Source organism: Arthrobacter sp. 2762, assembly GCF_040548745.1.
Classification (GTDB): Bacteria; Actinomycetota; Actinomycetes; order Actinomycetales; family Micrococcaceae; genus Arthrobacter.
On sequence record NZ_JBEPSI010000003.1, the window covers coordinates 112,774 to 170,444 of the forward strand.

The following is a 57,671-nucleotide window of genomic DNA, read 5'->3' on the forward strand; positions in this document are numbered from 1 at the left end:
ACCTCATTTTTGAACGGTTCCTCTCGGGTCGCCGATCCACCCTTCCCGATATTGACATCGACGTCGAAAGCGCCGAACGGCACAACGTCTACCGGAAGATCTTCGAGCGCTTCGGAGCCGAACGGGTGACCCTGATGAGCATGCAGAACGGGTACCGGGCCCGCGGTGCTGTCCGCGATGCCGGCATGGCTCTTGGTATGGACGATGGTGAAATCGGCGAAATTGCCAAGCAGTTGTGGCGCTTCTCCGCACGTAAATTCAGGGAGGCCTTGGTTGAAAAGCCTGAACTTCGTGAATTTGCCGGGCGGGTGGAGGCTGGCCGTGAAGGGCCTGGGGGCATGGAGGAAAACCAGCAGTTGGACCTGCTGGTGGATCTCACTGAAAGGTTGGACCGCCTTCCCCGGCACATTTCCATGCATCCATGCGGGGTGATCCTGGGCGATGCCACGCTCCTGGACAGAACACCGGTACAGCCCAGCGGTTTGGGCCTGCCCATGAGCCAGTTCGACAAACACGACATGGATCCCATGGGCATGCTCAAACTGGATGTCCTGGGTGTGCGGATGCAAAGTGCCATGGCGTTTGCGGTGCGGGAGGTTATCCGCCTTCATCCGTCCAAAGCGGAGGTAGTGGCTGCTGGCCACCATCCGGTGGAGGCGGGAGGCGCTGGTCCGGACTATATTGCCGAGGACGGCAGGATTGATCTCAATGCGGTGCCTTTCGACGACGAGCCCACCTATGAGTTGATCCGCAGTACCCACACCTTGGGCTGCTTCCAGATTGAATCCCCTGGCCAGCGTGAGCTTATTGGGAAGATGGCGCCGCGCGAATTCAATGACCTCATTATCGATATTTCCTTGTTCCGGCCTGGACCCATGAAGTCGGACATGGTCCGCCCGTTCCTTGAACACCGGCATGGTTTCGCACCCGAGGTCTACCCGCACCCGGACCTGAAGCCCGTTTTGCAGGAAACCCATGGCGTCACGGTTTTCCATGAGCAGATCCTGAAGACCTTCCATGTCATGACAGGGTGCGGTTTGGATCGGGCAGACGAGTTTCGTCGGGCCTTGGGTGACGAGCTCCACGAACCTGAAGTCGAGAAGTATTTCCGTCGGGAAGCGATCAAGGGATACTCCCCGGACGTCGTGGACAAAGTGTGGGGAACGCTGAAGGCCTTCGGCAGCTTTGGTTTCTGCAAAGCCCATGGAGCTGCCTTTGCAGTGCCCACCTATCAATCGGCGTGGCTGAAGGCACACCACCCTGAAGCGTTTCTTGCAGGGCTGTGGGAACACGATCCAGGGATGTACCCCAAACGGTTGCTGGTTGCTGAGGCCCGCCGCTTGGGTATTCCCATCCTGCCCTTGGATATTAATCGCAGCCAGGCTGAATACAGGGTGGAACGAATCCAGGAAGGCCAGGATTCCGGCAAGCTCGGCATTCGCTTGAGCCTGAACGGGATATATGGACTGTCGGGAGCGGAACTGAAGCGGATCGTGGCTGGTCAACCCTATGATTCCCTCGCGGACCTCCGGGCAAGGGCCAGGGTGAGCAAACCGAATATCAAGAGGCTTGCCCAACTCGGAGCCTTCGATGCCCTGCACCGGGATGCCGGCGGAACTGCAAACCGTGCCGATCTGGTGCAGCACTTGCAGGCCCTCCAGGGCAGTCCCTCCAAGAAGACCAAGGACGTCATTGAAGGGCAATTATCCCTACCCCTTGGTGATGTGGAGCTGCGGAACCTTGCTGCTGGATTACCTGAGCCCAGCATGGTGGAGAACGTGCGGGCAGAGCTTGATCTCATGGCAGTGGATGTGAGCGAGCATCTTATGGAAAGCCATAGGCCATTGCTGGACAAGCTTGGCGTCACTACGGCGGATAAGCTCCTGGGTCTTCGCAACGGCACCGAGGTACTGGTTGCCGGTGTCCGGATCGCAACGCAGACACCTCCCATGCGTGGTGGGCGCCGGGTAGTGTTCATCAGCATCGACGACGGTACAGGCTGCGTGGACACTGTCTTCTTCCATGAAGCGCAGGAAGAATCGGGTCCGCTCCTGTTCGGTACCCGGCTTCTGTTGATCCGCGGAACTACGCGAAGAACAGGTCCCAAGGGAATCAGCCTCAGTGCCAGCAAAGCCTGGGACCTTAGCCGCCCCGAAACTTTGCCGTTCGCCGAAGTCCTGCCACCCGGCGTCGGGCTTCCGCCTGAATTCACTCATTCAGGGCCACTTGAGGGTATCTCCAGGAACCTGGCCATCACGGGCCTCGGGAGCTGAATCGCGGCGTCGGCGCGCTGCTTTGGCCGCCTTCGTCGAAACAGATACGATTGACGATGGCTGGCTGTGGTCCCCGTACGCCACAAGCTATGAAGCCTTCACTATGAATAGGAGACACCCGTGTCAGATGCCCAACAGATCACCCTCATCGTCGATGGCGAAGAGACCAAGGTGGCGGAAGGGACTACCGGCGCGGAACTCTTCTTCGAGCGCCGCGACGTCGTAGTTGCCCGTGTCAATGGTGTGCTGAAAGACCTTGACCAGGTTCTCACCGAGGGTGCAGACGTCGAAGGTGTCACCATTGAATCTCCTGACGGACTCAACGTTCTCCGTCACTCCACCGCGCACGTTATGGCCCAGGCCGTCCAGCAACTGCGGCCTGAGGCCAAGCTTGGCATCGGTCCTTACATTACTGACGGCTTCTACTTCGACTTCGACGTCGCCGAGCCGTTCACCCCGGAAGACCTGCGCCAGCTGGAAAAGATGATGCAGAAGATCATCAACCAGAACCAGAAGTTCGTTCGCCGCGTTGTCACTGAAGAAGAAGCCCGCGAAGCCATGGCTGGCGAACCCTACAAGCTGGAGCTGTTGGGCAAGAAGAACGACGCCGCCGACGCCGGAGAAGGCGTGAACGTTGAAGTCGGTGCGGGCGACATCACTATTTACGACAATGTGGACCGCAAGAGCGGCGAAAGCGTCTGGTGCGACCTCTGCCGCGGACCGCACCTGCCCAACACCAAGATCATCTCCAACGCGTTCGCGCTGACGCGCTCATCCTCCGCATATTGGCTGGGCAACCAGAACAACCAGCAGCTTCAGCGAATCTACGGCACCGCATGGCCCACCAAGGAAGCCCTCAAGGCTTACCAGGAACGCATCGCTGAGGCAGAACGCCGCGACCACCGGAAGCTGGGTGTGGAGCTGGACCTGTTCTCGTTCCCGGACGAACTCGGATCGGGCCTTCCTGTGTTCCACCCCAAGGGCGGCATCATCCGCAAGGCCATGGAGGACTACTCCCGTCAGCGCCACGTGGACGCCGGCTATGAGTTTGTTTACACCCCGCACATCACCAAGGGACACCTTTACGAGGTCTCCGGCCACCTTGACTGGTACAAGGACGGCATGTTCCCCGCGATGCAGGTGGATGCCGAGCTCAACGAAGACGGCACTGTGCGCAAGCCCGCGCAGGATTATTACCTGAAGCCGATGAACTGCCCCATGCACAACCTGATCTTCCGCTCACGTGGCCGGTCCTACCGCGAACTGCCCTTGCGCCTGTTCGAATTTGGCTCGGTGTACCGGTACGAGAAATCCGGTGTTGTGCACGGACTGACCCGTGTTCGTGGCATGACACAGGACGACGCCCACATCTACTGCACCCGCGAGCAGATGAAGGACGAACTCACCACAACACTGAACTTCGTTCTTGGCCTTCTCAAGGACTACGGCCTGGATGATTTCTACCTCGAGCTCTCCACCAAGAACGAGGAAAAGTTCGTAGGTGACGACGCCGCCTGGGAGGAAGCCACCCGCACACTCGCCGAGGTTGCGGAGGCCTCCGGGCTGGACCTGGTACCGGACCCGGGTGGAGCAGCATTCTATGGGCCGAAGATCTCCGTTCAGGCAAAGGACGCCCTGGGCAGGACCTGGCAGATGTCCACGATTCAGTTGGACTTCAACCTGCCTGAACGCTTCGAGCTGGAGTACCAGGCAGCCGATGGAACACGCCAACGTCCCGTCATGATTCACCGCGCACTCTTCGGTTCGGTGGAACGGTTCATGGGCGTTCTCACCGAGCACTACGCCGGCGCCTTCCCCGCATGGCTGTCTCCCGTCCAAGTGGTGGGCATCCCTGTTGCCGAGGCATTCAACGACTACATGTTCGACGTCGTCGGCCAGTTGAAAGCCGCGGGAATCCGTGCCGAGGTGGACATTTCTTCAGACCGTTTCCCGAAGAAGATCCGCACGGCCAGCAAGGACAAGGTCCCGTTCGTCCTGATCGCGGGCGGTGAGGACGCCGAGGCAGGTGCTGTCTCGTTCCGCTTCCGTGATGGCAGCCAGGATAACGGCGTGCCCGTGGCAGAGGCGGTCCGCAGAATCGTGGACGCCGTCAAGAACCGCGAAAGCTGACGGAACGGACGATAGACGGTGCAGGAGAACACAGGCGCGGCAGCTGACCTTCCGGGCGACGCCGAAGTAACCGATGACTTCGGCTTGGCAGGTGTTCCGGACGCTTTTCAGCGCCTGTGGACTCCCCACCGCATGGCCTACATCAAAGGCGGACAGGACCAGTTCAAGAACAAGGACGACTGCCCGTTCTGTGTGGGACCCACCCGTAGCGATGAGGAGTCCCTCATCGTCTATCGTGGCAGGACCTGCTATGTGGTGCTCAACCTTTTCCCTTACAACCCGGGCCACTTGCTGATCTGCCCCTACCGTCATGTTCCGGACTACACGGACATCACGGTGGAAGAAACGGCGGAATTCTCCGAGCTCACCCAGACAGCCATGCGAGTGCTGCGGAAGGTTTCCAACCCCAGCGGCTTCAACCTGGGCATGAACCAGGGTGTCACCGGTGGAGCAGGAATCGCAGCGCACCTGCACCAGCACGTTGTGCCGCGCTGGGGTGGGGACGGAAACTTCTTCCCCATCATCGCCCAGACCAAGGCCATTACGCAGACACTCGACGAGGTCCGCAAACTGGTGGCCGAAGCCTGGCCGGGGGAGTCGAATGCTCAATAGGCATGCGCGTGGTTTCTTTACTTCCCTTTTCACACCCTTGGCGCGTTGGCTCCTCAAGATTGGCGTGTCTCCTGACGCAGTGACCGTGGCTGGTACAGCAGGAGTCATTCTCGGCGGACTGGTTCTGTATCCGCTGGGATATCTGTGGTGGGGTTCAGTGGTGGTGGCATTCTTCGCGTTCTCGGACGTCGTGGATGGCATTATGGCGCGCTTGCAAGGCCGAAGCGGCGGCTGGGGAAACTTCCTCGATTCCACCTTGGACCGTTTGGCGGACGGCGCCATCTTTGCAGGGCTGACCATCTGGTTCTTCACCAAAGGTGAGGACCCGGCTATTGGGACTGCCGCCGTCGTTTGCCTGGTACTGGGCATGGTGGTTTCCTATGCGCGGGCAAAGGCTGAATCACTGGGCTATCAAGCCAGCGTTGGCATTGCCGAGCGTGCAGAGCGTTTAGCTTCGGTGCTTCTCATCACTGGGCTCACAGGGCTGGGACTTCCGGCAGTGGTGCTCTTCGCCACCCTGATCCTCCTCGCCCTCGCCAGTGTGGTCACGATCGTGCAAAGAATGGCGACTGTCCGCAAGCAAGCGATGGCCGAAGCCTAGGAAACTGGCATGTGACCAGAGCCCGGCAGCGGCAGTTGTGCAGGTGTCCTATGGTCGCCCTCTTCTTGGCCCCCGAATGCGGTAATGAATGTACAGCCACCGGGCAACGTGCGACTAGTATTACTAGTACTTGGTCACCTTGACCTGAAAATCCGGTGTGCGCTGATTGCGGTCGTGTGGCTGCGCGAGCCACCGGCGAAAAGGTCGTTTATCTACCCATAGGGGTTTTTGTGTCTACACCAGATGTAAGCAACGAAGCCGGTTCGTCCGCGAACAGCGTCACGGGCAGCAGCCGCGTTAAGCGGGGCATGGCGGAGATGCTCAAGGGCGGCGTCATCATGGACGTCGTCAACGTCGAGCAGGCCCGCATCGCCGAAGACGCCGGTGCCGTCGCCGTCATGGCACTCGAGCGCGTACCCGCCGACATCCGCGCCCAGGGCGGCGTGTCCCGCATGTCCGATCCCGACATGATCGATCAGATCATCGCCGCCGTGTCCATCCCGGTCATGGCCAAGGCCCGCATCGGCCACTTCGTCGAAGCCCAGGTCCTGCAGTCCCTCGGCGTGGACTACATCGACGAGTCCGAGGTCCTGACCCCGGCCGACTACGTCAACCACATCGACAAGTGGAACTTCACCGTTCCCTTCGTCTGTGGCGCCACCAACCTCGGTGAGGCCCTGCGTCGCATCAACGAGGGCGCGGCGATGATCCGTTCCAAGGGCGAAGCCGGCACCGGTGATGTTTCCAACGCCACCGGCCACATGCGCAAGATCCGTTCCGAGATCGCCAAGCTCGCCGCACTTCCCGAAGACGAGCTGTATGTTGCGGCCAAGGAACTGCAGGCCCCGTACGAGCTGGTCAAGGAAGTAGCCGCCACGGGCAAGCTCCCGGTGGTGCTGTTCACTGCCGGTGGCATTGCTACCCCTGCTGACGCTGCTATGATGATGCAGCTCGGCGCCGATGGTGTGTTCGTTGGCTCGGGCATCTTCAAGTCCGGCAACCCCGCAGAGCGCGCTGCCGCCGTCGTGAAGGCAACCACGTTCTATGACGACCCCGACGTCATCGCCAAGGTCTCCCGCGGCCTGGGCGAAGCCATGGTCGGCATCAACGTCGACGAAATCCCGCAGCCCCACCGCCTCGCAGAGCGCGGCTGGTAGGCCGCACTTAAGTCTCGGACAGCGGCAATCCTCTGCGTGCTATTCCCCGCGCCCCGTTGGCAGCTAAGTAGCTGCTCAGGGCGCGGGGCCCCTTTTACGCACACTGCCGGATCGTCACTGCCCTCGGCTTGAGGTGCTTGAGGTTATGAACGACGCCGGACGGTCGCCTTTTGAGGTGAGCGTCCGGCGTCGTTGTGTTTAGTTGAGGCCTCGGCGTTTCAGGAGGGGTTCGAGCTCAGCATCGCGCCCACGGAACGAGCGGAAGGATTCCAACGGATCCCGGCTGTTTCCACGGGCGAGTAGCTCGGAACGGAACCGTTCGCCGTTTGCGCGGGTTAGGCCGCCGTTTTCCTTAAACCACTCAACGGTGTCCGCATCCAGGACTTCGCTCCAGATGTAGGAGTAATAGCCGGCCGCATACCCGGCGCCGGCAAAGATGTGCTGGAAGTAGCCGGTACGGTAGCGCGGCGGAATCAGCGGGTGGTCGATGCCGGCGTCGGCCAGCGCTTTGGCTTCAAAGGCAAGGACGTCGTCCGGAACTTCGGACTCTGTCATCACGTGACACGCCACATCCAGCAATGCTGCTCCGAGGTATTCGATGGTGGCGAATCCCTCACCCCACAGCAGGGATTCGTTGATTCTGTCCACGATGTCCTGCGGGAGCAGTTCTCCCGTGGCATGGTGGCGTGCATAATTAGCCAATACCTCGGGCCACATGATCCACATTTCGTTGACCTGGGACGGGTACTCCACGAAGTCCCGGGGTACGGACGTTCCGGAGAACCGGGGATACTCCACATCGGAGAACAGGCCGTGGAGCGCGTGCCCGAATTCGTGGAAGACGGTCCGGACCTCGTCCAGGGACAGAAGAGCGGGTTCGCCCGGCGCCGGCTTGGTGATGTTGAGGTTGTTGATCACTACAGCTTGCGTGCCGAGGAGTCGGGACTGTTCCACGAGCGAGTTCATCCAGGCTCCTCCGCGCTTGGATTCCCGCGTGTAATAATCCCCAAGGAAGAGACCCAGAGCGCTGCCGTCCTCGTTTCTGACCTCCCATACCCGGACGTCCTCGTGGTACCCGGCCAGATCCGGCCTCTCATGGAACGTGATGCCATAGAGTTGGGTCGCTGCGAAGAAAACGCCGTTGGCCAAGACCGTTTCGAGGCTGAAGTAGGGCCTGATGGCCTGTTCATCCACTTGGTACTTTTCCCGCCGGACCTGCGCGGAATAGTATGCCCAGTCCCAAGGCTCCAGTGGGTGGCCGGCGGACTCGGCCAAAGCGAGGGCTTCGGCTTGGGCGTTGCGGACCGCTGCAGGTGCCAACCGGCCCAACATTGCCTGAACGGCCTTGAAGTCCGGGGCTGTTTGCTGGTCCACCACGAGTTCCGCGAAGTTTTGAAAGCCCAGCAGGCTGGCTTTTTCCGCGCGTAAGCGAACCGTTGTCGTCACCAGATCACGGACATCCAGGCTTCCGCCGTCCGTGCCGCGAGCGAGGGACGCTTCAAACAGGCGACGCCGAATGTCCCGGTTTTCGAGCGAGGCGAGGGCGGGTTGGTTGCTTGGCTGGATGAGCGTCAGGAGGAACTGGCCATCGTGCCCGGCGGCCTTGGCGGCCTCGGCGGCACCAGCGACATCTTCAGGGGACATGCCAGCCAGGTCCGCTTCGTCGTCGAGGAGAATAGCGGCAGCCTTCATCGCCTCCTTGACCCGCTGGCCGAATTCGGTGCCCTGACGTGAGAGTTCTGCGTTGATTTCCCGAAGGCGCGCCTGGCCGTCGTCGTCAAGTTGAATGCCGGACTGCCGAAACTCTTTGAGGTATTCCTGGACCAAGCGCGCAGACTCGTCATCCAGTCTGGCGGTGTCTATGGCATTGAAGCGTTCATACAAGCCGCGGTTCATGTAGACGGCGTCTTGATGCGCGGCAAACCTGGGCGCGAAGGCGGTCTCCAACTCCCTGATCGCGTCCGATGCGTCGGCTGATACAACCGTAAAGAACGCCGCCGCGGCCCGGTCCAGCAACCGCCCGGACTTTTCCATGGCCACAGCCGTGTTCTCAAAAGTCGCTGGTATTGGGTTCACCGCAATCTGCTGGATCTCGTGGAGGTGTTCGTCCAGTCCCGCGTCGAGGGCTTCGGCGAAGTCCTCTGTGGTGATTGCTTCAAAAGGTGGGAGGCCGAACGGCAGTGGGCTGGGACTCAAAAGCGCATTGGTCATGAAGGGACTCTTTCACTTAGGAATCGTGTCCTCAAGGGCGGCTCGCCAGAATGCCGCGCGTCTTGCGCCGTAGGATTGCCGTTATGGGGAACATCACATCTTACGGACGTCGCGGGGACCACAGGCGTTCACGGCGAACGGGCGCCCTGCTGGCGGCCTCAGTATTTGCGTTCTCCTTGAGCGCCTGCGGAGTAATTGCAGAGAAGGACTCCAGGGAGCAAAGCAGCGCCGCTACTGCCCCCGCGTCTCCTGCGTCCGCCCCAACGCCGACTCCTGCGCCAACCCCGGGCAAGGGGCCTGCTTGTCCCGAACTGCGTTGTACTTCCATCACAGTCACGGGCGACATGCTGATCCACACACAGTTGTGGCAGCAGGCCCGGGCCGACGCCGCCGCGGCAGGGCAGCCTGGTTACACCTTCATACCGCTCCTTGAAGGCCAGCGGCGCTATATCCGGAACAGCGATCTCGCTATTTGCCATCAGGAGACCCCTGTTGCCACCCCGGACGGTCCGTTCTCCGCGTACCCATCCTTCAATGTCCCGCCACAGATCGTTACCGCATCCAAGGATGTTGGATACCAAGCCTGCACTACAGCCAGCAACCACACCATAGACCGGGGGACGGAAGGGCTGCTCCGGACATTGGATGCGCTGGATGCTGCCGGGCTCAAGCACACAGGTTCCTACCGGACTGAAGCTGCATCACAGGAAATCCTGATGTTGAAGACAGACGCCGCAACGGTAGCAGTCATCGTTGGCACCTACGGCCACAACGGTCAGATTCCGGAGTACCCGTGGCTTGTGGACGAGCTTGATCCCACGGTCATGATTGCGAAAGCCACCAAGGCCCGTGCGCTCGGGGCCGACATCGTGCTCGGAGTTATGCACGCCGGTGATGAGTACGCCAGCGAGGCCAATGCCCAGCAACAGGAAGTCGCGCACGCCTTGGTGGACAGTGGTCAATTCACCATGGTTTATGGACACCACACGCACTCGGTGCTGCCGATTGAAAACTACAAGGGCACCTGGATTGTCTATGGACTGGGTAATGGCGTGACGGAATTGTCGCCCTGGTATGTGGTCAACAATGAAGGACTGCTGGTCCGTGCGCAGTTCAGCCAGGACGCGGCCGGCGTTTGGACAGCCTCGGATCTCGCATGGGCGCCGTCGGTGATTGTCCGGGATCCCTACCGCTGGTGCTCGGTGGCCAGCGATGCACCCCAGGGAGTCTGCGCTTCGCCGGCTGCCGATGCAGAGACCCATCAGCGCACCAAAGCCGTGGTCGAGTCGATGGGCGCAGCAACTGCCGGCGCCCACGAGTTGCTCATTACCAAGGAGAAGTAAGGGCGGCAGGTAGTTGAACCACACGGCTAGCGTGGGCGGCGGGCAGCATGCTCCCGCGCGAGGCGGGCGTAGTCGTCGTCGGGCGTTCCAGGCACGAAAGTGCCATATTTCCGTTCCACGGCCGTCCGGATCAGGAAGTCGGCGATCGCCGGGTTCTTGGGCAGCAGCGAACCGTGCAGGTAGCTGGCCACCACGTTGCGGTAGCGGGCTCCCTCGTGGCCGTCCTTGCTGTTGTTCCCTGCACCCTTGGTGACTGTCCCCAGAGGCTGGACGCCCGGGCCGAGGGTGGTCTGTCCACTGTGGTTCTCGTAGCCCAGGACGTCTCCGAATTCGGAGGACTTGAGCGTGACATTGCCGATCAGCCGCTCATCCGTGCCGTGTGTTTCGACATCGAGGATACTGATCCCGGGAATGACAGGGCCTGCGCTGGTCTTGAAGAACTTTCCGAAGAGCTGGTAGAGACCACAAATGACCAGCATTGGTGCGCCCTCGTCCGCGAGCTCCCGCAAATGATCGGCGCGCGCCTGAAGATCATCCTGAATAACCAACTGGCCGCTGTCCTGCCCGCCGCCGCCCACGATGATGTCAATGTCCTCGGGAAAGTCGTCGCCTACGTTGTATTCAAGCAGCTCCGGCGTGTAGCCATGCCACTTGATTCGCTTCTGGAGGACCAGGGCATTGCCCCAGTCACCGTAAATATTCATGTCCCGCGGGTACAGCTGGAGGACGCGGATGGTTCCTTTGGCGGGCTGTGCTTCCGAGGTCATGAGACCACCTCAACTATGGTGATTTTGGCCAGTTCGCGACGGATCGCGAGCATGGCGGTGTACGTGCAGAAAATCCGCTTGGGTTTGCCTCGCGAGCCATCGATAAATGCATGCAGGGCCGCGGTTATGTCAGTTTCGACGGTACCGAAGCGGACTTCGTCGTATTGCAAGCGCAGGGCCATATCGTAGGCGCGGACGCCGGTAAGGACCTCGACGCCATCTTCCCTGAGTGATTCGAAGTCAACGTCCCAGAGCCAGGACATATCCCTGCCATCTGCATAGTTGTCATTAATGGCGATCATGGTGGCGTATCCACCGGCAGGGAAGGACTTCAGGCCGAGCCGGAAGCCACTGGGATTCTTAACGAGCACAAGTTCCAACGGCTGGCCATCCACGGTGAGGCTTTCCCCGCGCCCGAAAGCAGGAGCCACATCACCGAGTGCTTTGACCAGTTTGGGAGTGTCGACCGCTCCCGTGCCCAGGATCGCCCTGGCCAGGGAGAGCGCGGCCGCCGCGTTGAAGATGTTGTAGACACCGCGCAGCTTCATGCTCGTGGTGACTGTTTCGCCGTCGAACTCAAAGTCAGCGTCCTGGGCACCCACGCGACGGAGTACGACGTCGGCAGCAGGGCCGTCGGGTACCTCACCCGCGGTGCCGGGTGCCGGCGTGTTCGGGGACGAGGGTCCCGTGGTGGTGGTCCGCATGTCGTCGTCGTTGGGAAATGTGCTGCGCAGCGATTCATCGAGGCCGAAGTAGCGGACGCTGGGATGGTGGAGGGCCCCCGGAGCATTGAGGGTGTTGGCGATGCGTGCCACCCGGGGGTCTTCACGGTTCAGCACCACGGTATCCGTGGTTTTCCGGGCGATGTGTTCGAGCAAGCGGGCGGTCTTGTCAATCTCGCCGAACCGGTCAAGCTGATCGCGAAGGACGTTGAGCAAGAGGCTGAAACGCGGGGGCACCTTGTTCACGAAGTGCACGGCATGTGCTTCGTCGAGTTCGAGGATGGCGACGTCGGCGTCGAGCCGGCCACGCCAGTCAACATCGCCGAGGAGGGAGGCGGCCACGCCCCGGGTGAAGTTACTGCCTGTGCGGTTGGTGAAGACTTTCAGGCCCTGGCTTTCCAGCAGCTCGACCACCATTTTGGTGGTCGTCGTTTTTCCGTTCGTGCCGCTGACAACTGCCACGCCGTGGGGAAGGCTGGACAGCGTTCTCTGCATGAAACCGGGATCGATTTTTTCGACCACCAGGCCGGGGAAAGCAGAGCCGCCACCCCGGAGCCGGGACAGTGTGCGGACCAGCTTGCCGAGGGGAACGCTGAAGGAAAACATGCTCTGTAATATATCCCAGTTAAGGCATGGAACTTGGCGTGGAGGCTCCTCCTGCTGGCACTCCCGCTTGTCCTCCGGGAGGAGATTCCGGGCCAGGCCACTATGATGGTCTAATGACCAACCCCCTTTCCGACGCTTCATCACGCGTGGGTGCAGGACTCCGGATCGGCGTACTGGCCCTCCAAGGCGACTTCCGCGAGCACATCCACGCAGTGGAAGCCGCAGGCGCCACGGGTGTGGGCATCCGTCGCCCCGCTGAGCTGGATGACGTTGACGGCCTTATCATCCCCGGTGGGGAATCCACCACGATCGACAAACTTTCAAGGATCTTTGAACTCGCGGACCCGCTGCGGAAGCGCATCGCCGAAGGCCTCCCGGTGTACGGCTCTTGTGCCGGCATGATTCTCCTTGCCGATGAGATTGCCGATCCCGCTACTGATCTGGATGGAAACCCCCAGCAGACCTTCGGTGGACTGGACATCACGGTGCGCCGCAATGCCTTCGGGCGGCAGCGGGAGTCCTTTGAAACCGACCTCGATTTCAAAGGACTCGAGTTCAGCGCGGGGGAGTCCGGCGTGGATCCGGTGCACGCGGTCTTCATCCGTGGACCTTGGGTGGAACGGGTTGGCCCGGGAGTCCAGGTCCTGGCACAGGTTGATCCGGAGCATGCCAGCCACACCGCCACTTTGCACGGATTGGCTAGAATTGTTGCAGTGCGCTCCGGCCAGCTGTTGGCCACCTCTTTCCATCCGGAAGTCACAGGTGAGAAGCGTGTGCATGAACTCTTTATTCGAATGATCAGAGGAGAAGCGTAAAGCATGTCAGGCCACTCCAAATGGGCGACTACCAAGCACAAGAAAGCCATCATTGATAGCAGGCGTGCAAAGTCGTTCGCAAAGCTGATCAAGAACATCGAAGTTGCTGCGCGCATGGGCGGCCCGGACCTCGCCGGCAACCCAGGCCTGGAACTCGCGGTTACCAAGGCGAAGAAGACCTCGGTTCCCAACGACAACATCGACCGCGCCATCAAGCGTGGTGCCGGCCTCACGGGCGAAGTGGTCGATTACACCGAAATCATGTACGAAGCCCGTGGCCCCCAGGGCTCGGCGTTGTTGATCGAGTGCTTGACCGACAACAAGAACCGTGCGGCTTCCGAGGTACGACTCGCGATTTCCCGCAACGGTGGCACCATTGCAGATCCCGGCTCGGTCAGTTACCTGTTCACCCGCAAGGGCGTCGTGGTGCTGCCAAAGAATGGGCTGAGCGAGGATGACATCCTGATGGCCGTCCTGGACGCCGGCGCAGAGGAAGTCAAGGACAGCGGCGAGAACTGGGAAGTGCATTCCGAGCCCTCCGATCTGCAGGCCATCCGTGACGCCTTGAAGGATGCCGGCATCGAGTACGAATCCGATGAAGCGGAATTCGTGCCCTCCATGCAGGTGGACCTGGATATTGATGGTGCCCGGAAATTCATGAAACTCGTGGACGCCCTCGAAGACCTGGATGACGTCCAGAACGTCTACAGCAACGCCGACTTCAGCGAGGAAGTGCAGGCTGCCCTCGACGCCGACTAGGCAGGGCAGCACCTTTATTTTGACAACAAACAGGGAGGCCCGGACTTGACTCTTCGTGTATTGGGAGTCGATCCGGGCCTCACCCGTTGCGGCATCGGTGTAGTGGATATCGAGCGGAACCGCCGGGCCACCATGGTGGCGGTTGGAGTGGTGGGGACTTCGGCCGAGTTGACGTTGGACAAGCGGCTTTTGGTGATTGCACAGGCAATCGACGAATGGCTGGACCTGCACGAGCCGGACGTCGTCGCCGTCGAGCGCGTTTTTTCGCAGATGAACGTCAGCACTGTGATGGGCGTGGCCCAAGCCTCGGGCGTTGTCATCGCAGCGGCCGCGCGTCGCGGCATTCCCGTCGCCCTGCACACGCCTTCTGAAGTCAAGGCGGCCGTTACCGGAAGCGGTACTGCCAACAAGGATGCGGTCACCAAATTGGTGACCAAAATCCTGCGGCTCGATGCCCCGCCCAAGCCCGCCGACGCCGCAGACGCGCTTGCCCTTGCCCTGACGCATGCTTGGCGGGCAGGCAGCGGCATGGGCGGAATCAGCGGGAGTTCGGGCACGGATTCCCTCACCCCGGCTCAGCGAGCCTGGGCGGAAGCGGAAGCGAAAGCGCGCCGCGGGCGGTGATTGCCGGTACCCCTTGCTAGGGTATTCGTAGATATGTTCGGATAGTCCGTTTGCTGCCATGGATTCATGGCAGTACAGCAGGCAGTACCTCAGGAGCCGGGTCTTGATCAGTTTTCTCCGTGGAACAGTTGCCCACGTTGGCTTGTCGACCGCCGTGATTGACCTCAACGGTGCGGGAATGAGCGTTTTTGCTACACCGCAGACCTTAAGCCACCTAAAAGTAGGGGCCGAGGCCAAGCTCTTCACCTCCATGATCGTCCGTGAGGATTCCCTCACGTTGTTCGGCTTCGCCGATGATGATGAACGCGAGGTTTTCGATGTCCTGTTGAGCGTGAGCGGCGTGGGGCCACGGCTGGCTCTGGCCGTACTTGCGGTGCACGAACCGGAAGCCATTCGGGTGGCGGCTCACACTGGTGACAGCAAGGCATTCACCAAGGTGCCGGGCATCGGCCCCAAGGTGGCTGGCCGTATTGTCCTTGAGCTGGCCGGGAAGTTGGTCCCGCACGGCACCGGTGCCGGTACTGCTCCCGCGGCAGCCCCGAACGCGGAATGGAAGCCACAGGTAGTCGCGGCCATGACCAGCTTGGGATGGTCCGAGAAAGACGCCAACGGCAGCATCGACAAAGCCATGGCCGACTCGCCGGAACTCGTAGACGCAGGAAACGTGGCCCAAATACTTCGGGCTACGCTGCGCTGGCTTGGCCAAGACGGTGCACGCGCCGGCAACCGCGTAGGCAGCCGTGGCTGAGCAGTCACTCGTCAGCGGGGGAGAGGAACCGGAAGAGCGGGTCATTGAGGCTGCTCTCCGCCCCAAGAACCTGCACGACTTCGTAGGACAGCATCGGGTCCGCAAGCAACTTGCCTTGGTGCTTGAAGCCTCGAAGATGCGTGGCCGCAGCGCCGACCACGTGTTGATGTCCGGACCTCCTGGACTCGGTAAGACCACACTTGCCATGATCATTGCAGCGGAGATGAATGCGCCGCTGCGTATCAGCAGCGGACCGGCCATCCAGCACGCCGGGGATCTCGCAGCCATCCTTTCCTCGCTCTCGGAGGGCGAGGTCCTGTTTCTTGACGAAATCCACCGCATGTCCAGGCCCGCAGAAGAAATGCTGTACATGGCCATGGAGGACTTCCGCGTGGACATCGTGGTGGGCAAGGGAGCAGGCGCAACTGCAATTCCTCTGGAGCTCCCGCCTTTCACCCTGGTAGGTGCCACCACCCGCGCAGGACTTCTTCCCGGCCCTTTGAGGGACCGATTCGGTTTCACCGGGCACCTTGAATTCTATTCGGTGGCCGAACTCGAACTTGTCCTCCGCCGTTCCGCCGGGCTTCTGGACCTGAAGGTAAACTCTGCAGGTTTCACCGAGATCGCCGGACGCTCCCGGGGAACACCACGTATAGCCAACCGACTCCTGCGCCGTGTTCGTGACTGGGCGCTCGTTCATGGCATTGAGCAAATCGACGCCCGGTCGGCGTCAGCTGCCTTGGATATGTACGAAGTAGACGAGCGTGGCTTGGACAGGCTGGACCGGTCCGTTCTCGAAGCCCTCATTACCAAGTTCAATGGTGGCCCTGTTGGCTTGTCCACTTTGGCCATTGCTGTGGGTGAGGAACCCGAAACGGTGGAGACCGTGGCTGAGCCGTTCTTGGTGCGCGAAGGACTGCTTGGGCGGACACCTCGTGGCCGCATCGCCATGGCACCAGCATGGACACACCTTGGTTATGCTGTGCCGGCGGGCGTATTCGGCCAGGAGACCCTTGCCTTGTTTGACGAGGATGAAAACCACGCTGAAAGCGTAGATACCATCGGTTAACACGCTGTATTCAGCTTTTCCCACTAGACTGGTATGACGCTCGGCACGTTCGAGTCCTTGATCCACGCGCCCGCTTCGCGGTGAAGCGCGTTGCTATGCGGGTTTAGTCCCGCGGCCGCAGGATCTGCCGGGGACGTTGCCGTGAACCAAAAACGTAAGTAAAGAACGGAACTTCCCTGTGGATCCAATGACCATATTGCTGTTCGTCATGCTTGGACTCTTTGTCTTCATGATGTTCCGCCGCAACAAGAAGACCCAGCAGCAGCAGGCTGCGATGCAGTCCAAGTTCGCTCCGGGCGTCGATGTCATGACCAGCTTCGGTCTTTTCGGACGCATCGTGTCCATCGATGAAGCTGAGAACAAGGTCGTTATCGAGCTGTCTCCCGGAAACGAAGCTACGGTTCACCGCCAGGCCGTCACCAAGGTGGTCGAAAAGGCTGAAGAGGAAGCCCCTGTTGTTCCGGACGACGCTTCTTCGCTGACCGTTGCCGATGAGACCCCGGCTGCGACTGAGACGCCGGACGAAACCATCGCGCGCCTCAACAAAGAGGACAAGAAGGACAACTAGCACCGTCAGTCGCGGCAACACCGCGCAAGGACACTTCTACGGCAGCGGAAAGCCGCCGGCTGACGCTTATCAGCGTCCGCCGGCGGCTGTCCGGCGATAAAAGGAAGATCGATAATGGCACGGACCGGCCCCAAAAACTCAGCCCGCAGGGTGCTGACTTGGCTTGGAGCAATATTCGTTGTACTCACCGCTGTGCTGGGTGGCGGAGTCATTTCCGGCCATGCAAGCTGGGCTCCCAAACTTGCCTTGGACCTCGAGGGCGGCACCCAGATGATCCTGGCACCGCGGGTAGAGGGTTCCAGCGAGATCACTGAGGAACAGCTCAATCAGGCAGTTGCCATCATCCGGCAGCGTGTGGACGGCTCCGGTGTTGCCGAAGCCGAGATCAGCACCCAGTCGGGGCGCAACGTGGTGGTGAGCCTCCCGGGAACTCCGTCCAAGGAAACCCGTGATCTTATCCAGGCGTCGGCGGACATGAACTTCCGCCCGGTGATCGCTGCGGCTGATCCTGCTGCCGTCCCTGTCGAATCCCGTACACCGGATGACAAGCTGCCCAAGCCCACCGCAGAGCCCACCAACGCGAGCGACACCAACTGGGTGACTCCTGAGATCTACAAGGAATTCGAGGCGCTCGACTGCGTCAACCCTTCCACTGAGAAGCGGGAACGTTCTGATCCGGCGAAGCCTCTGGTGACCTGCGAACCGGCAACGGACAAGACTCCCGCCATCAAGTACATCCTTGGTCCGGTCGAGGTCAAAGGCCAGGACATCAGCTCCTCGTCCTTCTCGCAGGTGCAAGGCGCACAGGGATCGGTGACGAACTCCTGGGGTGTGAACATCACGTTTAACTCCGAGGCAACTGCCAAGTTCAAGGAAGTTACGGAGCGGCTGAACCAGTTCTACACCGCGTCCCTTGCCCAGGGCGGCAACGATCCCAAGGCACAATTCGCCATTGTCCTTGATGACAAGGTCATCTCAGCACCGAGGTCCCTTGCTGTCATCACTGACGGAAAACCGCAGATCACGGGTAACTTCACCCAGGCCTCAGCAAAAGCACTGTCCGACCAACTCCGCTATGGCGCTTTGCCGATCTCCTTCGAGATCCAGTCCCAGGAACAGATCTCTGCCACGCTCGGTGGCGATCAGCTCCGGCTCGGCCTGCTTGCCGGCCTCATCGGCTTGTTGCTGGTGGTTGTGTACTCGCTGTTCCAGTACCGGGCCCTTGGCTTTGTCACCATCGCTTCCCTGGTTGTCGCCGGTGGTTTGACCTACCTTGCCATCGCCATTCTGGGGTGGACTGAAAACTACCGCCTTTCCCTCGCAGGTGTTGCAGGCCTGATCGTGGCCATCGGACAGACGGCCGACTCGTTCATTGTGTACTTCGAACGAATCCGCGATGAACTTCGTGAAGGCCGCGGGCTCGTATCCGCCGTCGAAAATGGCTGGAAGCGTGCCAAGCGGACTGTCCTGGCCTCCAAGGCAGTGAACTTGCTGGCAGCCTTGGTCCTTTATTTCGTGGCTGTAGGCAATGTGCGTGGCTTCGCGTTCACGCTTGGCCTCACGGCTGTGGCTGACCTCATCGTGGTGTTCATGTTCACGCACCCCATGCTGCAGGTCCTTGCCCGCACAAGGTTCTTTGGCGAAGGCCACAGGTTCTCCGGCCTGTCACCTGACCGTCTGGGAGCTGTCCCGCTGTATCGGGGAGCCGGACGTCTCCGCACACCTGCTGAGAAACCGGCCGTTGTCCGTGCACGCAATACAGGTGCCGCGGCTGAAGCAGAACGCCGCATGACCATCGCCGAACGGCGCCTCGCCGAGAAGGGCCAATTGACCGGGCCTTCCAACGGCACCAAGGAGGAGAAGTAATGACCACGAGCTTCGCAACCTTCGGCAACGAGCTTTACACGGGCAAGCGCTCTTACAACTTTGTTGATTCCAAGAAGATCTGGTTCATCATTGCTGCGGTCGCTGTGGCCCTCTCCATCCTGATCCCGGTATTGAAGGGCGGCTTCAACCTCGGCATCGAGTTCCGCGGCGGCTCGGAGTTCACCGTTTCCAACGTAAAGACCACCGATGCCGGCCTGGGCGAAAAGGCCGTCCATGACGTCGTATCCGGTGCCATTCCCCGCGTTGCGAACGTGGCGGGCAACACCATGCGGATTCAGACGGATCAGCTGACCGATGACGAGACCAACCGCATCAAAGAGGGCCTGACCACCGCTTACGGTGTAACGGACAACGAGGTGACATCAAACTTTGTTGGTCCCACGTGGGGTCAGGATGTCACACGCCAGGCGCTCATTGGGTTGGTCGTCTTCGTCGGCCTCGCTGCTGTCCTCATGGCTTTGTATTTCCGGACCTGGAAGATGTCACTCTCTGCCTTGGTGGGCATGCTCGTCACCATGTTCACCACAGCGGGCGTCTACGCCCTGAGTGATTTCGAGGTGACGCCATCGGCCATCATCGGATTCCTGACTGTGCTGAGCTATTCGCTGTATGACACCGTGGTGGTCTTCGACAAGATCCGCGAGAACACAGCGGACATTTCCACCTCCACGCGCCGGACCTTCGGTGAAGAGGTCAACCTTGCGGTCAACCAAACCCTGGTCCGCTCCATCAACACCATGATGGTTGCCGTCCTTCCGGTTGCGGCGATCCTCTTCATCGGGGCCGGACTGCTGGGCGCAGGAACGCTGCGGGACCTTTCCCTGGCGTTGTTCGTCGGAATCCTCATCGGAACGGCAGCGACCATCTTCATTGCGGCACCGCTCTACGCCTGGCTGCGCCAGGGCGAGCCGGACCTCGTGAAGCAGGCCAAGAAAGTGGCCCACCGCCGGGCCGAGGCCACTGTTTAGACTATTTCCATTGGGCATTACGTCCTGGAGCAGGACCCCGCTTTACAGCGGGGTCCTTTCTCTTTGACTTGCCGGGGCGTGCGTCATGTGCTGTCCGGTTGCGGAAGCATTCGCCTGCGGGAATAGACTGGAAGAATTAAATAGGTCGTGAGGGGTACTTCTGTGGAAGAACGTGCGACGTCGGCACCACCGACGGGCGGGGAGGACAGTCACCACGGTGTGACGGTTCCGGCAACAAGCGTGGCTGGACGGACTGCTGGTACGGTTCCAGTCGATACTCCCGGCGTGCGTCCAACCTTTCCGGGTCGGCGGGAGCGCACCCGTTCCAGGCTTGCGCGATTGACCGGTCGGGGGATGGCGCCGTACTCGCCGATTCTGGAACCGCTCCTGCGAACGGTGCGGGCCAACAACCCCAAAGAAGACTTCGACCTCATTCAGCGCGCATTCGCGGTAGCAGAGCGCAGCCATCAAGGGCAGAAGCGCAAGAGTGGTGATCCGTACATCACCCACCCGGTGGCAGTAGCCACCATCCTTGCTGAGCTGGGGATGACAGGAACCACCCTGGCCGCTGCGTTGCTCCATGACACGGTGGAGGACACCCCCTACACCCTGCATGACCTGACCCGCGACTTCGGCCCGGAAGTCGCCATGCTTGTGGACGGCGTGACCAAACTGGACAAGGTCAGCTTCGGCGAAGCAGCCCAGTCGGAGACGGTCCGCAAGATGGTCGTGGCCATGGCCAAGGACATCCGGGTCCTGATGATCAAACTTGCCGATCGGCTCCACAACGCCCGTACATGGCGGTTCGTTTCGGCAGAGTCGTCGTCCCGTAAAGCCCGCGAGACGCTGGAGATCTTCGCTCCCCTGGCACACCGCCTGGGTATGAACACCATTAAGTGGGAGTTGGAGGATCTGTCCTTCGCGGCGCTCTACCCCAAGGTGTACGAGGAAATCGTCCGCATGGTGGGGGACCGCACCCCCGAACGCGAGAAGAGCCTGAGTGTCATCCGCAACCAGATTGCCGATGATCTTCGGACTGCGCGGATCAAGGCGACCATCACCGGCCGGCCCAAGCACTACTACTCGATCTACCAGAAGATGATCGTCCGCGATAAGGACTTTGACGACATCAACGACCTCATGGGCGTTCGTGTCCTGGTTGACTCGGTGCGGGATTGTTACGCGGCACTTGGTACCCTGCACTCGCGATGGAACCCCCTCCCAGGGCGGTTCAAGGACTACATCGCCATGCCGAAGTTCAACATGTACCAGTCCCTGCACACCACCGTGATCGGCCCGGGTGGAAAGCCCGTGGAAATCCAGATCCGTACCCATGAGATGCACCGCCGGGCTGAGTATGGCGTTGCAGCCCACTGGAAGTACAAGGACCAGCCCAACCGTACTGCTGTGGGCCCTGGCAGCCCACGCGACGGCGATATGGGCTGGCTGCGGTCCTTGGTGGACTGGCAGCAGGAAACGTCGGACCCGGGCGAATTCCTCGATTCACTGAGGTACGAGATCAACGCACGGGAAGTCTTCGTCTTTACGCCCAAGGGCGAAGTCATGGCCTTGCCTGCTGGATCGACTCCCGTGGACTTCGCCTACGCGGTTCACACGGAAGTGGGTCACCGGACCATCGGAGCCCGCGTTAACGGCAAACTTGTGCCGCTCAACAGCGAACTGAACCATGGCGACTGGGTCGAGATCTTCACCTCAAAGGCGGAGGGTGCAGGTCCAAGCCAGGACTGGCAACATTTCGTCAAGTCGGCAAGGGCCCGGAACAAGATCCGCCAGTGGTTCACCAAGGAACGCCGTGAAGAAGCGATTGACCGCGGCAAGGACATGCTGACGCGGGCAATGCGAAAGCAGAACCTCCCACTGCAGCGGCTGATGACGCACGATGCGCTGTCTGCCGTCGCCGAGGACTTCCACTACGTTGACATCTCCGGGCTGTATGCAGGAGTGGGTGACGGCCACACTTCTGCCCAGTCCGTCATGGAGAAGCTCGTAGAGCATCTTGGTGGGCACGAGACCCCGGATGAGGACCTTGACGAGGTCAGCATCCCCACGCAGGTTGCCAAGTCCAAATTTTCCGATTCCGGTGTCATCGTTCGCGGCGTGGGAGACGTGTGGGTCAAACTTGCCCGGTGTTGTACCCCTGTGCCCCCTGACCCGATCCTTGGATTTGTCACTCGTGGTTCGGGAGTGTCGGTCCATAGGACCGATTGCACCAACGTCTCCGGGTTGCGCGACCAGCCGGACAGGATCGTCGAGGTCGAATGGGCACCAACACAGTCCAGTGTCTTCCTGGTGGAGATTCAGGTGGAAGCCCTGGACAGGAAGTCACTCTTGTCCGATGTCACGCGTGTCCTGTCTGAAAACCATGTCAACATCCTTGCGGCCTCGGTCCACACCTCAAGCGACAGGGTGGCGATCTCCAAATTTGCCTTCGAAATGGGCGACCCAAAGTATTTGCACCATGTCCTCAGCGCGGTGCGGCGTATCGACGGGGTCTTCGACGTGTACCGCACCACGGGTAACAGGCGCAGGAGCTAGTTCGGGGACACGAGCCGTGCGAGCGTGGCGAGCGCACGCTTCTTGTGGGGAACCCGCGGCGTTGCCTCCACGGCAAGGGTGAGTAAACGGAGCCTGACGCCGAGCTCCGGGTGGTCCAGGAGCCGCCGCAGGGCGGGCAGGGCCTGATCCGACTCGACGTGCAGTGCAATGTCCGCTGCTGTTCTCAAAGGGCTGCTGACCAGCATCCCACCAAGGCTTACGACGTCCAGTTGGCCGAGCCGGACCTCATGGAGGTTGCACCCCCGGGCACTGCGCACGCTGGAGATACGATGCTTGGCATCCACCAGAAGTGATAGCCGCTCCGGAGGGCTCGCGCATCCGTAGATCCACGCGGCGGTAAGCCTGCCCGCCACCACCTTGGTCCGCATCCGGTCCGGGACAGTCAAGGCAGCTGCACGGGCGCGGAGGCGGGGCGTGACGGCAATCCCGGGCGACGCATAGCTCCTTCCGTACAAGGGAAGCAGGATGCCATCCAGCGCCATGCCCTGCAATTCAGGCCAGGTGAAGATGCGGCTGGGTGCGTAGAGCTCGGGAAGAACGGGTTCCTGCAGTTGCGGGGCTGTGACGGGTGGGACCATTCATTGATCATTCCGTGTCCTGGCCGCAACAGTACAGGCCCCGTACCGGGCATGTGGATAACCGGTACGGGGCCTGCAGAAAAAACATGGGCTCACCATGAACCCAAAGCTGGGTCAGGCTAGATCGCTCGCTGAGCGCTGGATCTGGTCCAGCCACGCCTGACGTGCTTCAAGAGCTTCACGCGCGGCCTTAATGCGGCGCTGGTCTCCGGCTTTTTCAGCCTTCTCCAGATCCTCCTTGAGCCCGGCAATCGCGGACTCAAGCTGCGACAAAGCGCTGTTGGTGCGGGCCTTGGTCTCCGGGTTGCTCCGGCGCCACTTCTCCTCCTCGGCCTCGCGGACTGCGTCCTCCACCTTGCGAAGACCGGCCTCGATGCGGCCCATATCCGCCCTGGGGACCTTACCGGCATCTTCCCAGCGGTCACGAATGGACTGCAGGGCCTTCTTCGTTGCGTTGAGATCGTTGATCGGCAGCAGCGCCTGGGCCTCAGCTACCAACTGCTCCTTCACTGCAAGGTTGGCCGTGTACTCCTGGTCGATCTGCTCGTTCGCAGCCTGCCGGTTGCTGAAGAACACATCCTGCGCGGCGCGGAAACGGCCCCAGAGCGCGTCGTCATCCTTGCGGCTGGCGCGTGGGGTGGCCTTCCACTGATCCATGAGCCTGCGGTACTCCCCGGCGGCATAGCCCCAGTCAGTGGAAGAGGAAAGCGCCTCAGCCTCTGCGATCAATGCTTCCTTGGCCACCTTGGCCGCGGAATTGTTGCTGTCCAGCTGCGAGAAGTACGCGCGGCGGTGGCGGTCGAAGACAGTGCGTGCCGAGCGGAAGCGCTTCCAGAGTGCGTCTTCATTGCTCCGGCCAAGACGGACCCCGCTCTTCTGCGCAGCCTTCCACGTCTCGAAGAGTTCGTTCATTCGCGCACTGGACGTCTTCCATTGGATTTGCGCAGGATCCTGGCCAGCGATGGCCTCTGCCTCCGCCACAATGGCTTCGCGCGCGGCAAGCTCGTTGGCGCGGACGGCCTCATGGGCTGCTTTCTCGGACTTTTCCAGCTCGGCGATCTGCTCGGACAGCGTGTCCAGGCGTGCTTCGGCCGAACGGATATCGCCCACCATGTTGCGCTCTGCGAGCTGCTCACGGAGGTGGGTCACCGTTTTCTGCATGTCCGTTGCCGGCGCTTTGGACTCCACGCGGTGTTCCAGCAGGACTATCTGGGCAATGACGTCGTCGAACTTCCGCGCGAAGTAGCCCAGGGCTTCGTCAGGGCTAACACCCGGGTACTGGCCAACGGCAATCTCTTCGCCATCCAAAGTGAGGAATACGTGGCCGTCGCCTTCGGCCCGCCCCCACTTGGCTGCCTCTGCAAGCGAGGCGGCAGAGACTGCGGGTGCAGCCGGAACGACGGCGGCAGGCGCCTTGGGGCGGGCCGCGAAAGCAGCAGGGGAAGGAGTGGGACGCGAATCGGCAGGCTTGGTTTCCTCCGCTGCCGGTGCCGCCTCAGCCGCTGGTGCTTCCTCCGCTACGGGTGCCGCCTCAGCCGCTGGTGCTTCCTCCGCTACGGGTGCCGCCTCAGCCGCTGGTGCTTCCTCCGCTACGGGCGCCGCCTCAGCTGCTTCTGCAGGCGTTTCTTCTGTTGCAGGCGTTTCTTCAGCGGCAGGGGCTTCGGTTGCTGCCGGTGCTTCGTCGGCCGCAACTGCGGGAGTTTGTTCAGCCGCAGGTGCTGCTTCAGTGCCGTTCGGGCTGTTTGCCTCGACTGCGTCTTGGTTGGCCACTACTGCTGTTTCGTCGGATTTCTGACTGTCTGTCACCGCTAAAAGTCTTTCGCTTGGAGGGACTGCTAAGGTACTGCACCCCGGACCGGGGCCAAAGGCTGGTTACTTCAGAGAAAACGAGTCTATCGTGACAGGTGCCACAGGGGCGCCGTCGGTCGCGTTTTCGCCCGGCTTCAGGCCTGCTGCAGCGATTTTCGTGACCACGTCCAAACCACTGGTGACTTTGCCGACCACTGTGTAACCACCGGCCGTGTCCGCAGGAATTGTTGTGTCCTTGTAGACAATGAAGAACTGATGACCGTTGCCGTAGGCGTTGTTTCCCGAGCGTGCAACGGCGATTGTTCCAGCCGGGTATATGTTGTCCGATGGTGTGTTCTCCAGGGGACCCCAGCGGTAGTTGGGATCGTCTGCGCCGTCTTCGGACTTGGCGCCGCATTGCAGCAGGCCGAACGTCTCTGAGGTGGTAAGGCGGTGGCAGAAGGCTCCGGTGTAATAACTGGCATCGGTGAGGGACTTGATGACGGCCGCCGCCTGCGGGGCAGCAGTTCCGTTCAGTTCCACTCCCACGACGCCGCTGTTCAAGGCGAGCTCGCCGGTGAAAGTTTTGCCGGCTGCGGTGTCCGGGCTGGGTATGTCTGCGCTGTTGGATGCCGAAGGTGAGGCCGACGGGGAGCTCAGTCCGGCCTCTGCGGCGGCGAACTCTGCCTCAGTGGGGTTGGAACTGAAAACTGTCAGTTGCAGCACCACCGCAAGGATCACAGCGGCAGCGCCCGCGCCGATGGCAACAGTGTTGTCGCGTTTGCGCCGCTTGCCCTGTTCCTGCCGCAGGGCACGCTTGGCTTCCATCTGCCGGATGCGGCGTCTCGCTTCGCGGTCATCCCGCGACCTTGTTGCCAAGAGTCCTCCTGATTGTGTCCACGTTCGCCGGCTGCCTGCAGGGACCGGGCATGCTGCATTAGATGTGCACGCGCGGAAAGCATAAACTGGCTGCCGCACATAGTTTATGCATGACCGGCTGGACGCCCGCCCCATAATCGCCGAAAAGGCCTTTAAAGCTGCGGTGCTCATTCCTGAGTCAGCTTTCTTCGAGGAGATTTATCCACCATGGCACGTACCGCCTCCCTGTCCGGATTCCCCGAGTGGCTTCCCCAGGAACGGTTGGTGGAACTCCATGTGCTGGACACGCTCCGGAAAACGTTCGAACTGCATGGTTTCTCCTCGATTGAAACGCGTGCTGTTGAAACGGTCGGCCAGTTGCTGCGTAAAGGCGAGATCGACAAAGAGGTCTATGGCCTGAGCCGTCTGCAGGACGACGACGAAGTTTCCAGGTCAACCACTACGGACAAGTCAGACAAAGCCGATCCGAATGCGCTTGCCCTGCACTTCGACCTCACTGTTCCCTTCGCCCGGTACGTCGTGGAGAACGCGGGTTATCTTGCCTTTCCCTTCCGCCGGTACCAGATCCAGAAGGTCTGGCGTGGCGAGCGTCCACAGGAAGGCCGCGCCCGCGAATTCACCCAGGCAGATATAGACGTGGTGGGCGATGGTGAGTTGCCGTTCCGCTACGACGTCGAAATCGCGTTGGTCATCGCTGAGGCGCTGAGCGCCCTCCCGATTCCGGACTTCCGCCTCCGGATCAACAACCGCAAGCTGGCTGAAGGCTTCTACCGCGGTATTGGCTTGACTGATACGGCCGGAGTCCTGCGGAGCATCGACAAACTGGAAAAGATTGGCGAAGGCAAAGTCGCTGAGCTGCTCAAGAGCGAGCTCGGCGCCTCGGATGAGCAGGCGGCACTGGCGCTCAAGCTTGCCACCATCCGCACGGAGGACACCTCGTTCGTGGATCAGGTACGTGCCCTGGGGGTGGCTGATGACCTCCTCGAGGAAGGATTGAGCGAGCTCCAGCAGGTCATTGAGGCTGCGGTCCAGCGCGCGCCCGGCAAAGTGGTCGCCGACCTCAGCATCGCCCGGGGACTGGACTACTACACGGGAACCGTCGTCGAGACTGTCCTGGTAGGCCATGAACAACTGGGTTCGATTTGCTCGGGCGGCCGGTACGACGCCCTGGCCAGCAAGGGAAACCGGAAGTTTCCCGGCGTCGGCTTGTCCATCGGCGTCACCCGCCTGGTCTCGCGGATCCTGAGCCAGGAGCTTGCCACGGCTACCCGGGCAGTGCCGACCGCTGTCCTGGTCGCTTTGAATAACGACGACAGTTGGTCCGCTGCACAGGACGTCGCGGCACAGCTTCGCGGCCGCGGTATTGCGACTGAAGTTGCTGCGAAGGCTGAAAAGTTCGGCAAGCAGATCAAGTTCGCGGATCGTCGGGGAATTCCGTTTGTTTGGTTCACTGACGATGACGGCAAGCACCAGGTCAAGGACATCCGGTCCGGTGCGCAGGTGGACGCTGACCCGGCCAGTTGGTCGCCGTCGGAGGAAGATCTGCACGTCCGGGTCATCACTGCCTGATCCAGGCCAGGTGATTCAGCCGCGGCCGGGGCGGGTAAACTCGGACGGGATCGTCTTTGCAATGATCCCTTGAAAATTCATGCTGAAAGGAATGCTGTGCTGCGCACACATGACCTCGGATCACTTCGCTCCGAGCACATTGGACAAACCGTTACCCTGGCCGGCTGGGTGGGCCGCCGCCGTGATCACGGTGGCGTTGCATTCGTTGACCTTCGTGACGCTTCCGGTGTCGCCCAGGTGGTTGTCCGTGAAGAAGAGGTCTTCCACGGCCTGCGGAACGAATACGTACTGCAGGTGACGGGTACCGTCAACAAGCGTCCTGAAGGCAATGAAAACCCTGCGCTTGCTACTGGCGAGATCGAGGTCATGGCGGACAAGGTCATCATCCTGAACACCTCGGACCCCCTGCCATTCCAAATCGACGAGCACGTCGAAGTTGGCGAAGAAGCGCGCCTTAAGCACCGCTACCTTGACCTTCGACGCCCCGGCCCGGCCCGGAACCTCCGCCTCCGCTCAGAGGCAAACCGCATCGCCCGCGAGTTGCTGCACCAACGCGGCTACGTCGAGATTGAGACACCCACGTTGACGCGATCGACGCCGGAAGGCGCCCGCGATTTCGTCGTCCCCGCCAGGCTTGCCCCGGGTTCCTGGTACGCGCTGCCGCAGTCGCCGCAGCTTTTCAAGCAGCTGCTCCAGGTGGGCGGATTCGAAAAGTACTACCAGATTGCCCGCTGCTACCGTGATGAAGACTTCCGCGCGGACCGCCAGCCTGAATTCACCCAGTTGGACATCGAGGCCAGCTTCGTTGACCAGGACGATGTCATCGAGCTCGGTGAAGCAATTGTGAAGGCACTGTGGCAACTGATCGACGTCGAGGTCCCCACGCCGATCCGACGCATGACGTACCTGGACGCCATGGCAAAGTACGGTTCCGACAAGCCGGACCTGCGCTTCGGCCTGGAGCTGACCGAGCTGACTGAGTTCTTCAAGGACACCAACTTCGGCGTCTTCAAGGCACCTTACGTTGGCGCCGTCGTCATGCCCGGGGGCGCCTCGCAGGCGCGCCGTGCCCTGGATGCCTGGCAGGAATGGGCCAAGCAGCGTGGCGCAAAGGGCCTGGCCTACGTTCTTTACAAGGAAGACGGCGAACTCGCCGGCCCCGTGGCCAAGAACCTCACCGACGAAGAGCGGGCCGGCCTGGCCGACGCCGTTGGTGCCAAGCCGGGTGACTGCATTTTCTTCGCCGCCGGCGAAAAGTCTGCATCGCGAGCCCTCCTTGGCGCTGCACGTGTTGAAATTGGCCACCGCACGGGTCTGATCGATCCCAAGGACTGGGCCTTCGTATGGATCGTGGACGCACCGATGTTCGAGCCCGCTGCCGCGGCAGTTGCCTCCGGTGACGTTGCTGTGGGTGCCGGCCAGTGGACAGCCGTGCACCATGCCTTCACCTCTCCGAAGCCGGAGTTCCTTGACACCTTTGATAAGGATCCTGAGTCGGCGCTGTCCTACGCCTACGACATCGTGTGCAACGGCAACGAAATCGGTGGCGGCTCCATCCGTATCCACGAGCGCGAAGTTCAGGAACGCGTCTTCCAGCTCATGGGCCTGGACAAGGAGGACGCCGAGACCAAGTTCGGCTTCCTGTTGGAGGGCTTTAAGTACGGCGCGCCGCCACACGGCGGCATCGCGCTTGGTTGGGACCGCGTAGTGGCTTTGCTCGCCGGCGTCGAGTCCATCCGCGACGTTATCGCGTTCCCGAAGACCGGCAACGGCTTTGACCCGCTGACCGCCGCTCCTGCCCCCATCACGGCACAGCAGCGAAAGGAAGCCGGCGTCGACTTCAAGCCGGAAACCAAGCCTGCGGCCAAGCCGGAGACCAAGTCCGAATAAGACGGTAGCCAAAGGCTCCCCACTGATGTGGGGGGCCTTTGGTGTTCCTGCAGATGAAAGGTGCCGCGATGTTGGAACAAACATTCTTGGAAACCCTCATGGATAAGGCGTGGCCGGCCGTAGAGCGCGAAGCACTTGACTCGGGAAGTGCGGGGGAGTGGGTGCTCCGTGCGTCCGCTGGGGTCACGCAGAGGGCGAACTCCGTGTGGGCGAGGAACCTGCCCGGGATGCTGTCCGGCGCGCCGGACATGGCAAGCAGTCCGGACCTGGAAAGCAGCCCGGACCTGGAAAGCATGCCGGATCTGGAGCGGTCAGTCAGTTCGGCGTCAGCGTGGTACAGGCAGCGGCGTCTCCCGCTCATTTTCCAGATATTCGATGACTCCCGTAGTGCAGGCCTTAACGCCGTCCTGGACGGGCAACGCTTCACCAGGCAGTCCGAAACCCTGATTATGGTCCGGGGCATGGACGCCTCGGAAACCTTGGATGCCGGGTCCCAGAGGGTAGAACTCTCGGACGCGCCCACCGATGAATGGCTTCGCTTGTGGTGGTCCGTGGATGGGCGTGGTGGCCAGGCGGAACTGGAGGTTGCCCGCGCCATTCTTACCGGATGCGAGTCTGTGTACGCACTGGTGAGGGACGACGACGGCGTACCGGCCGCCGTCGGGCGCCTCGCCTTGGTGGACGGCTGGGGAGGCCTCTACACGATGGCGACCTCGGCCACCCACCGCAGGCGGGGATACGGGACGATGGTCCTGTCGGCGCTACTGAATGAGGGAGCGGCCCGCAATCTCCAGGGTTTTTGGCTGTTGGTCACTGCTTCCAACAGCGGAGCCCAGGCGTTGTATTCGGGGGCCGGGTTCGTGGAACAAGGGAGTTATCTGTATCGGCAGGCTCCTTTGAGGCGGGCGCCTGGAGGCTGCTGAGCGGCAGTTGTTGTGTCGATTTAATGAGACTGGTGGATTACCTACGCCGGCGGATCAGTCACCAGGATCCGGATGGAACAAGCATCCGAAGCAGCTTTTGCAAGCGCAGCAGTCTTGGGTTCCTGTACGTCCAGGAAAGCAAGTTGGCTTCGGCTGGCCAGAGCGCGCATGGAGGGTTGCGCCAGAACCAGGTCCACCAAGGCTCTATCCCCGCCGGGTACAAGGTACTCAACACGGTGGCTGGCAAAAATACGCGCGGCGTGTTCCGCCGCGGAGTCCACCAAAGCGTCCGCCTGGTTGGAGCGGCGCCGGGCAAACCGTTGTTGGGATTGGCCGCCCGCAGCCGTTCTGGACTGAACGTAGCGGTTTCCGCTTTTGGATTCCAGGACCTTGCTGCCACTTGCCACAGCCACGGCGAAACCGCCCCGACGCACCAGCAAGATACCAAGGCCGCGTTCTTGGCCTGCCAGAGCGGCAAGCCGCTCGATATCAGTGGCGCCGCGGCCTGGACGTCCATCGACCGGCCACGGTGCCTTGAGGAGGGCAGAAGCCCCGTCAGCGGCGAGGAGGAGGATTCCGCCGTCGTCAGTCTCTTCAGTGAGTGGGCCATGGCTCTGGGCAAAGCGATCGACCCAACCGGACAGCCGTGATGCGGGGACGAGGGCCGTGCGGCTGGAGGCCTTCGGCTGCCGTTGTTGCGGGGCGGATGCGCGGCGGTCCACGGCGATGTCTCCTTTGTTGGAACTATGAGTAGCCTATCCATGTGGAAGATCTCTTTGGTGCCGGTGCAAACAACGACGACGAGTCGGAGGATCTGCCTGCCGCCGGGGGAGCGTCCGACGCCGGATGGATGGCGTCCCAGCGGAGCCCCCTCGCAGTTCGGATGCGGCCCCGGACCCTGGATGACGTGGTGGGCCAACAGCATCTGCTGGGTCACGGTTCCCCGCTTCGCCAGCTCGCCGCAGGCGCAGAAGCTGCGGGCCCCGCAGGACCGAGTTCGGTCATTCTGTGGGGGCCTCCGGGAACCGGGAAAACCACGCTGGCACATGTCATTGCCCGCGGGCCGGGGCGGAAGTTCGTGGAATTATCTGCCATTACTGCTGGCGTAAAGGATGTTCGCCGGGTGATGGATGAGGCCTTGAGCGCCCGGGACCTGTACAAGAAGACCACTGTCCTCTTCCTCGATGAAATCCACCGATTCAACAAGGCGCAGCAGGACGCACTGTTGCCTGGCGTTGAAAACCGGTGGGTGGTCCTGGTGGCGGCCACCACCGAGAACCCATCGTTCTCGGTGGTATCACCGCTGCTGTCCCGCTCGCTCCTGTTGACCTTGAAGCCACTGACGGATGACGACATCGCCGGCCTGTTACAGCGGGCCGTTGCCGATGCCCGTGGCCTTGCGGGGCGCGTGGAACTCAGTCCTGAGGCTTTGGATCATTTGGTGCGGCTCTCCGGAGGTGACGCCCGAAGGGCCCTGACTGCCTTGGAGGCTGCGGCCGGCGTCGCGTTCGGAGACAGCAATGCCGTCTCAACCGCCGTCGAGGAGGAAGCCGCCGCCGGGACCCACACTGCCGCGGCGACAAATGTCACCGACGACGGCGAACCGGGGCTTGCCGGCGACGGCGCCCCCGACGCTCCTGTGCTGGTGGAACTCAGGCACACCGAGCGTGCCCTGGACGCCGCTGCTGTTCGTTATGACCGGGCCGGCGACCAGCACTACGACGTCGCCAGTGCGTTCATCAAGTCCATCAGGGGCTCGGATGTTGACGCCTCCCTTCACTATCTGGCGCGGATGCTCGAGGCGGGGGAGGATCCGAGGTTCGTGGCACGGCGCATTGTCATCTCCGCTGCGGAAGACATCGGCATGGCCGATCCCACCGCTTTGCAAACAGCTGTGGCAGCGGCGCAGGCCGTCCAGTTGATAGGGATGCCGGAAGGCCGCATTGTCCTGGCCGAAGCTGTCGTCCACCTTGCCACCGCACCCAAGTCGAATGCGGCATACATGGGCCTGAACAAGGCGGTTGCCGACGTCCGTGCCGGTTTCGGCGGTGGCATCCCCATGCATCTGCGCGACGCGCACTATCCAGGTGCCAAACAATTGGGACATGGCAAGAGCTACAAGTATGCGCACGATGAACCGCATGGGGTGGCAACTCAGCAGTACCCGCCGGATGACCTCGTGGGGAAGGACTACTACGAGCCAACCAACAACGGCGCCGAACGCGATATAGCCGCCAGGCTGGAACGGCTCCGGAAGATCATCCGGGGACAGTAGCGTGGTAGGATGGTTGCTTGTCTGGCATGACCCGACGCACAATCCCTTTGAAGATTCCTTCAATGGAGCTGTGCCGCGGGCCAGTAGCAAAAGGCAGCGGTTGGCCGATGCTCTCCCTGATGGAGGCCAGTAACACTGACACACCGCAGTAATTTGGAAGGACACAAGTGGCTAACAACACTCGTGCTCGCCGTACCGCACGCCTTTCGCGTGCACTCGGCATTGCTTTGACCCCCAAGGCCGCCAAGTACATGGAGCGCCGCCCGTACGGCCCCGGTGAGCACGGCCGTGCCCGCAAGAAGCAGGACTCCGACTACGCCGTACGTCTGCGCGAAAAGCAGCGTCTGCGCGCCCAGTACGGCATCCGCGAAGCCCAGATGACCCGTGCCTTCGAAGAAGCACGCCGCACCAAGGGCCTCACCGGTGAAAACCTGGTTGAGCTGCTCGAAATGCGTTTGGACGCCCTGGTACTGCGTGCAGGCTTCGCCCGCACCATCGCACAGGCCCGCCAGCTCGTTGTGCACCGCCACATCATGGTTGACGGCATCCGCGTGGACCGCCCGTCCTTCCGCGTTGGCGAAGGCCAGCTCATCCACGTTCACAGCCGCTCCGAGGTCATGGCTCCGTTCCAGGTCGCAGCTGCTGGTGCCCACGCCCTGAACAACGTGCCGGCATACCTGGACGTCAAGCTCGACGCCCTGCAGGCCCGCCTGGTTCGCCGCCCGAAGCGCTCTGAGGTCCCCGTGATCTGCGAAGAGCAGCTCGTCGTCGAATTCTACGCTCGCTAAATTCAAGCAGCGCTTAAAAGGAAGCCCGTGGCACACGCCGCGGGCTTTCTTTTTGGATAGGGTACTGGGGAGGCCTTGGCCGAAGCCGGATTCCGGCCGTGCGGGGCAGCGCAACAATCTAGGAGATGAATTCTATGTCTGGTGGCGACATCGCCGGCCTGATCGCAGCAGGAGTATTCGCACTGCTGGTCCTGCTGTTGGCCGTGCCTATCTTGAAGCTGGGTGGCGTCTTTGACGAAGTGCGCACCACCATCCGATCCATCAGTGACGGGGCGACGCCCCTCATGGATGAAGTAACCGCAACGGTTTCCACTACCAACCAGCAACTGAAAAAGGTCGACGGCATCGCCTCGAACGTGTCCGACGCATCGGCGAACATTTCAGCCCTGTCCTCCCTGGTGGCTGCCACTGTTGGTTCGCCGCTGATCAAGGTTGCAGCCTTCAGCTATGGTGTCCGTTCGGCCTTCGCGGGCCGTCGCGCTCCTTCCTCCGGCCGTCGCAGCCGCTGAACCAATTGGAGACCAGGAACACATGAAAAGAATTGTTTGGATGGGCATTGGCGTCGCCATTGGCATTATCGGCTTCCGCAAAGTCACCGAGGCCCAGGCCAGCATCGGCCCCGACGGCCTGAACCGTGCGGTTGGCCGCCTGGCGGATGGCTTGTTCGATTTCGCGGACGCAGTGCGTTCGGGCATGCATGAACGCGAAGAGGACTTGAGGGCCGCGTTGGGCATTACCAGTACGGATAACAACCCCAACGCCGGCCGGCGCTAGCGAACACGGTTCGCTCCCGCGCCCGCAACAGGGCAGAATGGAAAGCTGCGGAAGGGCAACAGCCGGTTCCGCGCACAACGTGTGCAGTGAATTGAGAAGGGTAAGTAATCAGCTAATGAAGTCGCAGGAGATCACCAAGCGCTGGGTGGACTTTTTTGTCAGCAAGGGCCACACCGCCGTTCCCTCCGCGTCGCTCGTTTCAAGCGACCCGTCACTTCTCTTCACTGTGGCCGGCATGGTCCCCTTCATTCCTTATCTGACCGCGCGCGAAGAGCCTCCCTACAAGCGCGCCACCAGCGTCCAGAAGTGCATCCGCACGGGCGATATAGAGGAAGTCGGCAAGACGGCCCGGCACGGCACGTTTTTCCAGATGTGCGGCAACTTCTCCTTTGGCGACTACTTCAAGGAAGATGCCATCAAGTTCGCCTTCGAGCTGCTCACCAAGAGCGTTGACGACGGCGGCTATGGACTTCCGGCCGAGCGCCTTTGGGTGACGGTCTACGAAGAAGACGACGAAGCCAAGGAACTGTGGCTCAAGAACACCGGCATTCCGGCCGAGCGCATCCAGCGCATGGGCAAGGCTGACAACTACTGGTCCACTGGCCAGCCAGGCCCCGCCGGCCCCTGCTCGGAGATCTACTACGACCGCGGCCCTGCCTACGGCATTGAAGGCGGACCGCTCGCTGACGAGACCCGGTATATCGAAATCTGGAACCTCGTGTTCATGCAGTACCAGATTGAGAACGTCCGCTCCAAGGTGGACTTCGACATCGTCGGCGAACTGCCGCAGAAGAACATCGACACCGGCCTTGGCATGGAGCGCCTCGCGATGATCCTCCAGGGCGTCGAGAACATGTACGAGACCGATCAGGTCCGTCCTGTCATTGACAAGGCCGCTGAGCTGTCCGGCCGTGAGTACACCTCTGCAGAGTCAGCCGATGATCCCCACCACACTGACGACGTCCGCATGCGCGTTGTTGCAGACCACATCCGTTCGGCCCTGATGCTCATTGCCGATGGCGTGGCACCGTCCAACGAAGGCCGCGGCTACGTTCTGCGCCGCCTGATCCGCCGTGCTGTTCGCGCCATGCGCTTGCTCGGTGTTGAAAAGGCTTGCCTGCCGGACCTTCTTCCGGCTTCCCGCGACGCCATGAAGGGTGTTTACCCGGTGGTGGAGACCGACTTCGCCCGTATCAGCCGTATTGCCTACGCCGAAGAAAAGGCGTTCCTGCGCACCATTGCTTCGGGTACGGCACGCCTTGAGGATGCAGTGGCTGAATCGAAGGCTGCGGGCGTTCCCTTGTCCGGCGCTGACGCTTTTGCGCTGCACGACACCTACGGCTTCCCTATTGACCTCACTTTGGAAATGGCTGAAGAAGCCGGCCTCAAGGTTGACGAAGCCGGCTTCCGCTCGCTCATGCTTGAACAGCGCCAGCGCGCACAGGCAGATGCCAAAGGCAAGAAGGGCGGCCACGCCGACCTCGGCGCCTACCAGGAAATGCTGGGCCAAGGCGAGACCACCTTTACCGGCTACGACGAGCTTGATGGCGAGTCCAAGGTCCGCGGTATCCTCAGCGCGGGTCAGCGGGTGGCTCACGCCTCCACGGGCGACGAAATCGAAGTGGTCCTCAATGAGACGCCATTCTACGCAGAAGCCGGTGGACAGTCCGCCGATACCGGCCTGATTACCGGCGACGGATTCGTCGTCGAGGTCCTGGACGTCCAGCGCCCGGTAAAGGGCCTCAGCGTCCATAAGGCAATCGTCCGGGAAGGTGAGATCGCCACCGATGCCCTGGTGCGCGCCGCCGTCGACCGTGAACGGCGCCACGCAGCCGAACAGGCGCACACGGGTACGCACATTGTGCATGCCGCGCTGCACCAGATCCTGGGCCCGGAAGCTACCCAGCGTGGTTCCTATAACAAGGCCGGGTACCTCCGTTTTGACTTCGCCTGGGGTGAGGGCCTGAGCCCCGCCACGCGATCGGAAATTGAAGAGGTTTCCAACATCGCTATCCGGAACAACTACCGGGTGGACACCAAGGTCATGGGACTGGCCGAAGCCAAGGCGCTGGGCGCCATGGCCCTGTTCGGTGAGAACTACGGCAGCGAAGTGCGTGTGGTAGAGATCGACGGCGCCTGGTCCCGCGAGCTTTGCGGTGGCACCCACGTGTCCAATACCTCCCTCATTGGCAGCCTTTCCCTGTTGGGTGAGCAGTCGGTCGGCTCGGGCAACCGCCGTGTGGAGGCCTTCGTGGGCTTGGACGCTTTCCGCCACCTGGCCGCCGAGCGTGCACTGGTTACGGAACTCACGGAACTGCTGAAGGTTCCCTCCGGCCAGCTCGCGGACCGCATCTCCAGCACCTTGAACAAGTTGAAGGCAACAGAGAAGGAACTCGACCGCCTTCGCAAGGAGCAGCTGGCCGCAGCGGCCGCCACCCTGGTGGGTACCGCCAAGGACGCCGCGGGTGTGCGGGTTGTAGCCCACGATGCCGGCCAAGTGGGTGGAGCAGACGATCTCCGGAACCTTGCCCTCGATCTCCGCAACCGTCTGGGCTCCGAGGCCGCCACTGTTGCAGTTGCCGGTGTCAGCAATGATCGCCCCGTCATTTTGATTGCCACGAATGAAGCCGCCCGTGAATCCGGTGTGAAGGCCGGAGCGTTGGTGCGCCTTGCCGCGGGCATCCTCGGTGGTGGCGGCGGTGGCAAGGACGATGTCGCGCAAGGTGGCGGCACCGACGCTGGGAAGGTCTCTGAGGCCCTCACAGCGGTGGTGGATGCGATAGCCAAGCGTTAACGGTGAATTCCAGTACGAACAGCGGCGTCTACCCCCAAGGCATCAAGCTGGGGGTAGACGTCGGCACCGTCAGGGTTGGGCTGGCCATTTGCGACCCCGACGAAATCCTGGCCACGCCCTTCAAGACAGTGGGCCGCGACGCCAAGAAGAACTCCGATGTTCGCGTGGTGGTTAAACAGGCTGCGGAGATGCGGGCCGTGCAGATTTTCGTGGGCCTTCCAAAGACCATGAAGGGCGAGGAACGAAGCTCCGCGCAGATGGCAACGGAGTACGCCGAACTGCTGGTGGGCGAGCTTGCCCGAGCCGGTTTGGACGTTCCCGTGAACCTCGTGGACGAGCGTCTTTCCACTGTTACGGCGCACCGCAACCTGCACGAAGCTGGCATGAGCAGCAAGAACCACCGTAAAGTGGTTGATCAGGTTGCCGCTGCTGGAATACTTCAGCACGCGATCGACATGCAAAAAGCCAGAGGAACGGACGTTGGCCGCCGCGTAAATGCACCGGCGCAGTCTGATACATCCAGCAGTGCCCCAACGCTGCAGGCTTCCTCCGGCCCTGAACCAGATTCTTCTACGAGGGGACTGCAACTGTGAGCCCGGTCAACAACGACCCCTCCAGCGGAACCGCCGGCGGCGGCATGCCGCTGACCCGCAAGGAACTGCGGGCGCGGGAACGATTCCTCGCCACGCAGAACCAGAACGTCGTGCCCGTTCCTGAAGCGACGCCGGGGGAAGCAGCGCCTTCGGCTGACGTTGAGCCTGAACTGCCCCGCCCGATTCCCGCAGTTCCCAAGCCAGCTGCTGCGCCTGCACCGGTTGCGCCGGAACCCGTTGCGCCTGCACCGGTTGCGCCTGCACCGGTTGCGCCGGAACCCGTTGCGCCTGAACCCGTTGCGCCTGAACCCGCGCGGGCGATCGTAACTCCGCGCGTTCCGGAGGCATTACCGCCCGTTGCGACGCCGGCTCCCAGTGAACACGTGGATGCCAGTGAACACGTGGATCCTGTGCTTTCGGAAGAGGAGCACCATGGCGATGCCCTTCCGGTACCAGCCGTTGCACATGTCTACGCCGGTCATGCCAACGAGGCCCACCATTACGGTGTCCACGAAGGCTCCGTCCACGAAGGCTCTGTCCACGTTGACGATCATGCATTTGCAGAACATGCGCCCGAATACGATTACGAGGCCCATGAAGGGCACATGGAGCTCCATGAAGACCTTCATGAAGAGCTACATGACGAGCACCACCACCTCATCGCTCCAGTAGAAGTTACGGCGGCGTCCAAAGCCGCGGCCAAGAAGGCGCGACGTCGCCGTCGCATCCTTGCGTTGCTGATTACGCTGGGTGTCTTTGTTGCCGCCATCGCGATCGGGGCGCAATTCCTCAAGCCCCTCCTTGGCATGGACAAAGTCACCGATTACCCCGGTCCCGGCACGGGCTCCGTCAGCATTACAGTGCCGGAAGGGGCCGGCCCCAAGGCTGTGGCAACCGCCCTGGTGGAAAACCACGTCGTGGCAGACGCTGATTCCTTCGTCAAGGAATTCGTGAGCGAGGGCGGTGAACTCTCGCCCGGGGAATTCACCTTCCGTACCGAGATGAAAAACTCCGACGCCGTTGCGGTCCTCGCCAACAAAGACGCTTCCAAGGTGATCTACTTCGCCTTGAGTGCAGGTCTCCGGATCAACGAGTCGTTGGAGGCAATCTCCAAGGGCTCCGGCATTCCCATGGCCCAGCTCAATGGCTTCAACCAGGCCCCCGGACAATTCGGGGTGCCTGCGAAGGCCAAGAACCTGGAGGGCTTCCTCGCTCCCGGAGAGTACCGGTTCCCGCTGGGCACATCGGGTAAGGACATCATCCAGAAGCTGGTCTCCAGCACCCTTGACGAGCTCAAGGCCCAAGGAATTACGGATCCGGCCAAGCAGTACGACACCGTAACCATCGCCAGCATCGTCCAGGCGGAGGGCGGCCAGGCCGACTACGGAAATGTCGCCGGCGCGATTTATAACCGGCTCAAGCCCAACAACACCGAGACCAACGGCCTCATCCAGTCAGACGCCACAGTCACCTATGGTCTGGGCAAGAAGTCCTTCCACCTCACGGACGAAGAGAAGGCTGACAAGTCCAACACCTACAACACCTATGCAAACCCAGGGCTGCCCGCCGGTCCGATTGGTTCCCCAGGCAAGACGGCGATCGATGCGGCGGCCAAACCGACGCAAAATGATTACCTGTACTGGGTGACCATCAACCTGGACACCAAGGAGACCAAGTTCTCCAAGACACTGGCCGAACACAGCACTTACGTTGAGCAGTACAACGCATGGTGCCAGGCCAACGCCGGACGGTGCGTGTGAGTCGTCGCGCCGCGGTCCTCGGGCACCCGATCTCACATTCGAAGTCCCCGGCGATGCACACTGCTGCCTATGCCAAGCTCGGCGTGGACATCGAATACTCGGCCATCGACCTGACAGTGGATAGGCTTCCGGCGTTCATGGACTCCCTTCGCGGGGATGGGTCGTGGTGTGGGCTTTCGGTAACCATGCCGTTGAAGTCGGCCATGGTCAGGGAAGTCGATGAGGTTCGTGGCGCTGGCGCCCACTTGGGTGTTATCAACACGGTCGTCTTCGAGAACGACGGCGGATCGGTCCGCCGCGTCGGCTACAACACCGATGTCAAGGGCATCGTGGAGGCAGTACGTTACGCAGGAATTGCTTCTGCACAGCATGCCGCTGTTCTTGGCGGTGGGGGTACCTCAGCTGCCGCGATCGCTGCCATCCACGAGCTCGGAGCTGAACACGTCGACGTTTTCGTTCGGGACACAACACGTGCCGTCGACGCGCAAGCCGCCGCGGCCGCCGTCGGAATTTCCCTGCGGCTCCGCCCCCTCAGTGAGGCGGCTACAGCAGTGGCCGGATCCGGGCTGGTCATCTCCACCTTTCCTCCGCGCGCGGCCGATGCGCTTGCGGAGGAACTCGCTGCCCTGCCAGGAACAGGGGCGGGGGTTTTGCTGGACGTCGCTTATGACCCTTGGCCGAGCCGCCTCGCCGAGGTTTGGCACGGCCATGGGGGAACGGTGGTTCCCGGACTTGAAATGCTGATGTACCAAGCGGCGGAGCAGATCCGGCAGTTCAGTGGCTGTGACGTTGACGCCTCCGTCATAGATGTGATGTGCGACTCAGTTGGGCTTCCCCGGCGAGTGTTCTAGAGGCCTTACATGGCAGGATTGGTTATATGTTGCGTTGGTTGACTGCCGGTGAATCCCATGGTCCGGCTCTGATCGGAATTGTTGAAGGCGTGCCTGCCGGTGTTGAGCTCACCAGCGGGCAAATCCGTGATGCTTTGGCGCGTCGTCGCCTGGGCTACGGACGTGGCGCCCGCATGAAGTTTGAGCAGGATGAAGTCACGATCCTCGGTGGCGTGCGTCACGGCATCACCCAGGGTGGTCCGGTTGCCATTCAGGTGGGCAACACCGAATGGCCAAAATGGGAGCAGATTATGTCTGCTGATCCAGTGGACCCTGAAGTCCTTGCCGACCAAGCCCGGAACGCCCCGCTGACCCGCCCGCGCCCTGGGCACGCCGATTTCACCGGGATGCAGAAGTACGGCTTTGACGAAGCCCGTCCGGTGCTTGAGCGCGCAAGTGCGCGTGAAACCGCCACCCGTGTTGCTCTCGGTACCGTTGCCGCCCAGTTCCTTAAGCAGCTGGGCGTGGAATTGGTCAGCCACACCGTTTCCATCGCCAGCGTCACTGTACCCGAGGGCAAGGCGTTGCCTTTGCCCAAGGACGTCATAGCCCTTGACGCAGATCCCCTGCGCTGCTTCGACCGCGAAACTTCGGATGCCATGGTGGCCGAGGTGGATGCCGCCCACAAGGAAGGCGAGACCCTTGGAGGCGTGGTTGAGGTCCTTGCCTATGGACTTCCCCCTGGATTGGGCAGTTACGTCCATTGGGACCGCCGCCTCGATTCCCGCCTTGCCGCAGCGCTGATGGGTATTCAGGCCATCAAGGGCGTGGAGGTCGGTGACGGGTTCCTCACCGCTGCCCGCCGTGGTTCTGCAGCGCACGACGAAATCCTCAAGGATGAGAACGGCAAAATTATTCGTCAGACCAACCGTGCCGGCGGCATCGAGGGTGGCATGAGCATCGGCGAAGTTCTTCGCGTCCGTGCCGCCATGAAGCCCATTGCCACAGTTCCCCGCGCGCTGCGCACCATTGATGTCAGCACCGGGGAGCCCGCCAAGGCGCACCACCAGCGTTCGGACGTCTGCGCAGTTCCGGCAGCGGGCGTTGTGGCGGAGGCCATGGTGGCCCTTGTCCTCGCAGAAGCCATTGCCGAGAAATTCGGCGGTGACTCTGTTGCCGAGACCACGCGTAACCTGCGGAGCTACCTGGATAACATTCCGGCAACCCTGGACTCGGTCGGCCGGTAGTGGGCCGCGCTACCCAGGACGGCTGCGCTGGCCGTCCCGTTGTCCTGGTGGGCCCCATGGCAGTTGGCAAGTCTGCGATCGGCCAGCAACTTGCGCAGCAGCTCGGCGTTCCCTTCGTGGACACCGACGCCGTGGTGGTCGCAGCGCACGGCAGCATTGCTGACATTTTCGCTGGTCGGGGAGAACACGCGTTCCGGGAAATTGAAGCCCGGGCGGTGGCGAAGGCCATCGAGGGCGCCAAGCAACAACCAGCGGTGATTTCGCTGGGTGGCGGAGCCGTCCTGGACTCGGGAACCCAGCAATTGCTGGGGGAGTGCACCGTGGTTTACCTGGAATGCGATGCCTCGACTGTTGCGGACCGGATCGCGCGAAACACCGGAAGGCCTTTGCTGCAGGGCGACGCTATGTCCCGATGGGAGGCCCTGTTTGCCACCAGGCGTCCGGTCTATGAGCGTCTTGCAGATATCGTCCTGGACGTCCGTTCGGGATCCGTGGCTGAAATCGGCCTCCAGTTGGAGGAGCGGCTGCGCCAGCATGCAGCCTTGAAAGAGGAAGTTGAAAAGTGAGCAACGAAGCAACTGTCATCAAGGTGACCGGCCAATCAACCGCGGAGAACTACGACGTCGTGGTGGGCCGTGGCCTCCTGCAATCCCTTCCCGCCAAACTTGGCGAGCGTGTTCGACGAGTGCTTGTCATTCACCCGCGCGCCCTTCGCCTGACCGGGGACACCGTCCGCGATGAGCTCGAAGCCGCCGGCTTCACGGCACTGACAGCCGAGATCCCGGATGCCGAAGAAGGCAAGCACATACAGGTTGCCGCTTTCTGCTGGCAGGTACTGGGACAGAACGACTTCACGCGCTCGGACGCTATTGTTGCCGTCGGTGGCGGCGCCGTGACCGACCTCGCCGGATTCGTTGCTGCCACGTGGCTGCGCGGAGTCAAAGTCATTCACATGCCCACCAGCCTGCTGGGTATGGTGGATGCCTCAGTTGGCGGCAAAACAGGTATCAACACTGCCGAAGGCAAGAACCTGGTGGGATCGTTCCATCCTCCTGCGGCTGTACTGGCGGATCTGGACACGCTCAAGACTTTGCCCAGGAATGAGCTGATTTCCGGAATGGCAGAGGTCATCAAGTGCGGCTTTATCGCCGATCCCGTGATCCTTGACCTCGTTGAAAAGAACACGGACGCAGTGATGGACCCGGAATCGGACGTCGTCCGTGAACTCATCGAGCGTGCCATTGCGGTTAAAGCCAACGTCGTCTCCCAGGACCTCAAGGAATCCGGGCTGCGCGAAATCCTGAACTACGGACATACCCTGGGCCATGCCATTGAACTCGTGGAACGGTACTCCTGGCGCCATGGTGCGGCCGTTTCGGTAGGCATGATGTTCGCTGCTGAACTGGCGCGAAGCGTTGGACGACTCTCCGACGCCGACGCCGATCGGCACCGCACCATCCTTGAGAGCCTTGGATTGCCCATCACCTACCGCAAGGACCGCTGGCAAGGCCTCCTGGATGGCATGCGCCGGGACAAGAAGTCCCGTGGGGACCTCCTGCGCTTTGTTGTCCTGGATGGCGTAGCCAAGCCCGGCATTCTGGACGTCCCCGACACGTCCCTGTTGTTTGCCGCCTACCAGGAGATTGCTTCATGATGACCGTCCTCAGAGAAGGCGTCAGCGACTGGCCAACCGGCGGATTCCCGGGTGTCCGCACGAACCCCGATACGTTGCTGCCCGTTATCGTCAACGAAGACGCACTGGAATCTGCCTTGGCCGCTTCGGAAGACCCTGCCGACCGCATCATGGCGCTGCTGCTGGAAAACCAGCCCAAGGAAGCGGCGGAATTGCTCGCCGAAGCCCGCTACAAGGACCCCGAATCCTTCCGGTTGCGGATTTTTGAAGCTGAAGTCCACCGGGCCACCAATCGTCTGGATCGTGCCATCCAACTGTTCCGCCAGCTGCTGCAGGAAGTCCAAGGTACCTCCAAGGAAGCGATCGTCCACCAGTATTTGGGCAGGGCCTATTTCGTGAGCGGAAATGCCCTGGCAGCATCCGAGGAGTTTGCCAAGGCACTGGACCTGAGGGTTGCGAAAGCTGCCGATGCCGCACTGATCTACTCCTCCGCGGTGGCCCTCCAGCGGGCCAGGGACGTACTGGAACTCGCGTCCTGATCCACGCTGGAACCACCCGAAGCCAAGCCCCTTCCCATTTGCCGGTAGAATGGTTCTTGGATTTTTGATAAATACGCGCTGGCACGCCTTTTGGCATGCTGGCTGGCATACCCGGCTGGAAGCTAGAAACCGTAGCTAGAACCAGTGAGAGAAACCAGAGGATACGAGTGGCAACCACAAACGACATCAAGAACGGAACCGTACTGAAGCTCGAGGGCCAGCTCTGGAACATCATTGAGTTCCAGCACGTCAAGCCGGGCAAGGGTGGCGCTTTCGTTCGCACCAAGATGCGCAATGTCATGTCCGGCAAGGTGGTTGACAAGACCTTCAACGCCGGCCTGAAGATCGAGACCGCTACGGTTGACCGCCGTGACTACCAGTACTTGTACCAGGATGGCGAAGACTTCGTCTTCATGGACACCCAGGACTACGACCAAATCACCGTTTCCGGCGCTACGGTCGGCGACGCCACAAACTTCATGCTCGAGAACCAGATGGTTAACATCGCCATCCACGAAGGCACGCCGTTGTACATCGAGCTGCCGCCGAGCGTCGTTCTCGAAATCACCTACACCGAGCCTGGCCTCCAGGGCGATCGCTCCTCGGCAGGCACCAAGCCGGCAACCGTGGAAACCGGCTACGAAATCCAGGTTCCGCTGTTCGTGGAGCAGGGCACCAAGGTCAAGGTTGATACCCGCGACGGCAGCTACCTGGGCCGGGTCAACGACTAGTGAGCGCACGCGGTAAAGCCCGTAGCAGGGCACTTGAAGTACTTTTCGAGGCGGAGCAGCGTTCCGTTTCGGCTTTTGACGCGCTCAAGGCGCGTCGGGAGAAGACGGATCTCGTCATTAACCCTTACACGATGGAAATCGTTGAGGGTGTCGTCTCCATGCAGCCAACTATCGATGAGTTCCTGCAGACCTATGCCCAGGGCTGGACGCTGGAGCGGATGCCTTCGGTAGACCGCATCATCCTCCGCATTGGTGCCTGGGAGCTCCTGTACAACGACGAAGTCCCTGACGGAGTGGCAGTCAGCGAAGCTGTGGCCCTCGCCAAGACGATGTCCACGGACGAATCACCGGCCTTCATCAACGGCTTGCTTGGCCGGCTCCAGAAGCTCAAGCCGTCTCTGCTCGCGTAACTGGGCAGGGCCAAGTCCCCATCAGGCCTGAAAGGACCCGCATCCATGCAGGATGCGGGTCCTTCTCTCTTAAGCCCACATGTTCCAAGCCCGCTCAAACTCCTAGTGCAGCACTGCCGCCCGGAGTCCTGGAATCGCGCGAAGATGGTCAAGTTCATCCTGCTGATGAACCGGCACATCGCGGCCGCTGAGGATGCGTTGGCGCGTGAACGCCAAGGCCGTGGCACCCTTGATGAATGCCCGCATCTGCGCGGCACGGCCACGCGAGGCTGCCCAGCGAACCGCCTGTCGCCTTCCTTGGGACGTTGCCAGCATTTCAACTTCGGCTGGCGTGAACCATCCGGCCCGGGCATATTCGAGCAGCCGCTGGCGCGTGAGTTTGCCTTCGGCCACGCGCAGGAAAATGATGCCGAGGGCTGCAATCAGGAAGATCGGCACCTGCACCACGAAGTAGTCCAGCAGGAAGTCCTGGCCCATGCTGTTCCACCGGTTGTGCAGGAACATGGCCGGCAGGAGGCCGATGACAAAGGCCAGCACTGCGTAGCCGGAATGCCATCGACGGGCGGCGAATCCCATGATCAGGCCGGTTGTCCCCGTGAAAATGGCGTGAGCGAAGGGTGACATGACGCCGCGAAGGATGAAGATGCGGACAAGGTCCGTGCCGGGCTCCGATGAGGAGGCGATCTCACGACCGAAGTAGAGGATGTTCTCGGTGAAGGCGAAGCCGGCGGCGATGGTAAAGGCAAAGACCACACCATCCACGGGACCATCGAAATACTTCCGGGCGCCAAGGATGAGAAGCAACAGGCCAAGCGATTTGGTGAATTCCTCCACGATGGGAGCCTGGACCGTGGCCATGAAATAAGTGAATGCTTCTTCGCTGGTGGTAGGAGCTGCCAAGGCGAAGAGGGGCTGGATCAACAGGGTTCCGGCAATCGAGACTGCGGCTCCCCACGTGAAAGCGAACAAGAGCAGCCTGTTCGGTTCCGGCTCCCAACGGTCAATGAGCCGTACGGTCAGCAGCACCACCGACAACGGGATCAGGGAGGCGATGAACCCGATCACGAAGCCTGCGATTCCTGTATTGCCCAGAAGGAAGGGAACCACCAGGAGAAGGCTGCCGAAGACCAATATCGCGCCCGCCACGAGCAGGGGGAGTGTGCTCGGCGACCGGCGTCCCCGGGATGCCGGCGGAGCCGCCCACGTCCGTTGGGGAAGGTTCCCGGGATTCCCGGGGGCTGGTTGGTAGTTTCCGGGCTGTACGCGTCCGATCCACGTCGGATTGGCTGCCGGTTCCAGGTAGGGCCGCGGGTAGGGTTGGTGTCCGCCGGGGTGCCCAGGATGGTCGCTGCTCATGGCCTAGAGCCTATTGCACGGGCCGGATGTGAGCTTTAACTCACGCCTCGTTGACGGCCCGGTGAGGGGTGCCAGTTTCCGCTGTGGTAGTTTTGGAGGGCAAATATTCCTTTTTTAATTCCGTCCCGTGAGGCGGGGAAAGGGGAGACGAGCGAATGACTGAAGTCACTTCAGCGCAGGTTCCGTCGCGGGTTGTTCTCAACCAAGCGGACATCGATCGCGCGCTGACTCGTATCGCCCATGAGATCCTCGAAGCCAACAAAGGTTCCCAGGATCTGGTTCTTTTGGGCATTCCCAGCCGCGGTTATCCGTTGGCCGTGCGGCTCGCCAACAAGATCGCTGCGGCTGACCCCAGCGTCAACGCGGAAACGATCGTCGGGCAACTCGACGTCACCATGTTCCGCGACGATCTTTCACACCAGCCCACCAGGCCGCCCCACCACACGCGCTTGCCACTGTCCGGCATTGACAACAAGGTTGTTGTCCTCATCGACGACGTCCTGTATTCCGGCCGCACCATCAGGGCAGCGCTTGACGCCTTGGTGGACCTTGGCCGTCCCAGGATTGTCCGCCTGGCAGTCCTGGTGGACAGGGGGCACCGTGAGCTTCCCATCCGTGCGGACCATGTAGGCAAGAACCTGCCAACTTCCTCCGCGGAGAAGGTCCGCGTCCACCTTGAGGAAATCGACTCCGTGGACGGCGTTCCGGTCAACGAAGTAGTAATCGAGGCCGGACAGTGAAGCACCTCCTCTCCACTGAGAACCTCAGCGCTTTCGACGCCATCCGCGTCCTGGACACTGCCGAAGAAATGTCGGCCGTGGGCGACCGCGAGGTCAAGAAGCTCCCTGCCCTCCGTGGCCGCACGGTAGTGAACCTCTTCTTCGAGGACTCCACCCGTACCCGGATCTCCTTCGAAGCTGCAGCAAAGCGGCTTTCAGCCGATGTCATCAACTTCGCAGCCAAAGGCTCCTCGGTTTCCAAGGGTGAGTCCCTCAAAGACACTGCGCAGACGCTGGCCGCCATGGGCGCGGATGCGGTGGTCATCCGCCATTGGGCTTCCGGCGCTCCGCACCGGCTTGCTGCCACGGACTGGATCGACGCCGCAGTGATCAACGCAGGCGATGGCACCCACGAACACCCCACGCAGGCGCTGTTGGATGCGTTCACGATGCGCCGCCACTGGTCCCAACTCAACGGGACGAAGTCCACCGGGGCGGACCTTCGAGGGATGCGTGTGGCGATCGTCGGAGATGTCCTGCATTCCCGGGTGGCGCGGTCCAACGTCTGGTTGTTGCGCACGCTGGGTGCAGAGGTCACGTTGGTTGCGCCACCCACACTGCTGCCGATCGGCGTCGAGCACTGGCCTTGCAAGGTCAGCTACAACCTGGACGAAACGCTGGAAGCGGGCGTCGACGCGATGATGATGCTGCGAGTCCAGGGTGAGCGCATGCATGCCTCGTTCTTCCCGTCTACCCGTGAGTACTCACGGCGCTGGGGCTTCGACGACGCCCGGCTTCGGGCCTTGGATGACCTTGGCATGAAAGACACCATCATCATGCACCCCGGCCCCATGAACCGTGGCCTGGAAATTTCCTCGGCCGCCGCCGATTCGCCCCGCTCAACAGTGCTTGCACAGGTGCGGAACGGTGTTTCAGTGCGCATGGCCGCCCTTTACCTGCTGCTCTCCGGGGATTCCCGCGAAGCAACTGCCGCAACGGCAGCGACCACCCACGCTGCAAGCCAGCCCACCAAGGAGAGCAACTGATGGCCGAGAACACGTACCTGATCCGCGGGGCTGCCATTCTCGGCGGCGAAGCTGAAGACCTGCTGATCCGCGACGGCATCATCGCCGCCCGGGGCAAGGATCTGCACGACGACGACGCCACAGTGATCGACGGGACGGGCCTGGTTGCCCTCCCCGGCATGGTTGACGTCCACACGCACCTGCGCGAACCCGGGCGCGAAGATGCTGAAACGGTCGAGACCGGCACTCGTGCCGCAGCCCTGGGTGGCTTCACGGCCGTCCACGCCATGGCCAACAGCAACCCCGTTGCTGACACGGCCGGCGTCGTCGAACAGGTCCACAGCCTCGGCCGCGCGTCCGGCTGGGTGGACGTGCGTCCTGTTGGCGCTGTCACGGTTGGCCTGGCCGGTGAACAACTTGCGGAACTGGGTGCGATGGCGGATTCCCGCGCCCAGGTGCGGATGTTCTCCGATGATGGCATCTGCGTGCACGATCCCGTGCTGATGCGCCGCGCGCTGGAGTACGTCAAAGCGTTCGACGGCGTGGTTGCCCAGCACGCGCAGGAACCCCGCCTTACCGCCGGGGCACAGATGAACGAAGGCGCCGTCTCGGCGGTGCTGGGTCTCGCCGGTTGGCCGGCCGTGGCAGAGGAAAGCATCATCGCCCGCGACGTCCTGCTCACGCAGCATGTGGGTTCCCGCCTCCACGTTTGCCACGTCTCCACCGCCGGATCTGTTGAAATCGTCCGCTGGGCCAAAGCCCGGGGGATCAACGTCACGGCCGAGGTCACGCCCCACCACCTGCTCCTCACTGACGAACTGGTCCGCAGCTACGATCCCGTGTACAAGGTCAACCCGCCGCTGCGTACGGATGCCGACGTCCAGGCGCTCCGCGAAGGCCTCGCCGACGGCACGATCGATGTTGTCGGCACGGACCACGCCCCGCACCCCAGCGAGCACAAGGAATGCGAGTGGGCGCAGGCGGCCATGGGCATGACCGGCCTGGAAACGGCATTGTCCGTGGTTCAGGAAACCATGATCGAAACCGGACTCATGACATGGGCAGACTTCGCCCGGGTCACGTCCTTCACTCCGGCAGTTATTGGCCGCGTAGCGGACCAAGGCCGGCCGTTGGAGGAAGGCGAGCCCGCCAACGTCATCCTGGTGGACCCGGCTGCGCGCTGGACGGTTGACCCCCATAAGATGGCCACCATGGGCCGCAATTCACCGTTCAAGGGCAAAGAGCTGCCCGGATCCGTGGTCGCAACCTTCTTCAAGGGCCACCCCACCGTTCTCAACGGCAAGCTCAACACTCCGTACAGGTACGCCGGAAACTACCCAACCCCGGATGCCGCCGGGGCAGTCAGCGGTAGCTGATGAACAACCAGACACTCACCGTGCTCATCACGGTGCCGTTGATCATCATCGTCCTGATGATGATCTGGCTGGGGTGGCGGAACCGGCTCAGGCGACAAGCCGACGTCGAACGCGTCCCGGAGGTGCCGCAGCAACTGACGCCGGCCACGGTCGTAGCTGAGGGCCAGTACGTTGCCACCACCACGGCAGGTGACTGGCTGGACCGGATCGCAGTGCAGGGCCTTGGAATCCGCACCAACGCGGAACTGAGCATCCATGCTGAAGGCATCTTGTTCGACCGCTCAGGCGCCGCCCCGGTGTTCATCCCACGCTCCGCAGTGGCTGACAGCCGCCAAGCAGCCGGCATGGCCGGGAAGTTCGTGGAAAAAGACGGACTTCTGGTCATTAGCTGGAAGCTGGGCGGCAAGGAACTGGATACCGGATTCCGGACCAGGCATGCAGCCGACAAAGAGCTCCTCCTCGAAGCCATCCAAGAATTGATCTCCGCAGCCCCTCAGGCAGATGCCGATAGTGGAAAGTAATAAAGTGACGGACAGTAAAGCAGCCACCACACCCACCCCCTCAGCAGCAGTATTGGTGCTCGAAGACGGCCGCATGTTCCGCGGCCGTAGCTACGGCGCCCAGGGAACGGCCCTCGGTGAGGCCGTCTTCGCCACCGGAATGACCGGCTACCAGGAGACCATCACCGATCCCTCCTACGCCCGCCAGCTCGTGGTGCAGACTGCACCCCACATCGGCAACACGGGCGTCAACAACGAAGACGCTGAGTCCCGCCGCATCTGGGTGGCCGGCTACATTGTGCGCGACGCCGCCCGCCGCCCCTCCAACTGGCGCTCGGAACGCAGCCTCGATGATGAACTCGTCGAGCAAGGCATCGTGGGCATCCAGGGCGTCGATACCCGTGCCATCACCCGCCACCTCCGCGAGCACAAGACGATGCGCGCAGGCATCTTCTCGGGGGAGGCCGCCCAGGCATCGGACAAGGAGCTCCTGAACGCCGTGCTGGCAAGCGCCCCGATGGAAGGCGCAGCGCTGGCTGAAGAGGTCTCCATTGACGAGGCTTACGTCGTGGAACCCAAGGACCACGGCTGGGAAGGCGAGCCCAGATTCTCCATTGCCGCCGTCGACCTCGGCATCAAGGCCATGACCCCGGTTCGTTTCGCGGAACGCGGCGTGCGTGTGCATGTCCTTCCGGCGACGTCCACCCTGGAGGATGTCAACGCGGTCAACCCGGACGGCTTCTTCATGTCCAACGGGCCCGGTGACCCCGCTACCGCAGACCACCAGGTCTCACTCCTGCGTTCGGTGCTGGACGAGAAACTGCCCTACTTCGGCATCTGCTTTGGCAACCAGATCCTTGGCCGGGCCCTCGGCTTTGGCACCTACAAGCTCCGCTACGGCCACCGAGGCATCAACCAGCCGGTGATGGACCGCCGCACGGGCAAGGTTGAAATCACCTCGCAGAACCACGGCTTCGCCGTCGACGCACCGCTGAACGGTGCCACGATCGCCCCCGAGGAGCGTTACGGCCGCGTAGAAGTCAGCCACGTCTCCTTGAATGACGACGTCGTTGAAGGCCTTGCGTGCCTGGACATCCCGGCGTTCTCGGTCCAGTACCACCCTGAAGCTGCGGCTGGCCCGCACGATGCTGCGTACCTCTTTGACCGCTTTATCGACCTCATGGCCGAAACCAAATCGGCCGCCGCCGGCGCCTCCAACTCCACCGAATCCAAGACTGAGGACAAGAAGTAATGCCCAAGCGTACAGATCTCAAGAGCGTCCTTGTCATCGGTTCCGGCCCCATCGTCATCGGCCAGGCAGCCGAGTTCGACTACTCCGGTACCCAGGCTCTCCGCGTCCTCAAGGAGGAAGGCCTCCGGGTCATCCTCGTGAACTCCAACCCCGCCACCATCATGACGGACCCGGAGTTCGCCGACGCCACCTACGTCGAGCCCATCACGCCCGAGGTTGTTGAGAAGATCATCGCCAAGGAGCGTCCGGACGCCATCCTGCCCACCTTGGGTGGCCAGACGGCTCTGAACACTGCCATCGCGTTGGACAAGAACGGTGTGCTGGAGAAGTACAACGTGGAACTCATTGGCGCAAACATTGCTGCCATTGAGCTCGGAGAAGACCGCGAGAAGTTCAAGGGCGTCGTTGAGCGCTGTGGCGCCGAATCGGCCCGCAGCCACATCATCCACACCATGGACGAGGCCTTCGCTGCGGCCGAAGACCTCGGCTATCCGATGGTCGTTCGCCCGTCCTTCACCATGGGTGGCCTTGGCTCGGGCCTGGCGTACAACGAGGACGATCTCCGCCGCATCGTCGGCCAGGGCCTCCAGTACAGCCCCACCACCGAGGTCCTGCTCGAAGAGAGCATTCTCGGTTGGAAGGAATACGAACTTGAGATGATGCGCGACAAGAACGACAATGTCGTTGTTGTTTGCTCCATCGAAAACTTCGATCCCGTAGGCGTCCACACCGGTGACTCCATCACGGTTGCTCCGGCACTGACCCTCACGGACCGCGAGTACCAAAAGCTTCGGGACGTCTCCATCGCCGTTATCCGCGAAGTCGGCGTGGACACCGGTGGCTGCAACATCCAGTTCGCCATCGACCCCGCCACGGGCCGCGTAGTGGTTATCGAGATGAACCCGCGCGTATCCCGTTCCTCCGCGCTGGCTTCCAAGGCAACCGGCTTCGCCATCGCCAAGATCGCCACCAAGCTCTCCCTTGGTTACACCCTGGACGAGATCCCGAACGACATCACCCAGAAGACGCCGGCGTCGTTCGAGCCTACGTTGGACTACGTTGTGGTCAAGGTTCCGCGCTTCGCCTTCGAAAAGTTCCCGGCAGCCGACAACACTCTGACCACCACCATGAAGTCTGTTGGCGAAGCCATGGCCATGGGCCGCAACTTCACCGAAGCCCTGCAGAAGGCCCTCCGCTCATTGGAGCAGAAGGGCTCGCAGCTGGACTTCAGCTCCGTGCCGGAGTACGAAGTTGCCGAGCTCATCGAGAAGGCCAAGCGTCCCACGACGGACCGCCTGCACCAGGTGCAGCGCGCGCTCCTGGGTGGCGCCACGGTGGAAGACCTCTTCGAAGCCACCAAGATCGATCCTTGGTTCCTGGACCAACTGCAGCTCCTTAACGAGACCGCGCAGGAAATCCGCAAGGCCGGCGTCCTCACAGAGGAAATGCTGCGCAACGCCAAGCGCCACGGCTTCTCCGACGAGCAGATCGGTGCCTTGACGCACAACAATGAGGCAGTGGTCCGCGGCGTCCGCCAGGCCTTGGGTATCCGTCCGGTCTACAAGACGGTGGACACCTGTGCCGCTGAGTTTGCCGCTTACACCCCGTACCACTACTCGTCCTACGACGAGGAAGATGAGGTAGGCCTGCACGCCAAGCCCTCCGTCATCATCCTTGGTTCAGGGCCCAACCGCATTGGCCAGGGCATCGAGTTCGACTACTCCTGCGTCCACGCCTCCATGGCGCTGCGCAAGGCCGGCTATGAGACCGTCATGGTCAACTGCAACCCCGAGACCGTCTCCACCGACTATGACGTTTCCACGCGCCTTTACTTCGAGCCGCTGACCCTTGAGGACGTCCTCGAGGTCATCGCCGCTGAAGAGCGCACCGGTGGCGTCATGGGTGTCTTCGTCCAGCTCGGCGGGCAGACACCCCTGAAGCTCGCACAGCAGCTTGCCGACGCCGGCGTGCCGATCCTGGGCACCTCGCCTGAGGCAATTGACCTCGCAGAGCACCGTGGCGCCTTCGCCCGCGTCCTGGACGAGGCAGGCCTGACCTCCCCGAAGAACGGCACGGCCGTTTCCTTTGAGGATGCCAAGAAGATCGCTGACGAGATCGGTTATCCCGTGCTTGTCCGTCCGTCCTATGTCCTGGGCGGTCGCGGCATGGAAATCGTCTACGACGAAGCCAACCTTTCCCGCTACATTGCCAACGCCACGGAAATCACGCCGGACCACCCCGTGCTGATCGACCGCTTCCTGGAAGACGCAGTCGAAATCGATGTCGACGCCCTCTTCGACGGCACGGACATGTACCTGGGCGGCATCATGGAGCACATCGAGGAAGCCGGTATCCACTCCGGAGACTCCGCCTGTGTCCTTCCTCCGATCACACTGGGCAACAACGTGATCGAGCGCGTTCGCACTGCAACGCGGGCCATCGCTGAGGGTGTGGGCGTCCGTGGTCTCATCAACATCCAGTTCGCGCTGGCCTCCGATGTCCTGTACGTCCTTGAAGCGAACCCGCGTGCTTCGCGTACGGTGCCCTTCGTTTCCAAGGCAACTGGCGTTCAAATGGCCAAGGCTGCCGCACTGATCGGCACCGGTGTCACCATCAACCAACTGCGCAGTGCCTACAAGATGCTGCCGGAAACCGGTGACGGTTCCACGTTGCCCCTGGACGCTCCGGTCGCTGTCAAGGAAGCTGTCCTGCCGTTCAGCCGCTTCCGTACGCCGGAGGGCAAGGTTGTCGACTCCTTGCTCGGCCCGGAAATGCGGTCCACAGGTGAAGTGATGGGCATCGACAAGCACTTCGATACCGCATTCGCCAAGAGCCAGGCCGCCGCAAACAACGCGCTGCCCACCGAAGGCAAGATCTTCGTTTCCGTGGCCAACCGCGATAAGCGCTCGGTGATCATGGGCGTCAAGCGCCTCTCGGACCTCGGTTTCGAGATCGTCTCCACCGGAGGCACGGCTGACGTTCTGCGCCGCAACGGCATCCAGGCGACTCCGGTCCGTAAGGTGGCCGAGGGCAGCAGCGCCGAAGGTGAAGGCACCATCGCAGACCTCGTCATTGCCGGCGAGATCGACATGGTCTTCAACACCCCGTCCGGCGGGGAAGCCCGCAGCGACGGCTACGAACTTCGTGCCGCGGCAACATCAATCGGCATTCCCTGCATCACCACCGTGGCTGAATTCAACGCAGCCGTGCAGGCAATTGAGGCACTGCGCACCTACGAATGGTCTGTCACCAGCCTTCAGGAGCACGCAGCCAACCTCAGCGAATCCCAGGCCGCCGCCAATGCCTGACATTGTTGGTGCGCACGAGGCCCACGATGCGCAGCAGCCGGCCCGGGAGTCATTTGGCTCCCGGCTGGCTGCCGCAATGGCCGCCCGTGGCCCGCTTTGCGTTGGAATCGATCCCCACCCCCAGCTGCTGGCTGACTGGGGATTGAACGACGACGTCGCCGGGCTGGAGCGCTTTTCGCTCAGCGTTGTGGAGGCCGTGGCTTCCCTCGCTGCCGCGGTGAAGCCGCAAGTGGCACTTTATGAGCGTCACGGCTCTGCGGGCATGGCTGTCCTGGAGCGGACGTTGGCCGCAGCTGCTGATGCGGATGTGCTGAGTATCGCCGATGCCAAGCGCGGTGATATCGGATCCACCATGGCCGCCTACGCCGATGCGTGGCTGCGGGACGGTTCGGCCCTGGCTGCGGACTCAGTGACCCTGAGTCCCTACCTGGGCTTCGAATCCTTGCGTCCGGCGCTGGACCTTGCTGCGCAAAATGGCAGGGGAGTCTTTGTGCTCGCATTGACATCCAATCCGGAGGGAAAGTCTGTCCAGCACGTCGGCGGAAGCCATTCCGTGGCCCGGGGGATCGTCAATGCGGCCGCAGCCGAGAACCAGCGGTACGCGGGTGTCCTGGGTTCAGTGGGACTTGTTGTGGGCGCCACCATCGGTTCTGCACTCGAGGATCTGGACATTGACCTTGGCGCGGTCCGCGGAGCGATCCTGGCGCCCGGCCTGGGGGCGCAGGGTGCTACGCCCGCGGATCTCCGCTCGACCTTCGGCGCCGCCTATCCCACAGTGCTGGCTACGTCGAGCCGGGGCATCCTTGCCGCCGGTCCAACGAGCGCTGCGTTGCGGGCGGCAACACAGGAAACGCTGGACGGCCTGCGGGCGGAATGATTCGCTGGCGCCTCATTGCGCAACCCGCCGCCTGCCGGTAGGTTCAGGATCAGTTTCGCGTGACGTGAATCACAAATCCGATCTGACAGGGGTTTGGCCGTGGGTCTGAAAGAGCTGACACCGCAGGAGCGTTCCGATGCTTTGGATAAGGCTGCAAAGGCGCGCGCTGTGCGGGCCGCGGCCAAAGAACGGCTCAAACGCGGTGAAGTGAGCATCGCTGAGCTGATCTCTTCAGGCACCACGGATGAAGCCATTGCGCGGATGCGGGTGGTGGAGCTCCTGGAGGCCCTCCCAGGCATAGGACCTGTACGTGCGGCCGGGATCATGGCGGAGATAGGCATTGCCGGATCCCGGCGCATCAGGGGGTTGGGAATTCACCAGGCCCGGGCGCTGGTAGATTTTATGGATACCCAGCAAAGCGTTTGACGCATCTCCCCGAAGGAATCCGTGAGCAAGAAACCTGGACTGACTGTCCTCGCAGGCCCAACTGCTGTTGGCAAGGGAACCGTATCCACCTACATCAGGGACAACTATCCAGAGGTTTGGCTTTCCGTCTCCGCCACTACCCGCGCCGCGCGTCCAGGGGAGAAGGACGGGGTTCACTACTTCTTCAAGTCTGCCGAAGAGTTTGACTCGCTGGTAGCCGATGGCGAACTCCTGGAGTGGGCCGTGGTCCACGGCCAGAACCGGTACGGCACGCTCCGGAGCACCGTGAATGCTGCCATTGCGGAGGGGAAATCGGTGCTGCTCGAGATTGATCTCCAAGGTGCACGGCAGGTAAAGGCTGCTGTGCCGGATGCCAAGTTCGTCTTCCTGGCACCGCCCAGTTGGGAAGAAATGGTGCGTCGGCTTGTGGGTCGCGGCACTGAATCTGCCGAGGAACAGCAGCGCAGGCTGGAAACCGCTAAACTGGAACTTGCTGCTGAACCGGAGTTTGACCACACCGTCATTAATGACGACGTTCGCCGGGCAGCGGACGAGCTTGTTTCACTCATGGGGCTAACCCCGCACGAGCGCTAAGCGCTTGCACTTGTCGGCCCGCTAGAATTTGGAGATTTCGTGTCCACGAACCTTGAAGGCATCATCAACCCGCCGATCGATTCGCTGCTTGAGGCTGCCGATTCCAAGTACGGCCTGGTGATCTTCGGCGCCAAGCGTGCCCGCCAGATCAACGCCTACTACGCCCAGCTGCACGAGGGCCTCTTCGAGTACGTCGGTCCCTTGGTAGACACCAAGCTGAACGAGAAGTCATTGTCGATCGCCCTCCGCGAGATCAACGAAGGCCTCCTGGTTTCCACGCCGATCGAGCCCGCAGAATAAAACAGACTGCCTGTTGACGGAGGTCACGTGCGCATAGTCCTCGGAGTCGGGGGAGGGATCGCAGCCTACAAGGTTGCATCGCTCCTCCGGCTTTTTACTGAAGCCGGTCACCAGGTGACGGTGATCCCCACCGAAGCAGCTACCCGTTTCGTCGGTGTTGCCACGTGGGAGGCGCTCTCCGGAAACCCGGTCAGCAACAGCGTCTTTGACGACGTCGAGAAGGTCAACCATGTCCGTTTGGGCCACGAGGCTGACTTGATCGTCGTTGCACCGGCCACTGCGGACCTCCTGGCAAAGGCAGCCACAGGCCAGGCCGGTGACCTCCTGACCAACACGCTCCTCATGGCTCACGGTCCGGTGCTGTTCGCTCCTGCGATGCACACGGAAATGTGGCAGCACGCTGCAACCCAGGCCAACGTGGAAACCTTGCGGAGTCGTGGCGTCACAGTCCTGGAGCCTGCCAGCGGCCGCCTGACCGGTGCCGATTCGGGTCCGGGCCGCTTGCCCGAACCTGAGGCAATTTTCACGGCAGCCATGGCGTTGGCCGAGGCCGCCACTGAGGCGGATTCGCCCAAGGCTGTACCGGCAAGACATGCTTCCCTCGCCGGCCGAACGGTGACGATTTCGGCCGGTGGTACCAGGGAAGCGCTGGACCCGGTGCGTTTCCTGGGTAACCGTTCGTCAGGGAAGCAGGGTGCGGCCCTGGCGGCGGCTGCTTTGGCCGCCGGTGCCACCGTTCGTTTCCTTGCCGCGCATATGGACGTCGAGCCGCCCGCCGGCGTCGAGCTCGTCCGAGTTGAGTCCGCCTTGGAACTGCGTGAGGCAGCGCTGAAAGCGGCAGTGGATTCCGACGTCGTCATCATGGCTGCCGCTGTGGCGGATTTCCGTCCCGCAGAGGTTTCGGACACCAAGATCAAGAAGGTCGACGGCGAGGACGCACCCTTGGTGCGCCTGGTTCGGAACCCGGACATCCTGCATGAGCTCGTCGAACGGCGTAACGCCGAGGGTGGCCAGCAGCTGATCGTGGGCTTTGCCGCCGAGACCGGCGATGCCCAAGGTGATGTTCTGGAGCATGCCACGGCGAAGCTCAAGCGCAAGGGCTGTGACCTCCTGGTGGTCAACCACGTCGGGGTTGGTCGCGTCTTCGGGGAGGACGACAACTCCGTAGTGATCCTTTCCGGGCATGGGGCCGAACCGCAGTCAGCGTCCGGATCCAAGGCTGACGTCGCCGCGGCAGTTGTGGATCGGGTGGGCTCCGAACTGGCCAGGGTTTTTCCTTCCCGGTAACATCCACCGGCGGTAGCCTCCGCCCGCAATTCTTAGCATAGGGACACACGGCGGATGCCGCCGCCCCGCAACACAGTAAGGTGGTCGAGTGACTTTACCGCTGCACCATGAACATCATGGCACCCCGTCCAAGCTCCGGCTCTTCACATCCGAGTCGGTCACTGAAGGGCACCCGGACAAGATCTGCGACCAAATCAGTGACGCCATCCTGGA

52 protein-coding genes (2 of these 52 only partly in view) are annotated in these 57,671 nt (G+C 61.9%); 44 read left to right on the forward strand and 8 right to left on the reverse strand.

Annotated features, from left to right (window positions below; translation table 11 throughout):
* From ABIE18_RS07155 to pdxS, 5 genes are all read left to right on the forward strand, one after another.
* A protein-coding gene (locus tag ABIE18_RS07155) for a DNA polymerase III subunit alpha (RefSeq protein WP_499721996.1) crosses the window boundary here: on the forward strand, positions 1–2,273 show its 3' portion. Its footprint begins 1,261 nt before the window's first position; 2,273 of the gene's 3,534 nt are visible here — the last part of the coding sequence; the start codon falls outside the window, past its left edge; it ends in the stop codon at positions 2,271–2,273.
* Between the two features lie 120 nt (positions 2,274–2,393).
* Positions 2,394–4,403 (forward strand): threonine--tRNA ligase, encoded by a 2,010-nt coding sequence (gene thrS, locus ABIE18_RS07160; RefSeq protein ID WP_499721998.1) that lies wholly within the window; start codon positions 2,394–2,396, stop codon positions 4,401–4,403.
* Between the two features lie 18 nt (positions 4,404–4,421).
* Positions 4,422–5,015, forward strand: a complete 594-nt coding sequence (locus ABIE18_RS07165) for an HIT family protein (RefSeq protein WP_224090593.1) — start codon at positions 4,422–4,424, stop codon at positions 5,013–5,015.
* A complete protein-coding gene (gene pgsA / locus ABIE18_RS07170; protein WP_309929787.1) occupies positions 5,005–5,616 on the forward strand; it encodes a phosphatidylinositol phosphate synthase in 612 nt (203 codons plus the stop codon). Before ABIE18_RS07165 ends, pgsA begins: the two co-directional genes overlap by 11 nt.
* Before the next feature lie 230 nt (positions 5,617–5,846).
* A complete protein-coding gene (pdxS, locus tag ABIE18_RS07175) occupies positions 5,847–6,773 on the forward strand; it encodes a pyridoxal 5'-phosphate synthase lyase subunit PdxS (RefSeq protein ID WP_499721999.1) in 927 nt (308 codons plus the stop codon).
* Between the two features lie 198 nt (positions 6,774–6,971).
* On the opposite strand, the gene ABIE18_RS07180 is transcribed toward pdxS, so the two are convergent.
* Positions 6,972–8,984 (reverse strand): M3 family metallopeptidase, encoded by a 2,013-nt coding sequence (locus ABIE18_RS07180; RefSeq protein WP_499722000.1) that lies wholly within the window; start codon positions 8,982–8,984, stop codon positions 6,972–6,974.
* A gap of 83 nt (positions 8,985–9,067) precedes the next feature.
* Here ABIE18_RS07180 and ABIE18_RS07185 point away from each other — a divergent pair, with 83 nt between their 5' ends.
* Positions 9,068–10,327: a CapA family protein gene (locus tag ABIE18_RS07185; protein WP_499722001.1), complete on the forward strand. Its 1,260-nt coding sequence runs from the start codon at positions 9,068–9,070 to the stop codon at positions 10,325–10,327.
* A 26-nt stretch (positions 10,328–10,353) separates the two neighbouring features.
* Here the strand turns inward: ABIE18_RS07185 and ABIE18_RS07190 are convergent, their stop codons facing one another.
* The gene (locus ABIE18_RS07190; RefSeq protein ID WP_499722002.1) at positions 10,354–11,094 is read right to left on the reverse strand and encodes a type 1 glutamine amidotransferase; all 741 of its coding nucleotides are present in this window, start codon (positions 11,092–11,094) and stop codon (positions 10,354–10,356) included.
* Positions 11,091–12,422, reverse strand: a complete 1,332-nt coding sequence (locus tag ABIE18_RS07195) for a Mur ligase family protein (protein WP_499722003.1) — start codon at positions 12,420–12,422, stop codon at positions 11,091–11,093. Before ABIE18_RS07195 ends, ABIE18_RS07190 begins: the two co-directional genes overlap by 4 nt.
* A 113-nt stretch (positions 12,423–12,535) precedes the next feature.
* Here ABIE18_RS07195 and pdxT point away from each other — a divergent pair, with 113 nt between their 5' ends.
* From pdxT to ABIE18_RS07240, 9 genes are all read left to right on the forward strand, one after another.
* Positions 12,536–13,237 carry a pyridoxal 5'-phosphate synthase glutaminase subunit PdxT gene (gene pdxT, locus ABIE18_RS07200; protein ID WP_499722004.1) on the forward strand — a complete coding sequence of 234 codons (702 nt, stop codon included), beginning with the start codon at positions 12,536–12,538 and terminating at the stop codon, positions 13,235–13,237.
* 3 nt (positions 13,238–13,240) lie between these two features.
* Positions 13,241–13,996, forward strand: coding sequence for a YebC/PmpR family DNA-binding transcriptional regulator (locus tag ABIE18_RS07205; protein ID WP_216925538.1), 756 nt, complete (start codon positions 13,241–13,243; stop codon positions 13,994–13,996).
* 45 nt (positions 13,997–14,041) lie between these two features.
* Positions 14,042–14,620, forward strand: coding sequence for a crossover junction endodeoxyribonuclease RuvC (gene ruvC, locus ABIE18_RS07210; RefSeq protein ID WP_431115399.1), 579 nt, complete (start codon positions 14,042–14,044; stop codon positions 14,618–14,620).
* A 103-nt stretch (positions 14,621–14,723) separates the two neighbouring features.
* Positions 14,724–15,368 (forward strand): Holliday junction branch migration protein RuvA, encoded by a 645-nt coding sequence (gene ruvA, locus ABIE18_RS07215; protein ID WP_499722006.1) that lies wholly within the window; start codon positions 14,724–14,726, stop codon positions 15,366–15,368.
* Positions 15,361–16,437 carry a Holliday junction branch migration DNA helicase RuvB gene (gene ruvB, locus ABIE18_RS07220; protein WP_431115397.1) on the forward strand — a complete coding sequence of 359 codons (1,077 nt, stop codon included), beginning with the start codon at positions 15,361–15,363 and terminating at the stop codon, positions 16,435–16,437. Before ruvA ends, ruvB begins: the two co-directional genes overlap by 8 nt.
* Positions 16,438–16,624: 187 nt before the next feature.
* Positions 16,625–17,005, forward strand: coding sequence for a preprotein translocase subunit YajC (yajC, locus tag ABIE18_RS07225; protein ID WP_431120238.1), 381 nt, complete (start codon positions 16,625–16,627; stop codon positions 17,003–17,005).
* Between the two features lie 114 nt (positions 17,006–17,119).
* Positions 17,120–18,871: a protein translocase subunit SecD gene (gene secD / locus ABIE18_RS07230; RefSeq protein WP_431115396.1), complete on the forward strand. Its 1,752-nt coding sequence runs from the start codon at positions 17,120–17,122 to the stop codon at positions 18,869–18,871.
* On the forward strand, positions 18,871–19,860 hold the full coding sequence (gene secF / locus ABIE18_RS07235) for a protein translocase subunit SecF (protein ID WP_442005718.1): 990 nt from the start codon (positions 18,871–18,873) through the stop codon (positions 19,858–19,860). Before secD ends, secF begins: the two co-directional genes overlap by 1 nt.
* A gap of 162 nt (positions 19,861–20,022) precedes the next feature.
* Complete coding sequence (locus ABIE18_RS07240) at positions 20,023–22,416, forward strand: RelA/SpoT family protein (RefSeq protein WP_477515765.1); 2,394 nt, start codon at positions 20,023–20,025, stop codon at positions 22,414–22,416.
* Here the strand turns inward: ABIE18_RS07240 and ABIE18_RS07245 are convergent.
* The 3 genes from ABIE18_RS07245 to ABIE18_RS07255 all read right to left on the reverse strand — a co-directional run bounded on the left by ABIE18_RS07245 (position 22,413) and on the right by ABIE18_RS07255 (position 25,682).
* Positions 22,413–23,015, reverse strand: a complete 603-nt coding sequence (locus ABIE18_RS07245; protein ID WP_499722008.1) for a hypothetical protein — start codon at positions 23,013–23,015, stop codon at positions 22,413–22,415. The two genes, ABIE18_RS07240 and ABIE18_RS07245, sit on opposite strands and share 4 nt — an antisense overlap.
* A 114-nt stretch (positions 23,016–23,129) precedes the next feature.
* A complete protein-coding gene (locus ABIE18_RS07250) occupies positions 23,130–24,821 on the reverse strand; it encodes a DUF349 domain-containing protein (protein ID WP_499722009.1) in 1,692 nt (563 codons plus the stop codon).
* Between the two features lie 66 nt (positions 24,822–24,887).
* A complete protein-coding gene (locus tag ABIE18_RS07255) occupies positions 24,888–25,682 on the reverse strand; it encodes a peptidylprolyl isomerase (RefSeq protein WP_499722010.1) in 795 nt (264 codons plus the stop codon).
* A gap of 207 nt (positions 25,683–25,889) precedes the next feature.
* Here ABIE18_RS07255 and hisS point away from each other — a divergent pair, with 207 nt between their 5' ends.
* The 3 genes from hisS (at position 25,890) to ABIE18_RS07270 (ending at position 30,064) form a co-directional block, all read left to right on the forward strand.
* Positions 25,890–27,251, forward strand: a complete 1,362-nt coding sequence (hisS, locus tag ABIE18_RS07260; RefSeq protein ID WP_499722011.1) for a histidine--tRNA ligase — start codon at positions 25,890–25,892, stop codon at positions 27,249–27,251.
* A 96-nt stretch (positions 27,252–27,347) separates the two neighbouring features.
* Positions 27,348–29,141: an aspartate--tRNA ligase gene (aspS, locus tag ABIE18_RS07265; protein WP_223946204.1), complete on the forward strand. Its 1,794-nt coding sequence runs from the start codon at positions 27,348–27,350 to the stop codon at positions 29,139–29,141.
* A gap of 68 nt (positions 29,142–29,209) precedes the next feature.
* Positions 29,210–30,064 carry a GNAT family N-acetyltransferase gene (locus ABIE18_RS07270; RefSeq protein ID WP_499722012.1) on the forward strand — a complete coding sequence of 285 codons (855 nt, stop codon included), beginning with the start codon at positions 29,210–29,212 and terminating at the stop codon, positions 30,062–30,064.
* Between the two features lie 41 nt (positions 30,065–30,105).
* Here ABIE18_RS07270 and ABIE18_RS07275 read toward each other — a convergent pair whose 3' ends face one another.
* Positions 30,106–30,786, reverse strand: a complete 681-nt coding sequence (locus tag ABIE18_RS07275; RefSeq protein ID WP_499722013.1) for an acVLRF1 family peptidyl-tRNA hydrolase — start codon at positions 30,784–30,786, stop codon at positions 30,106–30,108.
* 41 nt (positions 30,787–30,827) lie between these two features.
* On the opposite strand from ABIE18_RS07275, the gene ABIE18_RS07280 reads away from it, so the two are divergent.
* The 14 genes from ABIE18_RS07280 (at position 30,828) to nusB (ending at position 44,438) form a co-directional block, all read left to right on the forward strand.
* Positions 30,828–32,339: a replication-associated recombination protein A gene (locus ABIE18_RS07280; protein ID WP_499722014.1), complete on the forward strand. Its 1,512-nt coding sequence runs from the start codon at positions 30,828–30,830 to the stop codon at positions 32,337–32,339.
* Positions 32,340–32,506: 167 nt separating this feature from the next.
* Entirely contained in the window at positions 32,507–33,127 is a 621-nt protein-coding gene (rpsD, locus tag ABIE18_RS07285) for a 30S ribosomal protein S4 (RefSeq protein WP_216925553.1), read from the forward strand.
* Between the two features lie 134 nt (positions 33,128–33,261).
* Positions 33,262–33,636 (forward strand): DUF948 domain-containing protein, encoded by a 375-nt coding sequence (locus ABIE18_RS07290; RefSeq protein ID WP_216925653.1) that lies wholly within the window; start codon positions 33,262–33,264, stop codon positions 33,634–33,636.
* 22 nt (positions 33,637–33,658) lie between these two features.
* A complete protein-coding gene (locus tag ABIE18_RS07295; RefSeq protein ID WP_499722015.1) occupies positions 33,659–33,901 on the forward strand; it encodes a DUF6167 family protein in 243 nt (80 codons plus the stop codon).
* Between the two features lie 115 nt (positions 33,902–34,016).
* Positions 34,017–36,695 carry an alanine--tRNA ligase gene (alaS, locus tag ABIE18_RS07300; RefSeq protein ID WP_499722017.1) on the forward strand — a complete coding sequence of 893 codons (2,679 nt, stop codon included), beginning with the start codon at positions 34,017–34,019 and terminating at the stop codon, positions 36,693–36,695.
* Between the two features lie 2 nt (positions 36,696–36,697).
* The gene (gene ruvX / locus ABIE18_RS07305) at positions 36,698–37,288 is read left to right on the forward strand and encodes a Holliday junction resolvase RuvX (RefSeq protein ID WP_499722018.1); all 591 of its coding nucleotides are present in this window, start codon (positions 36,698–36,700) and stop codon (positions 37,286–37,288) included.
* Positions 37,285–39,048, forward strand: a complete 1,764-nt coding sequence (gene mltG / locus ABIE18_RS07310; protein ID WP_499722020.1) for an endolytic transglycosylase MltG — start codon at positions 37,285–37,287, stop codon at positions 39,046–39,048. The genes ruvX and mltG overlap by 4 nt, the downstream gene beginning before the upstream one ends.
* The gene (locus tag ABIE18_RS07315; RefSeq protein ID WP_499722268.1) at positions 39,045–39,899 is read left to right on the forward strand and encodes a shikimate dehydrogenase; all 855 of its coding nucleotides are present in this window, start codon (positions 39,045–39,047) and stop codon (positions 39,897–39,899) included. The genes mltG and ABIE18_RS07315 overlap by 4 nt, the downstream gene beginning before the upstream one ends.
* Positions 39,900–39,925: 26 nt before the next feature.
* Positions 39,926–41,125: a chorismate synthase gene (aroC, locus tag ABIE18_RS07320; protein ID WP_499722022.1), complete on the forward strand. Its 1,200-nt coding sequence runs from the start codon at positions 39,926–39,928 to the stop codon at positions 41,123–41,125.
* The gene (locus ABIE18_RS07325) at positions 41,125–41,691 is read left to right on the forward strand and encodes a shikimate kinase (protein WP_431115382.1); all 567 of its coding nucleotides are present in this window, start codon (positions 41,125–41,127) and stop codon (positions 41,689–41,691) included. The genes aroC and ABIE18_RS07325 overlap by 1 nt, the downstream gene beginning before the upstream one ends.
* Positions 41,688–42,779 (forward strand): 3-dehydroquinate synthase, encoded by a 1,092-nt coding sequence (gene aroB, locus ABIE18_RS07330; RefSeq protein ID WP_431115381.1) that lies wholly within the window; start codon positions 41,688–41,690, stop codon positions 42,777–42,779. The genes ABIE18_RS07325 and aroB overlap by 4 nt, the downstream gene beginning before the upstream one ends.
* Positions 42,776–43,297, forward strand: a complete 522-nt coding sequence (locus tag ABIE18_RS07335; protein WP_477515738.1) for a tetratricopeptide repeat protein — start codon at positions 42,776–42,778, stop codon at positions 43,295–43,297. Before aroB ends, ABIE18_RS07335 begins: the two co-directional genes overlap by 4 nt.
* A gap of 167 nt (positions 43,298–43,464) precedes the next feature.
* Positions 43,465–44,028, forward strand: coding sequence for an elongation factor P (gene efp, locus ABIE18_RS07340; RefSeq protein ID WP_011774957.1), 564 nt, complete (start codon positions 43,465–43,467; stop codon positions 44,026–44,028).
* Positions 44,028–44,438, forward strand: coding sequence for a transcription antitermination factor NusB (nusB, locus tag ABIE18_RS07345; protein ID WP_216925562.1), 411 nt, complete (start codon positions 44,028–44,030; stop codon positions 44,436–44,438). Before efp ends, nusB begins: the two co-directional genes overlap by 1 nt.
* Before the next feature lie 102 nt (positions 44,439–44,540).
* On the opposite strand, the gene ABIE18_RS07350 is transcribed toward nusB, so the two are convergent.
* The gene (locus ABIE18_RS07350; RefSeq protein ID WP_499722024.1) at positions 44,541–45,794 is read right to left on the reverse strand and encodes a PrsW family intramembrane metalloprotease; all 1,254 of its coding nucleotides are present in this window, start codon (positions 45,792–45,794) and stop codon (positions 44,541–44,543) included.
* Positions 45,795–45,949: 155 nt separating this feature from the next.
* Here ABIE18_RS07350 and pyrR point away from each other — a divergent pair, with 155 nt between their 5' ends.
* The 12 genes from pyrR to metK all read left to right on the forward strand — a co-directional run.
* On the forward strand, positions 45,950–46,534 hold the full coding sequence (pyrR, locus tag ABIE18_RS07355) for a bifunctional pyr operon transcriptional regulator/uracil phosphoribosyltransferase PyrR (protein ID WP_499722025.1): 585 nt from the start codon (positions 45,950–45,952) through the stop codon (positions 46,532–46,534).
* Positions 46,531–47,559: an aspartate carbamoyltransferase catalytic subunit gene (locus tag ABIE18_RS07360; protein ID WP_499722027.1), complete on the forward strand. Its 1,029-nt coding sequence runs from the start codon at positions 46,531–46,533 to the stop codon at positions 47,557–47,559. The genes pyrR and ABIE18_RS07360 overlap by 4 nt, the downstream gene beginning before the upstream one ends.
* Positions 47,559–48,914 (forward strand): dihydroorotase, encoded by a 1,356-nt coding sequence (locus ABIE18_RS07365; protein ID WP_416416026.1) that lies wholly within the window; start codon positions 47,559–47,561, stop codon positions 48,912–48,914. The genes ABIE18_RS07360 and ABIE18_RS07365 overlap by 1 nt, the downstream gene beginning before the upstream one ends.
* The gene (locus ABIE18_RS07370; RefSeq protein ID WP_499722028.1) at positions 48,914–49,435 is read left to right on the forward strand and encodes a PH-like domain-containing protein; all 522 of its coding nucleotides are present in this window, start codon (positions 48,914–48,916) and stop codon (positions 49,433–49,435) included. The genes ABIE18_RS07365 and ABIE18_RS07370 overlap by 1 nt, the downstream gene beginning before the upstream one ends.
* Positions 49,416–50,666: a glutamine-hydrolyzing carbamoyl-phosphate synthase small subunit gene (gene carA, locus ABIE18_RS07375; RefSeq protein ID WP_499722030.1), complete on the forward strand. Its 1,251-nt coding sequence runs from the start codon at positions 49,416–49,418 to the stop codon at positions 50,664–50,666. The genes ABIE18_RS07370 and carA overlap by 20 nt, the downstream gene beginning before the upstream one ends.
* Entirely contained in the window at positions 50,666–53,974 is a 3,309-nt protein-coding gene (carB, locus tag ABIE18_RS07380) for a carbamoyl-phosphate synthase large subunit (protein ID WP_499722031.1), read from the forward strand. The genes carA and carB overlap by 1 nt, the downstream gene beginning before the upstream one ends.
* Entirely contained in the window at positions 53,967–54,851 is an 885-nt protein-coding gene (gene pyrF, locus ABIE18_RS07385) for an orotidine-5'-phosphate decarboxylase (protein WP_499722033.1), read from the forward strand. The genes carB and pyrF overlap by 8 nt, the downstream gene beginning before the upstream one ends.
* A gap of 99 nt (positions 54,852–54,950) precedes the next feature.
* Positions 54,951–55,277 (forward strand): integration host factor, actinobacterial type, encoded by a 327-nt coding sequence (gene mihF, locus ABIE18_RS07390; RefSeq protein ID WP_216925571.1) that lies wholly within the window; start codon positions 54,951–54,953, stop codon positions 55,275–55,277.
* Positions 55,278–55,298: 21 nt separating this feature from the next.
* Positions 55,299–55,871 carry a guanylate kinase gene (gmk, locus tag ABIE18_RS07395; RefSeq protein ID WP_224090532.1) on the forward strand — a complete coding sequence of 191 codons (573 nt, stop codon included), beginning with the start codon at positions 55,299–55,301 and terminating at the stop codon, positions 55,869–55,871.
* A gap of 39 nt (positions 55,872–55,910) precedes the next feature.
* A complete protein-coding gene (gene rpoZ / locus ABIE18_RS07400; RefSeq protein ID WP_017197559.1) occupies positions 55,911–56,171 on the forward strand; it encodes a DNA-directed RNA polymerase subunit omega in 261 nt (86 codons plus the stop codon).
* A 27-nt stretch (positions 56,172–56,198) separates the two neighbouring features.
* Positions 56,199–57,458, forward strand: a complete 1,260-nt coding sequence (coaBC, locus tag ABIE18_RS07405) for a bifunctional phosphopantothenoylcysteine decarboxylase/phosphopantothenate--cysteine ligase CoaBC (RefSeq protein ID WP_499722034.1) — start codon at positions 56,199–56,201, stop codon at positions 57,456–57,458.
* An 88-nt stretch (positions 57,459–57,546) separates the two neighbouring features.
* A protein-coding gene (gene metK, locus ABIE18_RS07410) for a methionine adenosyltransferase (RefSeq protein WP_224090531.1) crosses the window boundary here: on the forward strand, positions 57,547–57,671 show its beginning. The gene runs 1,105 nt beyond the window's last position; the window shows 125 of its 1,230 coding nt (coding positions 1–125); the start codon lies at positions 57,547–57,549; the stop codon falls past the right edge of the window.

Excerpts from the sequence above, each read along its gene's own strand:
- pgsA (WP_309929787.1), top strand. The coding sequence starts at position 5,005 with ATGCTCAATAGGCATGCGCGTGGTTTCTTTACTTCCCTTTTCACACCC.
- ABIE18_RS07180 (WP_499722000.1), bottom strand. The coding sequence starts at position 8,984 with ATGACCAATGCGCTTTTGAGTCCCAGCCCACTGCCGTTCGGCCTCCCA.
- ABIE18_RS07185 (WP_499722001.1), top strand. The coding sequence starts at position 9,068 with ATGGGGAACATCACATCTTACGGACGTCGCGGGGACCACAGGCGTTCA.
- ABIE18_RS07190 (WP_499722002.1), bottom strand. The coding sequence starts at position 11,094 with ATGACCTCGGAAGCACAGCCCGCCAAAGGAACCATCCGCGTCCTCCAG.
- ABIE18_RS07195 (WP_499722003.1), bottom strand. The coding sequence starts at position 12,422 with ATGTTTTCCTTCAGCGTTCCCCTCGGCAAGCTGGTCCGCACACTGTCC.
- pdxT (WP_499722004.1), top strand. The coding sequence starts at position 12,536 with ATGACCAACCCCCTTTCCGACGCTTCATCACGCGTGGGTGCAGGACTC.
- ABIE18_RS07205 (WP_216925538.1), top strand. The coding sequence starts at position 13,241 with ATGTCAGGCCACTCCAAATGGGCGACTACCAAGCACAAGAAAGCCATC.
- yajC (WP_431120238.1), top strand. The coding sequence starts at position 16,625 with ATGACCATATTGCTGTTCGTCATGCTTGGACTCTTTGTCTTCATGATG.
- secD (WP_431115396.1), top strand. The coding sequence starts at position 17,120 with ATGGCACGGACCGGCCCCAAAAACTCAGCCCGCAGGGTGCTGACTTGG.
- secF (WP_442005718.1), top strand. The coding sequence starts at position 18,871 with ATGACCACGAGCTTCGCAACCTTCGGCAACGAGCTTTACACGGGCAAG.
- ABIE18_RS07245 (WP_499722008.1), bottom strand. The coding sequence starts at position 23,015 with ATGGTCCCACCCGTCACAGCCCCGCAACTGCAGGAACCCGTTCTTCCC.
- hisS (WP_499722011.1), top strand. The coding sequence starts at position 25,890 with ATGGCACGTACCGCCTCCCTGTCCGGATTCCCCGAGTGGCTTCCCCAG.
- ABIE18_RS07270 (WP_499722012.1), top strand. The coding sequence starts at position 29,210 with ATGTTGGAACAAACATTCTTGGAAACCCTCATGGATAAGGCGTGGCCG.
- ABIE18_RS07290 (WP_216925653.1), top strand. The coding sequence starts at position 33,262 with ATGTCTGGTGGCGACATCGCCGGCCTGATCGCAGCAGGAGTATTCGCA.
- ABIE18_RS07295 (WP_499722015.1), top strand. The coding sequence starts at position 33,659 with ATGAAAAGAATTGTTTGGATGGGCATTGGCGTCGCCATTGGCATTATC.
- alaS (WP_499722017.1), top strand. The coding sequence starts at position 34,017 with ATGAAGTCGCAGGAGATCACCAAGCGCTGGGTGGACTTTTTTGTCAGC.
- aroC (WP_499722022.1), top strand. The coding sequence starts at position 39,926 with ATGTTGCGTTGGTTGACTGCCGGTGAATCCCATGGTCCGGCTCTGATC.
- ABIE18_RS07335 (WP_477515738.1), top strand. The coding sequence starts at position 42,776 with ATGATGACCGTCCTCAGAGAAGGCGTCAGCGACTGGCCAACCGGCGGA.
- ABIE18_RS07350 (WP_499722024.1), bottom strand. The coding sequence starts at position 45,794 with ATGAGCAGCGACCATCCTGGGCACCCCGGCGGACACCAACCCTACCCG.
- pyrR (WP_499722025.1), top strand. The coding sequence starts at position 45,950 with ATGACTGAAGTCACTTCAGCGCAGGTTCCGTCGCGGGTTGTTCTCAAC.
- ABIE18_RS07365 (WP_416416026.1), top strand. The coding sequence starts at position 47,559 with ATGGCCGAGAACACGTACCTGATCCGCGGGGCTGCCATTCTCGGCGGC.
- ABIE18_RS07370 (WP_499722028.1), top strand. The coding sequence starts at position 48,914 with ATGAACAACCAGACACTCACCGTGCTCATCACGGTGCCGTTGATCATC.
- carA (WP_499722030.1), top strand. The coding sequence starts at position 49,416 with ATGCCGATAGTGGAAAGTAATAAAGTGACGGACAGTAAAGCAGCCACC.
- carB (WP_499722031.1), top strand. The coding sequence starts at position 50,666 with ATGCCCAAGCGTACAGATCTCAAGAGCGTCCTTGTCATCGGTTCCGGC.
- pyrF (WP_499722033.1), top strand. The coding sequence starts at position 53,967 with ATGCCTGACATTGTTGGTGCGCACGAGGCCCACGATGCGCAGCAGCCG.